Here is a 55720-nt window from a genome sequence, read left to right as displayed (position 1 = left end):
ACATTTCGAAAGAGTTCCGTAAGCGTCAGGGGTTCAGCACGGGTTTCGTCATCTTCGCCAAACACCAGCTCCTTGCGATAGGCTGCTTCTACGCGCTGATTTCTAAACTCCAGTCCAGGGAGTTTTATTCCGACAACGGCAAGAAGGAGAGTGCCCAGAAGTGACCAAACAATCGACAGGACGACCAACGAATAAGGGATCTGTCCGATAATAGGCACTTCTGTGATGTGGCCTGAGAGCTGGGCCAGTAATGGCATAAATGCAATCAAATTCATCACAGCCTGAATGAGACTGACACCGAGTGTTTCGACCGTCGTTGAAAAGCGCATCGTGTCTTCCTGAACACGCTGCGATGCACCCTCGATATGCCTTAGCTGACTCCAGTGGGCGACATAAAACTCGTTCATCGCCGTGCGCCAGCGGAAGATATAGTGACTGGTGAAATAGGTGAAAATCACACTCAATCCTATGTACAGGAATGCTATTCCGGCAAACAGCACGTTTTGCCAATAGAACTCCGCCGCTGAAACAGAACCCGGTGTCGTAAGAGCTTGTTGAAAGAGATTGAAATAGGGCCCACGCCATTCGTTGATGGCAAGACTTATCTGAACGGTAAAGTAGGTATTGAAGATAATCAGGGCCGATCCGAGAATGGACCACCTTTGCCACCTATGCGGCGCATACCACATCCAAAATGATGCAAATACAGCAACGAAAGCTGCGAAATAGATATACAGCCATATATACGCCTTGGTTACAAAGACCCCCACGCCGATAACCGGCGGCACATTGGGATCAGCCGGTGGCAGGCCGAAATAAGCGCCCAGCCGTTCGCCGGCAAAAATCCAGAACAGAACAGCAAAGAGCGCCCAGAGCGCCGCCGAAGTGAAGAAGAGCTTTGGCCTGGGGAAAAATGAGACAAACACGGTGAGTTCCTCGAGTGAAAAGTCTTGCAGTGTGGTTGTTACGAGTTGCATGACTTTAACAGCACGAATAGGGCAAAGAAGGAACCGTTGTAATTAAATTGCTGTAATGATTTGGAGATGTTGGCGCCGGACACTGCTGCGCAACAGCTGTGCGTGGTTCGTTGTTCGACAAGCTCACAATGAAGAAGCTCACCATGAGGGACGTTGGTTGGTCGCAGGGATAACCGGCATGGACCCGATAATTGCAACCTGTAACCTCTTGGCTCCCTGCAATCAAACCACCACCCTCATGGTGAGCTTGTCGAACCACGCATATTAGTAATGCAACCCGGAAGATCAGGCACTCAAGGCTTTCTACGCCCAGCGGAAAATGCAAAGAGCGCCGCCACAACGAGACCCGCTGCCGCAGCAAGCGTGGCAATGATGAAGTCGCCGGTGATGTTGGCGACATATCCGCCGATCAGCGGTCCGATGATCTGGCCGATACCGAATGCGGCGGTCATCACCGCCATGACGCGGCGCTGTGAATGCGGCAGAAGCACCCGCCCCGCCTGAAAGCCGAAGGCGGTGATGACGATGAAGGTCAGCCCCAGCAGGAGACCGCCCAGCAAGGGCCCGGCCGGCGATGGCAGGACGACACTTGCTGCGACGCCGACAGCCTGAACAGCACACCCCAGGGCGAGCGCGACAAACGGACCGGCACGCCTCAAGAGCGGTGTCCAGAGCCAGACGGATATGGCGCCCGCAGTGCCTGTCACGAACCAGACCAGCGCTTCCATCCACGGGCTGCCATGGCTTGAGCGAACGATGGCGATGATGAACGTTGCGGTAATAATGTAGCCGAAGCCGAACAGGCCATAGGCAATGTTGATCTTGATGAATTCCGGCGTCCAGACGATGGGCGGCTCCGCTGCAGCCGAACCACTGCGCACCGGGCCTTGTCGTATCAGCGCGACGACGGCGATGAGGCCGAGAGCGGAAAGTACAGCCGCGCCGATCCAGTCTTCCCGCCAGCCATGACCGCTGGCGGAACTTGCGGCAACGAGCAGAGAGGAAATCGCTATACCGGTGCCAACGCCGCCGAAATGCATCGCCTGCAAATCCTGCCGGTTGGCAGCGGCGAGATGACTGAAGACAATCGTTGCGGTGAATACCAGCATGAAGGCGCTGGCAACGCCTGCAAAGAAACGGATGATGGAGAAGAGCATCACTCCGTCGCTGACGCTCATGGCGAAACAAAGCGCGGCGCTCGCGGCGAGCGACACATAGACCAAAGGTCGCTCGATGCCCGACGCCCAGCCGAAACCGGCAATGATGGCGCCGAGCAGATAACCGAAATAATTGGCCGAGGCGATAAGGCCCGCGTCGCCCGGTGTCAGGCCAAGATCGCTCATCATGCCGGGGAGGATCGGCGTGAAGATGAACCGGCCGATACCCATGCCGACCGCCATGGCCACCAGACCGCCGAGAGCGAAACGAACGGGAGATGCAGGCTGGATCATGCGCGGGACATTATCGCCGCGTCATCCGGTGACAAGCCAATAAATTTGATCGTTACGTGATTTTGGGTGATCGGTTGGGGAGCAGATTGTTGTGCGTGGTTCGACAAGCTCACCATGAGGGAAGTGAGTGGGCTGCAACGCTAATCTCCAACGTCGCAGTCGGTGACTCTATCCAACCAAACCACGTCCCTCATGGTGAGCTTGTCGAACCACGCACCATCCTAAGATCATCATCCAATCGTCTGCTTGATCTCCACACCACGGCGCGTGATGCGATACACAGCCGCCGGGGGCAGATTGCAGAAGGCGCGGCCTATGCACACGGCCTCGAGGTCAAGTTCGTTCAAAACAGCTGCCGGCACAGGGCAGCGGAAGCCATAGGTGAATTGGTAGAACGCACCATCGTTGCGCAGATTGCTGAAGGCCCCGTTGAGAATAGCTGCGACCTTGTCAGGCATGCTCAGGAACGGCAGCCCGCTGACGACGGCACCCGCTGGTTCAGCCTTGAACAAATCTTGTCCGCCGAGCTGTGAGGCATCCATCTGCAGGATTCGCATACCCGGGAACCTCGTCTGCAACAATCTTGCAAATTCCGCGCCATATTCGATCAACGTCAGGTTACCCGGGCTCACACCGCGGGCCAGCAAGGCATCCGTAAAAACGCCGGTGCCCGGGCCAAGTTCGAGGACGGGACCGGATGCAGCACCGATTTCGCTGGTGATGAGCCTTGCCAAAGCCGCACTGGAGGGAGCGATCGCGCTGACTCTCGATGGATTGGTGATCAGGGCGCGAATAAAAGTCCATACATCGCTTGTCGTCATGAAACTGTTCCACCGTGTTCACTGCCTGATTCGGCCAGCGGTGCGGCATCAGCGACCCCAATTGCGCAAATATTACGGCTTTTTGCAACTGCGCTTAAATTAGTTTGCAGGTGCGGGCATTACGCCCCGCAAGTCGACCCCATTCATGAAGTTTCTTTGAGACGCTTCTTGCCAAAATTAATTAATTAGGTAAGTTACCTAATAATAAGAATTTGGTGAAGGCGCATCCATGCTCGTGGGAATCGATATCGGCGGAACGAAGACGCAAATGAAGGCGGCCAATGGCCTGGCGGTCTCCGATATATCGATGCCGACTTCTGAGTGGCGAGCGCGGCAGAACGCCGAAGTCGACGCTGCCGCGCTCATTGCAGCCTTGACGAAAATGACCGGGGGCAAACTGCCCGAAGTTCTGGTTGCAGGTTCGCATGGCTGCGATACCGACGAGGAATGCGGGGCTTTTCAACAGCGGCTCGCACAGCTGCTGCCGGCAACGGCGGTATTGGTCCTCAACGATTCAGAGCTGCTTCTTCCAGCGGCAGGCAAGGATGTCGGCATCTCTGTCATCTGTGGCACGGGCTCGATCGCCGTTGCCCGAAGCGATGACAGGCGGATGATCGCCGCCGGGGGCTGGGGATGGTATCTCGGCGACGAAGGCAGCGCTGCCGGCCTGGTACGGGAGGCGGCACGCGCAGTGCGCAGGTCGCTCGATTCGGGCGAACCTCTGGAGCAGCTGGGCCGCAGCCTGCTTCAGGCACTTGGCATCGACAATCCCGTTGAACTCGGACGCGCGCTGGGCGATCAGGGAAGCGCCGCCAGGATTGGCAGTTTCGTACCGCTGGTCTTTGCGGCAGCCGATGCCGGATCGGCGCTCACGCTTGATGTCATAGCGCAGGGCGGCAAGGCGCTCGCGGCACTGGTCTCGCGCCTGATCGATCGCGGCGCACCGGGGAACGATATCGTTACGGGCGGCGGCGTCATCACGCGCCAACCCCGTCTTTTCGAAGCGTTTCACTCGGCACTCGCGACCGTCGCGCCAGACTGGAAATTGACGCTTCTGCGCGAACCGCCAGTGATCGGCGCCATGGCGCTCGCGCGGCAATTGCAGGCGGGAGAGCGCCCGGCCTATCTGCCGCTCCCCCATGTAGCCGGCACTATCTCGAACGAAGGCGACTGGAGGGCGGCATGAGCGAACAAAGGATCATTCCTGCGCGCAACTGGGGCCAATGGGTGATCGCCATCCTCCTCATCGCGATCGTTGGTTTTCTGCTGGCCATGGTCATCATGAGCCGCCACATCACATGGTCGGCGATCCCGCAATACCTCTTCGACGAAACGATTCTCGAAGGCATCAAGCTTACCATCCTTTTCACGGTGCTTTCGATGCTGATCAGTATCGTTGCCGGCGGTGTGCTGGCGATGATGCGCCTCTCGCCGAACGCGATCGTCAGCGGCTTCGCCAGCCTCTACATCTGGTTCTTCCGCGGCACGCCGCTGCTCGTCCAGATCATCTTCTGGTTCAATATCCAGCTCTTCATCCCGAGCATCGATATCGGCTCGATCCATTTCGATACGAACTCGATCATCACCGCCTTTGTCGCCGCCTTGCTGGCCCTCAGCCTCAACGAGGCGGCCTACATGGCGGAAATCATGCGTGGCGGCTTGATGGCGGTCGACAGCGGGCAGCAGGAGGCGGCCAAAGCGCTGGGCTATGCGCCGACCCAAGCGATGCTGCGTATCATCTTTCCGCAGGCGCTGCGGGTTATCATCCCGCCGATCGGCAACCAGACGATTTCGATGTTGAAGACGACCTCACTCGTTTCGGTGGTTGCGGCGCAGGATCTCCTGACCCGCGCCCAGAACATCTACGCCAAGAACTTCCTCATCATCGAGCTGCTGATCGTCGCCAGCATCTGGTACCTCGTGATGACGACGGTCGCTTCGAGCTTGCAATACGTGATCGAACGCCGGCTTGGCCGGTCTACCAGCGACGCACCCATGGCCTGGCGTGCTGCCCTGCGCCTGCTTCGTGCCGAAGGGAGCAACGGATGACCCAGCAACCAGCATTCACCGACGGCAGCGGCGTCATGGTCGAAGCTCTCGATGTTCGCAAGTCATTCGGCGCACACGAGGTTCTCAAAGGGATCAACCTGACGATCCGCAAGGGCGAAGTCGTCTGCCTGCTCGGCCCGTCGGGGAGCGGCAAATCGACGTTCCTGCGCTGCATCAACCATCTTGAACGCATGAGCGGCGGGCGCATCCTCGTTGACGGCCATTTGATTGGCTACAACGAGCGGCATGGCCTGCTCTACGAGATGAGCGGCAAGGAGCTCGCCCGGCAGCGCCAGGACATCGGCATGGTGTTCCAGCGGTTCAATCTCTTCGCGCATCACGACGTGCTCACCAACATCTCGCAGGCACCGATGCTGATCCGCGGCCAATCGCGCGAACAGGCCTTCGCCCGCGCCAGGGAGTTGTTGAAGCTCGTCGATCTCGAGGGGCGGGAGGACGCCTATCCTTATCAGCTTTCCGGCGGTCAGCAGCAGCGGGTCGCCATTGCCCGCGCACTTGCCATGAACCCGAAACTGATGCTGTTCGACGAGCCCACCTCGGCGCTCGATCCGGAACTCGTCGGTGAAGTGCTGGCGGTCATGCGCAAGCTTGCGGCCGATGGCATGACGATGCTCGTCGTCACGCATGAACTTGCCTTCGCACGGGAGGTCGCCGACCGCGTGATCTTCATGGATCAGGGCGTCGTCGTCGAGGAGGGCCCGGCGCAGCAGGTCATCGACTCGCCGCAGCATGAGCGAACCAAAACATTTCTCAGACGAATGCACTGACCGGACCGGCAACCATTTGTCTGAAGGCCGCACGTCTTTCACGTGCATCAAGAAAAGGGGAATGCCATGAATACCAGATTGTTGAAACTGTCTCTTGCCACCCTCGCCGTCCTGATGGCGGGCACGGCTGGCTTCGCCGCCGGCACCGACCAGAAGCTGCACGACATGCTTCCGGAGAAAATCAAGACCGCAGGCGAGATCAAGGTCGGAACCGAACCACAGACGCCGCCCTATGACTTTTATGGCGAGGACAACAAGACCATCATCGGACTGGAGCGCGAGCTGCGCGACGAGATGGGCACGCGCCTTGGCGTCAAGTTCACGGACATGCCGGCGCAGTTCGCCAGCATCATTCCGGGCATACAGGCCGGCCGCTTCGACATCGGCATGTCCGCCTTCGGCGACTTCGCCGAGCGCGAAAAGATCGTCGACATCGTCAACTACATGCTTGAAGGTACCAGCATCATCGTGCTCGAGGGCAACCCGAAGAACATCCACAAGTTGAAGGACGCCTGCGGTCTGAATGCCGGCGCGGTCCAGGGTTCGATTCCGCTCGAACTTCTCGACAAGCAAAAAGGCCTCTGCCCGGCGGACAAGCCGCTCAACGTCATGCAGTTCCCCTCCAACGATCAGATCAAGATCGCGCTGCAGAGCGGGCGCGTCGATCTTTCCATGGATACGACCGGCGTTGCCGCCTACAGCCTGCAGCATCAGCCGGAAGGCAACAAGAAGATCGAACTCGTTCCCGGTGCGCAATATGCCGTCGGGTATCAGGCCGTGCTCGTCGGCAAGGAAAGCAACCAGCTGCGCGACGCCCTCGCCGCCACGCTTCAATCGATGATCGATGACGGCTCCTATGCCAAAATCTTCGACAAATGGGGCCTTGGCGAAAACAAGCTCGACAAGATCACCATCAACGACGCCGCCCGCTTCGCCGACTATCTGAAGCTGGACTAACGCACCCTTCTCTCAAGGCCGGAGGGCATCGCGTCTTCCGGCCCATAAATCTCATCAGCATACGGAATGGAAAATGACCGACAGAGTCCCCTACCGCGAGGCGATCGCCCTGCAGCCCGCCGCTCTCGAAGCCTGCCTGAAGAGCGTTTCCAGAACGCTGGATACGATCGATCTTGTGCCGCTGAAATCGGGAACGACCGTACTCGCAGGCATTGGTGCCAGTCTCTACGCAGCGGTCGTTGCGGCGGCGCAGATGCGCAATCAAGGGATGCGTGCCTTTGCGCTTGCGGCGACGGACCTCTATGACCCATCCATCGATGCGGGCGATGCCTATATCGCATTTTCCGCTTCCGGCCGCAGTATCGAGCCGGCGAAGGCGATGGAACTGCGCCCGGACAAGCCGACCTACGGTATCGCAACGGCAAGCGGAACGCCGCTCTCCAAGGTCGTTCGTCACATGATCCCGACGAATAGCGGCATCGACAGCGGTCCGAACACCACCAGTTATCTTGGCTCGCTGCTGACGGCGGCATTGCTTGCAGACAAGGCGGGGCGCCCTTCCGGTACCGATTGGACAGCGCTGCACTCGGCCGCAAAATCGGTTCTCGAAACGGTCAGACCGCAGGTCGAAAAGGCCGCGAAGATGCTTGGCAACCGCAAGGCCATCGACTGCGTTGGCGCAGGCTGCGCCTATGGTACGGCGGGATATATATCGCTGCTGATCCGCGAGGCGGCCCGTATTTCGGCCCAGGATTGGGACATGCTGAACTTCCTGCATGGCCCGATGGAACCGAACGACAAGGATAGCGGCGTCATCCTTTTTGGCGATGGCCGCGAAGTCCAGCTCGCCAGAGATCTTGCCGGCTTCGCCATTCCGTCGGTGCTGATCACAAGTCGCAGTGACGTGACCGATGCCGACAATCTCGTCGTCATCAACGTGCCCGCGTTCAGCCCCGGTATTGGCGATGCCATCCTGCAGGCCATTCCCGCGCAGCTGATTATCGCCACGCTCTCCGAGGATGCGGGGCTCCCCGTCTGCAACTTCCGTTACCGGCAGACGGATACCAAGCTCGCTGTTTCGTGAAGGAAACTATTGGCGGACAGGTTCCGCCAAAGTCCCCGGAAAAAGGAAGCCAGCGCTGCTGTCTTCCCCGAGCAAACCGGCCATGGCGAAATCAACGCCCAGACGCACCGCGCCAAGCGCCGTCGCCTGGTTTGAAAGTTCGCTGACCCTGATCTCCACCGGCCAGCAAAGCTCCCTCACGACCTTGTCGACACCTTCGAGCAGGATCGCATTCTGTCCGACGCCGCCCCCGAGTACGACGAGCTCGGGATCGAGTATACTGACGCAGGATGCAACCAGATTGCCGATATCGTTGGCGTGGCGTTGGATGCAGGACCGGGCATGACCGGAGGTCTGCGCGCGTGAAAAGAGCTCTGCCGTCGAGAGCGGAGGCTCCCCCTCCGATGCAGGCCAATTCTCCTTGCAACGCTGCAGGAGCTGCACCGAACCCAAGTAGGTTTCAACGTGCTGGAAGCGGGGTTTCTCCGTTTCGGACCAGGGGAAAGGCAAATGCCCGACCTCGCCCGCACCGCCGCGAAACCCGCGAAACAGCTTGCCATCCAGGACAATCCCCACACCGACCTTGACGCCGATCTGCAGATAGATGGCAAAGGAATGGTGTTTGGCCGCGCCCTCGTGATATTCGGCCAGCGCTGCGCAATTAACATTGTTCTCGACCACAATCGGCACGTTGTAAGCGTCCTGCAGCCTCTGCAGCGTCTGCGCAAAATCATCGCGGGCTGGAAGCCGCTCGAGTGTCTGCGAGATTATATTGGGCAAAGCAATTGCGATTACCCGTAGCGGCCCGTGGCTTTTCCCGCATTGCGACAAGAGAGATTCGATCGCGGTTTCGATTGCCTGGAACCGCTGCACGGCATTTTCGCCATCAACGCCAACCGGCTGCTGCAACTCGACAAAATTCTGACCATCAAGCTTCGACGCCATCGCATGGATCTGTGTGGTGCCGCAATCGACGCCAATCGCAAAACCAGCCTCCGCGCCTAACCCGTACGTCACCGCGGTGCGGCCGACGGCGCCCCTTGCGACACCATTCGAAGCCACAAGTCCGTGGGCTTCGAGTTCGCCGACGGCGGCGGACATGGTTGGCTTGGAAAAAGCCAGCGCGGCGCTCAGTTGCGGCCTCGTGACCGGTCCGGAACGCGAGATCATTTTCAGGACTGATCGTGCGCTTTCTGTAAGTGGCTGATGGACGATCGGGGCAGCAATGGTTTTCAAGGGATATCGTTTCAAAAATCTGTCCGGAAATGACTTCGCATGAACTGCCACGCGACATGGATGTTCGGTAAGGCAGTTTACAATATATGTCTTCGATACAGAAGTCCCGCCCGTCGACCAGCGTCGCTTTCGCACGTCACCCTGCTGCTGCGGGTTTCCGCCCATCGGCAATGACACATGCTTCAGGCAGCTTTTCGCCATCGAAGACTGAAATGACGGTTTTTGCCGCAATCATGTTGGTTCGGGCGAGAGCCTCCACCGACGAGCCCGCGGAATGCGGCGTGGCGATCACATTGGGCAGTGCAACAAGTTCGTCCGAAACCGGCTTGAAGGCGAGATCGCCTTCGCTGACATAGACATCCAGCCCTGCCCCGGCGATCCGGCCAGTCTTCAACGCAGCCAGAAGGTCCCGGTCATCGACAAGCCCGCCACGCGCGGTATTCACCAGAATGGCGGTAGGCTTCATGAGCGCAAGCGCGGCACTATCGATGAGGAACCGCGTTTCCGGGGACAAGGGAGCGTGCACACTGACGACATCGCTCTGCCGGAGCAGCGTCTGCATATCGACATACGTGATGCCGTTGGCCTCGCCATATTCCCGGTCAGGACGCGGATGGCAGACAAGAATGCGCGCTTCAAAACCCTTCAGGCGTTGCACCAGGCTCTTGCCTATACGGCCAAGGCCGATGATGCCGACGATTTTCCCAGAAAGGTCGGAACTTGTCAGAATGGACCAGTTGCCCGCCAGCATGCGGTTTTGCGATTCGCGCAGGCGCCGGGCGACGGCAAGCATCAAGCCGATGGTGTGGTCGGCGACCGAAGCGTCGTTTCCGCCCGCGCCGATGGTGAGGACACGGCCTAGATCCCTGACGGCATTGACATCGACCCGGTCATAACCGACTCCGCGCCGTGCCAAAACCTGCAGATCCGGCAGAGCAGTCAGCAGTTCACGTGTGACATAGGCCTGACCGACGATCCAGCCGGATGCGCCTTGAAGCAGGCTGGCCAATTGCGGCGTTGCCAAGCTGCCATCGCCCTCACCCTTTTGCCATTGGACGATATCAACCTCGCACCCATGCTGTTTAAGGTAGGCGTGCGCCTCTTCATCGAAGAAAGGCGAGGTAACAACAACGCGTCTATGCGAACTCTTCATGATCTCATATCGATTGACGGGATTGGATCCCTGCTGGTCAGCAGAGCTTCGACATTATCGCCACTCCCGTTGTTTTCAAAGCAAAAATCGGCACGAAAAAAGATTTCGTGTTTCCGCCATCTCTTGCCGTCGATCGGCCGATTCTGGTCCCGATTGACTGTCCGCTGGAAACAGGCAGTTGACGCGAGCCCGAAATGAGTTTTTTAATGGCCGTGTCGCTGGATTAATCAACGGCATACCGGCGATTGAGAGCCCATGTGCTCCAGCCAGTTGGGAGCACAGACATGCCCCAGAGACCCAATTTCAAGCTTTCATGCCCTGATTGCGGAGAAATCTACCTCCACATACCCCATGGTATAACGAACTCGACGGTCATCCACTGCAGCATGTGCGGCAGCACCCTTGGAACCTGGCTGCAGACAGCAGCGTCTTTTATCGCCGATGGCGGCCAAAATGACGGGTTCGGAATGCGTGACACACCAATCATGGGGGAAGCGGCAAGAGATGCGCCACAATGACTGGTCATATCATGTCTATGGCCCCGTGTTCCTTATCGGCGTTGCTCTTGCGGTAGGTTTCGGCTGGTTGTTCCATTGACAGGAGCTCACGCCTGCGTGCTGTCAATGAATCCACCGGGCCTTGCGTCATGCGGAATTGACCAGCCGAAATAGACTTCCGCATCGGTGATTTGGCCATCGCGCACCACCAGGATCTCCGTGTTGCGAAACCGATGGCCATCGGTGTTGCGTCCTTCATAAGTAACAAAGACCTTGTCGGCGTAGGGCAAGAGATGAATGAACTCGAAACTCTCCACCGTCTCGCTATTCGGCCAGCAACGCGCGAAATAGGTGGCGCGGTCGATCCGATTATCGAGTGGGCTGGTGAAGCGAAAGTCCTCGGCAATCAGCGCCTCTATCGCCGCGCGATCCTTTGCGACATAGGCCTCATAGCTGGCGCGGGCAATCTCGGTTATATCCTTCGTCATCGATCATTCCCTCATAAGCGAAGCGATCGTTTCGTCTCGCCGACAGTCGGTCAACAATCGTACCTGGACTAATTCGCCGGGGCCGGGTTTTTCGTTTGAGTATCTCCCCCCGAGCCCGTTTGAGGCGTGGGGTTGGGGTCGGCCGGAGTGTTCGTGACAGGCTGGTCTGTCGACGGTGCTGGCGGGGGTGCGCTCTGCACTGCGCTGCCGCTATCTCCAACTCCTGCCGCGTTGTCGACGCGCTCGCCATAGAGCTCGGCCGCGCCCCATGCGACAAGCGCGAGGAGTAATGCTACGATCAGCACGTTTAGTACTGGTCGTCCGAGTGGCCCCTGGCGCGCTTCGTTCGTTGTTTCACGGACCGGAGATTTTGAAGGTTTGTTGTCCATTACGCCATCCTTTCACTACAAAAGATGAACCGATCAACAACAATATGGTTCCCCGAAATTCTGCGAACGCCGGCGCCCTTCATCAGAACGCTGGCTGCAGATGTGTTGTTAGTTGGGTACGCAGAATCCGCGTGGCGTTAAGTGAAATCCGCGTGGACATGCCCGGTATACCGGACGATTGCGAACACAATTTCCGTAGCGGTTGACATGCCAACCGGGGCCGCACCGCGCAACTCTTCGGTTGGGAACACAGCGTCCCCACCGGTTCACGTGCCATCCGCGACCACAACGCCAACCCACCTGCTCGACCGGAGTTGATACTTCCGGTGACCCGCTCGCAACCGTGATCGGAGACGCCATGGCTGGCGTACCGAACGAGAACAATCCACCGATAAGAACGAGCGCAGAAAGTCCTGATTTAAGTGACATGCGGGATACCTCCTTTTCAACATGCCCCGTACCTTGAAAAATAAGTCGCCAACATGAATGGGAAATGAACAGAAGCCTGGGATCGCGCTTTGTTGAAGCCATGAACCCGACGGACAGCCCCGAGGGCCGCTTCAATGATAAGCCAGAGTATTAAGATGCGCTGGAACACGAGAAGGTAGACTATACGGTTTTCAGCAATGGGCCGTGCAGTGAAAGTGCCACTCGAGAAATGATAATGAACAACAACAGATCCTGGCTGCTTGAAATCATTGCGTTTGCAATCATCCTTATTGTGCTTCTCTCGGCGAGTTTTTTCTTTCTACCCTCGTAGTGCGGTTGCGGCACGTCAAACCGGCGATCAACCGCACGGGACGCACACTTCTCCCATCCGATGTGGAACGAAAATCACTGAACATTGTTTTTGCAGATATCGGCCAATGGAGGTGCACTCAAATGGCAGACGACAAATCAAAACAGGATAATCGGGATCGCTCGAAAGTCTCGTCCAGTGAAGAATATGAGGTCCAGTACCTTATGACGAAATATGATCTGAGCAGAAACCGGGCCCTCGAACTGATCATCAAACACAATCGCAGCCGTAAGGAAATCGAGAGAGAGTTGGAGGCCGTGGACATCTAGGGCAGGAACCTGAGGCAGAGGTGGAGCGTTTTGCGGTGATACAACATCGTAGGAGGACGTGATGAACGCTCATGCCATGCCAACAAAGGACGAAATCGTGGCCCTCGAGAAATCCTATTGGGACGCGATCAAGGCGAAAGACGGCCGCCGCACATCAGAACTCTCGGGAAAGACTGCTCTCGTCACCGGCACGCAAGGCGTTATGCGTATCGAGAAAGAGAAAATGGGAAAGATGACCGAGGAAGGAAAATGGATCCTCGAATCCTATGTCCTCGAAGACGTCGAAGTATCCACGCCTTCCCCCGACATTGCGCTCATTGCATACACGGTTAGGCAAAGTGTTACGATGGACGGCAAGTCGCAAGATATGAGAGCAGCCGATAGTTCTGTCTGGATACGCGGGTCAAATGGATGGGAGTGTCACGCCCATAGCGAGACACTTTTAAATTGATGCGGCGCCAGTCGAGCCTCGTGCGATAATATTGACGCACGAGGCTCGACTGGCCGCGCTTCGAACACCATATTGAACGGCGTTTCCGTCGCGCGACGAAACAGGGAGAATCCGGCATCCAGGGCGACTTTGCGCAGCCGCCGCACCGTCCGGGATCGATCTGATGCCAGGCGCTACAGCCAGCGCCGCACACGCGCGCGGTAGTGACGATAACCGTCGCCGAACTTGCGCTCGAGATAGGCTTCTTCTCGAGCCACCACGCCGTAGCGAATTACGAGAGCGAAGAGCACGAGTGCCCCGAGCAGCCAAAGGCTGTCAAAGGCAATGGCGAGACCGGCGAGCCCAAGAAACATGCCGAGATAGATGGGATTGCGCGTGAAGGCGTAGGGTCCGGTCTGGACGATCGTTGTGGTCGGCATGTTGGTGGGCACGTTCGAGCCGGCCCTGGTGATCGTATCGAGCGCCCAGACGACCAGCGCCAGCGCGAGAACGAACACCATACTGCCGACCCAACTCGCGGGCACCGAGGCTGGTATGAACGGCAGAGACACGGCCCATTGCAGGACGAGCCCAGCGAGCACTGCGAGCGCCCAGGCGATCGGCGGCCGAATGATGACATTGGCGGTGTCTGTCGGGTCACTCATTGCGGGACTCCTTTTCGCTGGAGCCGAGTTGAAAACTGCTTGCTGGCATCCTCGAACACGTGGGGGATCGATGCTGCACACGGCCTTTTCAGCAAGCTCCAGATTGCGCTCCGCGCCCGTTATGTCAAGCAGGCGGTGACTTCACATCAGGCTCATCGTGCCGCGTTCGATCAACAAACATCGGACAGGAAAGGCGACATTCGGGGCGACCCCGGTCGTCAGATGAAAAGGGTTGCGCTGCCCCAGACGATCAGGGCGATGCCGGCCGCGCGACCAACCCACTGGCCGGCAGGAAACACCTTTTCAACCAGCACCAGAATGGCGAGCGCGGCAATCCACACCAAATTCATCACACCACCCACGAACAACAACGCCATCAGCATCCAGCAACATCCGACACAAAAGGCCCCGTGCAGTGCGCCCAAACGCAGCGCGCCAAGGGTGTGGGGACGCCAGTGGCTGGAAAGGAATGCCGTCGGCGCCCGGCAATGCGACAGGCAGGCGTTCTTGAGCGGCGAGAACTGATACAGGCCCGCGGCGATAAGGACGATGCCCGAAAGCCAGCGGCTCTGCGAACTCATCGTCGTTGAGACGAATGCCTCGCGTTCGAGCAGCCAATGCAGGCCAGCTGCCACAACGGAGAATCCCAGCCAGACCAGGAGGTAGCCCGCCACAAATACGCCGGTGGGCGCCAGCTTGTCCTGGATCTGACCCTGTGTGAGCGCATGGCGGTGCACGCGCGCATAGAGCAGGACAGTCGGCGCGGCGCTCGGCGACATCATGGCGACCATCATGATCCACCACATGGCGATCATCAGCGTCCAGATTGGCAGCCCCCAGATCCGAGGTTCCGCCTCCATGGCCATCCCGCTCATATCCATGCCGGGCATATCAGAGGTCATGTCGCCAGTTTGCAGGTGTGGGAATAGCGCGAGCCTCGACATCTCCCACGCATTCATGTCGAGCCCTGCACCCGCGACTATATAAAGCCAGGCCAGCAGGCACAGCACCACCAGACCGGCGATCGTGATGAGCCGGTCGCGTCTGAGCAGGCGTTCGAGTGGCGACGCGCTGTCCATGCGGCGCGTCAGGCTCGCACGACCCCGTGATTGTTGAGATGCAGCCGCGCGAACTGGCCGTAGCTGTCCTTCATGGTCACCTGTACCGGCCCGGTGGTGCTGCTCGAAGCACTGCCGATCTCGGCGACCGCATATTCGAAACCGTTCGGCAACACGATCTGAGCACGCGAGTCCGCACCGGTCACCTTGTTGCGGATCGGTTCGCCTGCCGTTTCGATATAATCCTTGACGAAGATGCGGCCCCTGCGGCCGTCGATATCGAGTTCGAGGTCGATCTTCGTGAAAACCGGGTCATTCATTTTTGTCACGGTTGAGGCGTAGACGGCGAACATCGTCGCGAACGGGTCGGTGTCCTGGCCGGTCATGATGCGGAGCAGCGCTTCCCGCTGCCGGTCAGTTGCGTTCTCGTCGACGAAAGCGATGGCTTCGCCGTTGCCCTGATGGATTGCGCCTGGCCATTTGAAGATTGCAGCAAGCCGGAGGCCGTCGAGAACGGTCTCGCCGTGATGACCCTCATCGATCTGGATACCCGCAACGGCATGGCAATGGCCCTTGTCGGGCAGCGCATTGAATTGACAATTACAGCCATACTCGCAGGTGCAATTAACGAGTTCGCGTCCCTTGATCTCCCAAGAAGTCATGCTGTCCTCCCTGATCTCGAAGTATTAAACCGCCATCATACACCTGTGCCAGCAGCGCCGCCATCCCGCCGCGCCATGGAGGACGGCAGCCCAACACGCTTTCTCGCCGATCCAGGCGCCGCCTGCCGCCCAACGCGCATTTGGAGAGAAACAGGAGCTTGACCACCACCCCAGACCGGAACATACATAAAGGCGGGTCAATTCTCGGCGGAAATGCCGGGGCAGTTCTCGGTGGAAATCAACAGACATGGTATCCGAAGCGAGCGCGACTCGCCGCCCAAACACCACTGGTCTGCGCCGATTCCTGGATCTCCAGCAGCAGCGCGATTGGATGCACGGCAAGACGATCCTGCGCGACGCCGACGAGCGCTCGGAGTCCCTGGAACTGCGTCTCAGATACGTTGCGCGGTTTGAGAAACTGCTAAACCGGCCGCAGGCGCAAGAGGTCCTGGAGATTCTCCGGCGCTACAGCCGCGACTGCATCCCGATCCCGCGCCAGACCGAGCGGTATTACTGGTCGGTTTCCTGTCTGCCGTCGACTCCGGGCAAGGCGCTCGTTCGCGTCAATGCGAGCTGGATGGAGCTCTTCTCGCTCTATGCCCACGACGGGGACATCCGCGCGCTATTCCTGGTGCACCTTTCCGATTTCACCACCGACCATTCACTCGATCAGGGCCGGGTGGACGAAGCGTTTCTTGAGCGCTGCGTCATGACGCCGGAAGACGTCGGCTATTTCTTCCCCCGCGGCGAGGATATTTTCGGCATCAAGGTCCGCGGCTGCTCCTCGATCGGCAAATTCCTCGCGGCGCCCCGTGCTTTGCGGGCCATCCGGGCGTTCAACCTGACGCACATGAACCGGGGCCGGAACGCCTATCAGGCGAGCCACTGCTACAGCCTGGCGGATCACATGCTGAGTGGTCCTATGCGCTGAACGGCGTCAGTCGCGCGATATGGACAGCCCCGCGAGAAGCGGAGCGTACGCGGCGAGCCTGCGGGATACGAACTCCGTGAAGAGCCGCACGCGCTTCGTCTTGCGCGTCTCCCCCTGCGTGAGAAGCCAGAGCGTTCCGTACATGTGCAGGTCGGTGCCCGGCACCCTCACCAGCAGGGGGTCGGCATCTCCGACGAAGCACGGCAGTGTCGTAATCCCCAGCCCTTGCCGTACAGCAACGATCTGCGCCGCGGCCTCCGTGGTCCTGAATGGAACCCCCGTGGTGCGAACCTCACCCTCACTGGCCCAATCCGGAATTCCATGAATGCTTATGACGATCCACCGGATGGGATCAGGCGCGCCCGCACGCCATGCGGCTAGTCGATCGCAGGACATGTAGACGCCGCCGAACAGCTCCGGTCCCTTCAGGCCGTGAAGATTGAGCGGCAGGGTTTTGCGGTCGTAGACGACGCGGATCGCCACGTCGGCCTCTCGGTTGGTCAGATTTGCCAGATCGCCGGACGACAAGATTTCCATCTCGATGTCCGGATGCAGACGCGCGAAATCGGCGAAGTCCGGCATGAGCAGGTGTGTCGCGAGGGGCGGAGCCAACGTCACCCGCAGAAGCCCGCGTACGCTCTGGTCGCGCCCGAAGACGCGCGTCTCCAGCTGGTGCGACGACGCTTCCATCTGGTTCGCGAGCTCGAGGACCTCCTCGCCCGCAGCCGTCAGGCGGTAGCCCGAAGGCAGCTTTTCGAACATCTGCGCCCCGAGGTGTTCCTCGAGCTGTGCGATGCGTCGCAGCACGGTCGAGTGATACACCCCGAGGCCCTCGCCGGCAGCCCGCACTGAGCCTCCGCGCGCCACGGCAAGAAAGTAGCGAATGTCGTCCCAGTCGATCATGGTGCAATCCCGCACCGCGCGGTGCGCCTTTCAAAGCCCGTAGCTAACGAATGGTACAGCAGTAGGGGCCGCCATCATAGCTTATGTCGACGAGCGCGGCCCAATTTCCGAACGGCGGACGCCGATCGTCGCGGCTGGTGTCAATCGTCCAGCCGGATCGATTTTGCACCACCGATGTGCGCGTTTCCGCACTCAACAACTGACGCCGGCGGACCCATTTCGAGGTTCTCGGAGGCAGACGCTGTCCGATACGACGAAAGGAAAAGTCATGGGAAAGCTAGAAGGTAAGGTTGCAGTCATCACGGGCGGATCGAGCGGCATGGCGCTGGCGAGCGCCAAGCGGTTCGTTGAAGAAGGCGCCTATGTTTTCATCACGGGCCGTCGGCAGGAAGCGCTCGATGAGGCCGTCAAGCTGATCGGCCGGAACGTGACCGGCGTGCGCGGCGACGCGGCCAATCTCGACGACCTCGACCGCCTGTTCGATACAGTCAAGCGGGAAAAGGGCAAGATCGACGTCCTGTACGCGAGCGCCGGCATGGGCGAAGCCCTCCCACTGGGCGAGATTACCGAGCAGCACTTCGATGCGGCCTTCAACCTGAATGCGCGCGGCACGCTGTTTACGGTTCAGAAGGCGTTGCCGCTGTTCAACGATGGCGGATCGATCTTCATGACCGGGTCAGTTGCTTCGATCAAAGGTTTTCCTGGTTACAGTGTTTATGCGGCGAGCAAGGCGACGTTGCACGCATTCGCACGCGGTTGGCTCAATGAGCTGAAGGGCAGGAATATCCGGGTGAACGTGCTGCACCCGGGGCCGATCGCCACACCGATGCAGGACCAAGTCCTCACCGAGGAGGCGAAGCAGATGTTCGAATCCCTGATCCCGCGGGGAAAAATGGGTCGTCCTGAGGAAATTGCAGCGGCCGCGCTGTTTCTTGCTTCAGACGATTCGAGCTTCGTGAATGGGGTGGAATTGTCTGTCGACGGCGGCTTCTCGGCCATCTGAAATCGTGCCGGATCGCCGGAAGTAGCTGACCGTCCGGCCGCGCGGAAGTCGTTCACGGCAGGACGTCTACCCAAAGGTTGCCACACGGATAACCCAGCGCCGTTGAGGGCCGGGGAATCAATATCAACACGTATCGGAGAAGTATTATGAGCTATGCGATTGTAGGATTCGGTAAGATTGGCCAGGCCCTCGCCCACGCCTTCGCCCGTAGAAACATCGACGTGACCGTCGCGAGCCGCCGGCCGCCCGAGGCGTTGGCGCCGCAGGCCCGAGCCATTGGACCCACGGTCGTCGCCAAGTCGCTGCGGGATGCACTCGAGGCCGACACAATCATCTTGGCGGTCCCGTTCGGGGAGCATCGCGAGGTTGCGAAGGCCCTGCCGAGCTGGGAAGGCAAGACAATCATCGACGCGACGAACGCATTTCCAGTCCCTGAAGAGCTGGATGGCCTCCCGGCCTCCGCCTTCGTGGCGAAGGCATTCACCGGCGCCAAGCTCGTGAAAGGTTTCAATCACCTGGTTGCGGCCACCCTGGCTGCCGATCCGATCGTCGAGGGCGGGCACCGGGTCGTCTTTCTGTCGAGCGACGACGAGGACGCGATCGCTCCCGTGGCGGCCTTGGCCAAACAACTCGGGTTCGCACCCGTCAAGCTGGGAAAGCTCAACGAGGGTGGCGCGCTGGTGCACGCACGCGGCCGCACCTGGGGCCAGCTCATCTTCCAGGATTTGTTCAAGAAGGAGCAGTAGTCGATCTACGACGTGTGATCGACGCCGAGAACTGGTCGCGCGCGCTAACTTCTCGAGCAGCGCGAGACCGAATATTTGAAGGCCACAAAGTCGCGAAGGTTGGGGTGGGCCTGACGGCGTATGGATGGCTTAGGATTCGCTCGAGTGTCCTCTGCTATCCGATACTACTCCACGGTACTCCGCTTCACTCCCACTCGATCGTACCGGGTGGCTTGGACGTGACGTCGTAGACAACGCGGTTAATGCCCTTGACTTCATTGATGATACGCGTTGCCGCCTGACCAAGGAAACTCATGTCATAGTGGTAGAAATCCGCCGTCATGCCATCGACCGAGGTCACTGCACGCAGGGCGCAGACGAACTCATAGGTGCGGCCGTCGCCCATGACGCCTACGGTCTGCACCGGGAGGAGCACGGCGAAAGCCTGCCAGATGACATCGTACAGACCGGCCTTGCGGATCTCGTCGAGATAAACCGCGTCGGCCTCGCGCAGGATTTCCAGCTTCTCACGCGTGATGCCGCCCGGGCAGCGTATCGCGAGACCCGGTCCCGGGAAGGGATGACGGCCGATGAAATGGTCCGGCAAGCCAAGCTCCTTGCCGAGCACTCGCACTTCATCCTTGAACAGTTCGCGTAAGGGCTCGACCAGCTTCATGTTCATGCGTTCGGGAAGACCGCCGACATTGTGGTGCGACTTGATGGTCACCGAAGGACCGCCGGTGAAGGAGACACTTTCGATGACGTCGGGGTAGAGCGTGCCCTGTGCGAGGAAATCAGCACCGCCAAGCTTTTTGGCTTCTTCTTCAAAGACTTCGATGAAAAGCCTGCCAATGGTCTTGCGCTTCTTCTCGGGATCGGATTCGCCTTCGAGCGCATCGATGAAGCGATCCTGCGCGTTCACGAGGATCAATGGCAGATTGTAGTGCTCGCGGAACATCTGGACGACGTCCGCGGCTTCGTTCTTACGCATCAAGCCGTGATCGACGAGGATGCAGGTCAGCTGGTCGCCAACTGCTTCATGAATCAGCAAGGCCGCAACAGAAGAGTCGACACCGCCAGACAAAGCACAGATAACCTTCTTGTCGCCGACCTGCTTGCGGATGAGATCGACCGCCTTTTCACGGTAGGCCGACATCGACCAGTCGCCTTTGATTCCGGCGATGCGATGGACGAAGTTTTCAAGAAGCTTCGCCCCATCCGGCGTGTGCACCACTTCCGGGTGGAACTGTACGGCGTAGTATTTTTTGGCCTCGTTGGCGATCGCCGCAAAGGGCGCGCCCGTGGAAGTGCCGACGACCTTGAAGCCATCGGGTATCTCCATAACCTTGTCGCCATGGCTCATCCACACCTGATGGCGTGTGCCCTTGGCCCAGACGCCATCGAACAGCGCGCATTCTTCCTGGATGTCGAGAAAGGCGCGGCCGAATTCGCGGTGATGCCCGGCTTCTACCTTACCGCCGAGTTGGGCGCACATGGTCTGTTCGCCGTAGCATATACCAAGAACCGGGATATTGGCGTCGAAGACTTTCTGCGGCGCGCGCGGACTGCCGATATCGACAGTGGAGTGCGGACTGCCCGAAAGGATGACTGCTTTCGGATTGATGCGATGGAAGGCTTCGCCTGCAGACTGGAAGGGAACGATCTCGGAATAGACGCCGGCTTCACGCACGCGCCGTGCAATCAGCTGTGTCACCTGACTGCCGAAATCGACGATGAGGACTGTATCTGGATGAGTGGGTGTGTTCATGGCGGGCCTTTAAAGCAAATGTCGAGTCGGTGCAATGGGTTACTGGCACCTACGACAAAAGTGATTCCGATCGTTCACAGGATGGGTGAAGCGGTTGCAATTCTGATTCAAGAAATGGTGGCGGAGATGGCTAACGGATCGAACGTTCGAGCGTTGTGACCACCCATTTGTTTAAACTGACACCGGCTCGCCGCGCGGCGCTGGAGATCGCCTTGTGGAGGATCGGTTCGGCTCGCACGACGAATTGACCGGAAAATGGCTTATCCGGCTCTTCGCCGCGTTCGGCACAAAATGCCAGATAGTCTTCAATCGAATCGGCAAAAGCTTGCTTGAGCTCCATGGCCGATGAGCCCTGAAAGGTGATCACATCCCGCAGATTGATCACTTCGCCATGGAAAATATCGGCTTCTTCATCAAACTCTATGACGGCTTCATAACCCTTGTAATGCATCATCGTCATGGTCGTATCTTCCATTCAAGCTGACTCGCACTCGTGATCCTGCCCTTCACTTACATCTGCCCGACACGCGACCAAGAGTGATTCAATGTCGCGCCACGCAATGCTAGATCGAACAGGCTTGGCAAAAATAGCCACAAGTGTAGCCCGATGGTTCTTGTTCAAATTCATATAGTAGTATCACTTTTCAGTATCAACAAAAATATAGAAAAAATCTTAGATAATAATCGTTCCAGCCTCAATCGCCCCTGCCATCGCTTCGACCGCAACCGCCAGCTTTTCGTCGATGACGTGCAGATATTCCTTCCAGTCATCCACATGACGAAGGTCCGCCGAGCCGTCGGAAATGCCGCGCAAGCCGATGAGCGGCAGCTCAAAGCGCTGGCATGCGCGCAGCACAGCGAAGGTTTCCATCTCCACCATATCCGCATCGATCTGATCATAGGCGCTGCCGGAGACGATGTTGGCGCCTGTCGATAGCGAAGCCTCTTTCACGCCGGGTATGCGATAGCCAAGCGGGACCACAATCGGCAAATTCAAAAAGGGCGTTGCGCCCTTTTTGAACCCAAGCGCGGAAGCATCCATGTCGCGGTACGAAACGCTGGTGACCTGGTACACTTTCGTCTGCTCGAGTGTGCGCGAACCAGCAGAACCTAGCGACACGACGAGGTCCGGCAGCGCACCATTTGACGCAAGGCTGGCCAGCGTTGCCGACACGCTTACCGCTGCCTCCACCGGACCCACGCCGGTGATCAGTGGTGTGAATAGCCGCTGCAGATGCGGCCCGTATTCCGCATCGACGGCCATGACAAAGAGGACACGTTTACCGCCGATCATTGTTACATCCTCGAACACATCAGCCTGCATTGAGCCTCCAAAGCGACCCGTTGAGAAGCGCCGCGAAGGCCACCCACAACATGTAAGGCACGAACAGAAGCGCCGATACCGGCTCAGAACTCCACGTCACCTTTATGAAGCCGATGATGGTTATGAGTAGAAGGACGATGACGATGAGCGCAAGACCCATCTGCTGGAAGCCGAAAAATGCCGGCGACCAGAGAAAATTCAGCGCCAGTTGCGCCCACCAGAACTCCTGGGGCACGCTCAATCCACGATCCCACACCCGCCATCCCGCGATGGCTATGAGGATGTAGAGGATTGTCCATACCGGAGCAAAAATCCAGTTCGGCGGATTGAAGGAGGGTTTGACGAGACCGGCGTACCATTCGCCGGGAAGAGTGATGTAGCCAATGGCGAGACCGCCGCCGATAACCAATACGAGAAACAACAGAAGCGCTTGGGAACGGGACATGCATTTCCTCTCTTCAACGAAGGTCGCAGCCCGTTTGTAGCTTTATTTTTCCCGCCTGAGAACTGAAATGAAAAATCCATCAGTCGACGTGGACAAAGGGGAAAGGATGGTTGTCCCGTCTTTAAACAGCGGCTTCAATCCCGACTCTTTGGAGACCGCCTCCTGCCATAAAGGCTGCGTATCGACGGCACTGTATTCGCTGTTGGCATCAAGAAACGCTGCGACCTGGTCGCCGTTTTCTGGCGCGAACAGCGAACAGGTTATGTAGACGAGCCGGCCGCCCGGTTTCACGTAAGCCTTCGCCGCGTCCAAAACCTCGCGTTGCTCCACCTCGCGGCGTTCGAGTTGCTGGTCGCTGAGGCGCCACTTGGCGTCTGGCCTGCGCCGCCATGTGCCTGAACCCGTGCAAGGTGCATCGACCAGAACCATGTCCATCTGGCCTTCGAGCGGGGCAAGATCGCCGATATTGGCATGAGCCTGCGCATTGCGCACCCCTGCCCGCTTCAACCGGTCGAAAATGGGTGCAAGGCGAGCGCGCTCGGCATCATAGGCATGGATCTGACCCTTGTTGCCCATCTCTGCCGCAAGCGCCAAGGTCTTGCCCCCCGCCCCGGCGCAGTAATCAAGCACCTGTTCGCCAGCTTTGGCGCTCGAGAGTTTCGCCGCGAGCTGCGAGCCCAGATCCTGCACTTCGAACAGGCCGCGCTGGAAGGCGGGTTCGGCCTGCACGTTCGGGTGGCGGCCCATGGCGCGCAAGGGCGGGACGCGCACGGCAGTTTCCAGCAATGGTGCAGGATTGGCACCGGCTCGCGCGAGTTCCTTCAAAACCTTGTCGCGATCGGCTTTGAGCGTATTGACCCGCAGGTCGACCGGCGGGCGGTCGCTGAGGGCTGCCGCTTCCTCGACCCATTTGTCGCCAAAGATTGCCTGGAAATGCGGAATGCACCATTCCGGAACGTCGGCGCGAATATGATCCGGCGCGGAATTGAGATCGCGGTCTGCCCAGACCGCCAGGCGTTCCGCTTCCAGCGGTTCTGGCGCGAATTTATCGCCTTCGAGAGCGACATTGATATCCTCAATGTCGAGTTCCGCATCGGAAAGCAGAACACCAAAGGCTATATGACGCGCCGCATCGCTATCCATGCGCCAGGCAAGCGACAGTTTCCGCCTGAGGGCATCATAGACGATATTGCCGATGACCGCGCGATCGCCCGCACCGGCAAAGCGATGCGATAATCCCCAATCCTTCAAAGCGTCGGAAGCCGGCCGCTTGCGATTTTCAATATCGTCCAGAACTTCGATTGCCGCCTGCAGGCGTCCACCAAGTCGCATATGCATTCCTTTTTCTTATCAAGAGTGTCGCATACATGGACCCGGCAAGAAAAGAAAGCCGGAGCATGGAGCCCCGGCTTTCTGATCGTTGGGAATAGCGCTAACGGTGCCGCTTCTTACCCTCCCCCTTATGGGGAGGGAGGCTGCGTTAGCAGCAGGGAGGGGATTGGTCGGAAAAAGAAAGACCCCTCCCCGTCGCTTTGCTCCGTCCCTCCCCACAAGGGGGAGGGTAAGGAACGTTGAGTATTCACTCGGCAGCGACGCCTTTTTCTTCCTGCGAAATGGTGCTGGCCTCATAGCCGTGCGCTTCCTTCAAGGCAGCGCGAACACCGGCCTCGTATTCAGGATGGACACGCTGGAAATGCACCAGCTGGCGCTCGATGATTGCCCCCGGCACGCCATCCATCGCCGCAGCGATGTTGGAGAACAGGCGCGAGCGCTGACCGGCATCGAACAGGTTGAACAAGGCCGTCACCTGGCCGTAGTCGTCATTGCCGATACGGTGATTGTAGCGGTCCGCATCACCCGAAAGCTTCAGCGGCGGCTCTTTTGCCGAAGGCTGTTCGACAGCGCCGGAGAAGCTGTTCGGCTCGTAATAGGCGTCGACATTGCCGGACTTCTGGCCGAAGAAATTCATCTGGCCATCCTTGTGGTAGTTGTGGACCGGGCATTTCGGCTGGTTGACAGGGAGTGCTTCATAGTGCGTGCCGAGGCGATAGCGATGAGCGTCCGCATAGGAGAAGACGCGGGCCTGCAACATCTTGTCCGGCGAATGACCGATGCCGGGCACGACATTGGAGGGCGAGAACGCGGCCTGCTCGATCTCGGCGAAGTAGTTGTCGGCATTGCGGTTGAGTTCCATGACACCGATTTCGAGCGGCGGGAATTCACCGTGCGGCCAGACCTTGGTCAGGTCGAACGGATTGTATGAGGTTTGTTCCGCTTGCGTCTCGGTCATGATCTGGACCTGGACAGTCCATTTCGGGAACTCGCCGCGCTCGATGCCGCCAAACAGCTCTTCCTGATAGGTTTCGCGCGACTTACCGATGAGCGTCTCAGCCTCGGCATTGGTGTAAAACTTGTGACCCTGCTGCGTCTTGAAGTGGAACTTCACCCAAAAGCGCTCGCCGGCATCGTTCCAGAACGAATAGGTATGTGAGCCGTAGCCGTTCATGTACATCGGCGCGACGGGCAGGCCGCGGTCCGACATGAGGATCGTCACCTGATGCAGGCTTTCTGGCGACAGCGACCAGAAATCCCACATGGCTGTGGTGGACCGCATGTTGGTGCGCGGATGACGCTTCTGCGTGTGGATGAAATCAGGGAACTTCAGCGGATCGCGGACGAAGAAGACCGGCGTGTTGTTGCCGACCAGATCCCAGTTGCCTTCGCTGGTATAGAACTTGAGAGCGAAACCGCGCACGTCACGCTCGGCATCGGCTGCGCCAAGTTCACCGGCAACCGTGGAAAAACGCAGAAGCAGCGGCGTCTCGGTACCGGGCTGCAACGCCATCGCCTTGGTGTACTTCGAAATGTCGCCGGTGATTTTCAGTGTGCCGAATGCACCCCAGCCCTTGGCGTGAACAACACGCTCGGGGATACGCTCGCGATTCTGATGCGCGAGCTTTTCCAGGAGCTGATAATCGTCCAGCAGAACAGGACCGCGCTCGCCGGCGGTTCTGGAATTCTGGTTGTCGGATACCGGTGCACCGGCGGTTGTCGTCAATGTTGGACGGTCAGCCATTGGCTTCTCCTCGAATCTCGCGTTTTGACAAAAGGAACCGCAGGCGCGCTAGCGCAGCCGCGTTCTCAACCACACCATAGAACCTTTCTAATCATAGTTTCCAATTGATTTTAGAATGATTATTGATAGGATTTACTTATCATGTTTTCAGTTCGCCAAATGCGCTATTTCGACATTCTCGCCAACACGCTGCATTTCCGCAAAGCGGCGGAGATGGCACGCATATCCCAGCCTGCCCTCTCGGCGCAGATCGCGGAAATGGAGCTGCTCCTCGGAGCCACGCTGTTCGAGCGGACGCGGCGGACGGTCGTGCTTACGGAGATGGGCAGGCGTCTGCTGCCGCGCATACGCGGCATTCTCGATGAAATTCGCTCGCTTGAGGAACTTGCGGGACAGAGGCGTGGCACCTTGAGGGGGCGGCTGCGACTTGGCATTATTCCGACGATTGCGCCTTATCTGCTGCCGCTGCTGATCCCGGATCTCCGCGAGGCCTATCCTGAACTTGCGATCGAGCTGCGAGAAGCCGTTACCTCGAAGCTGGTCGAGGATTTGCGCCTTGGCGATCTGGACGCCATCATCGCGGCCCTACCGATCGAAGGCGAAGGGACGGTCGCCAAACCGCTGTTTCGCGACCGCTTCCTGATCGCAACATCGAACAATGATATCGACGTTCTCACCTCGCCCATGACGCAGGAGGATGTGGCGCTTGAGCGGCTGCTTCTGCTTGAGGAGGGTCATTGCCTGCGCGATCAGGCGCTTGCAGTGTGCAGCAATGTGAAGCAACGCCAATTGGTCAATTATGGCGCGACCAGCATGGCGACGCTGCTGCAGATGGTCAGCCACGGCATGGGACTGACGCTGATCCCCGAGATTGCCGTGCGCACCGAAGCCGGCCGCAATAACGTACGCATCGTGGCTTTTGCCGATCCGGAACCATCACGTGAAATCGGCTTGATCTGGCGCAAGCAGAGCGAGCGGCGCGAGGACTTCGAAGCGCTGGCGATTACAATCGTCGATTGCAGTCGCCGGTTGATGATTTCGGCGGATGAACTGGACGATCTTGCGGCTTAGATAACGGGTGGAACGGCGAGGTGTAATGCCAGCATGACCCACAAGGCTCCATTGAGAATCAAGCCGAGGACGAAGATTGGTTGGCGCAGGCGCAGGCGATTGGATGTTATGTGCACACAGGTGTGGGCCACACGCATTGCCACAAAACACCAGGCTATGATTACGGCAAGCAACGTGGCGCCGTTGACGGCATAGAGCGCCAGGCAGACGACATAAAACAGCATCGGCAATTCATAGAGATTGATCAAATTGCGAACCGTCGCAACGCTGGCCTCTGGCTCTTTGAGTGGGACCTTGAAATCCCTTGCGCTGGCCTGGCCGCTGAGAACGGCTTGCCGACGGCGCAGCATAAGGACGGCATAGACACAATAGATAAGGAAAGTCAGCGCGATCATCGGCCAGAAAATTGCGGTTTGTGACATGGTCCCTCCTGTTATTCGTTTATACGTTCTTTTCAGGCATACGATTTAAGCGCAAGCCCGGTACTGCCTGCAGACTGCTTGCCAGATGATCAATGAAGGCGCGCACCTTGCGCGGCAGGAAGCGAGCAGTCGCATAGACCACGTGCACATCCATCGGCGCATAGGCATAATCGCGAAGAATCCGAACGAGCTTGCCCGAATCAAGCAGTGGCTGGATCAGCGGGACTTGGGCGCCCCCGATGCCGAGACCAGCGCACAGTGCTTCATTCAGGACAAAGGCGTTGTTGGCGAGGAACGTAGAGCGGATTGGCGCTACGAGAGCGCCATGAGGGCCGATCAGGGGAATCGATTCGCCCTGTGGTGACCATGAGAACCGGATGTAGCGATGCTGGATAAGGTCGTCCGGTGTCCGGGGCTTGCCGTGGGCAGCGATATAGTCCGGAGAAGCCACGAGTATGCGTTCGAATGTGGCAAGTTTTCTTGCGACCAGATCGGAGGATTTCATCTCGCCGAAGCGGATCGCCGCGTCGACGCCCTCCGCAATCAGATCGGCAAAGCGATCATCGAGGACAAGTTCAATCGTGAGGTCTGGATGCAGGCGCTGAAACTCGATGATTATGGGCGAAAGATGCATCTGGCCAAACCCGACAGGACCATGAACGCGAAGGTTTCCGCGCAGCGTCGTGGATAATTCACCAGCGCTTTCTTCCGCCTCGTCCACCGCCTGCAGGATTTGCCGTGCATGCTGGTAGTAGGTTTCGCCACCTCCGGTAAGCGCGAGCTGGCGCGTAGACCGGTGAAACAGACGCACGTCCAGATGCCGCTCCAAAGCAGCCATCTGCTGACTGACGGCTGGCTGGGTCAGGCCAAGTTCGCGCGCCGCTGCGGATAAAGTGCCAAGCTCCGCAACGCGCACAAACGTCTTCATCGCTGCGAATCTATCCATTGTCTCCTCAAAGAATTTCTTATGAATGTTATCATTTTTTGGCCACTACGCAAAGCTATATGAATGGATCATATCTGTTTCAGAATCTGAAACGGAGATTTTGAAATGACTAAAAAAGCAGTTGTTGTCGGCGCCAATGGCATCATCGGTGGCAATCTGATTTCGCACCTTGTCGAATTGGGCGAATGGGAAATTATTGGCCTGTCGCGCCGTGGCGGTGCCCCAAGCGAGAAGGTCAGCCACATTGCGGTCGACTTGCTCGACACCGCGGCGGCCAAAGCGAAACTCGCACACCTCACCGACGTGACCCATATCTTTTACGCGGCCTATCAAGACCGGCCGAGTTGGGCCGAGCTTGTGCCGCCAAACCTCGCCATGCTGATGAATACAGTCAACGCAATCGAACCGATCGCACCCGATCTCGAACACATCAGCCTGATGCAGGGTTACAAGGTCTATGGCGCACATCTTGGCCCGTTCAAGACGCCGGCGCGCGAGACCGATGCCAATCACATGCCGCCGGAATTCAACATCGATCAGCAGGATTTTTTGGAAGCATTGCTGAAGGGCAAGAGCTGGACCTGGTCGGCATTACGGCCGTCCGTCGTCGTAGGCTTTGCGCTCGGCAATCCTATGAACCTTGCTTCGGTGATCGCCGTCTATGCCTCGATGTCGAAAGAACTCGGCCTTCCACTGCGCTTTCCCGGCAAACCCGGCGCCTATGACAGTCTGCTGGAAATGACGGATGCCGGGCTTTTGGCGCGGGCCACTGTTTTCATCGCAACGAACCGGCATTGTGGCAATCAGGCGTTCAACATCAACAATGGCGATCTTTTCCGCTGGAGCGAGATGTGGCCGAAGATCGCGCGGTTTTTCGAGTTGGAGGTCGCGCCGCCACTTCCGATGTCATTAAACGTCGTCATGACGGACAAGGAAGACTTGTGGAACCGCATGATCGAGAAGCACGGTCTTGCAAAGACACCCTACAAAGATGTGTCGTCCTGGGGCTTCGGCGATGCGGTCTTCGGCTGGGATTATGATTTCTTTGCCGACGGCTCCCGACTACGGCGGGCCGGGTTCCATGAATATGTCGATACGGAGGAGATGTTCATGCGCGTGTTCCGCGACCTTCGGGAACGCAGAATAATTCCTTGATTTGGGTGCCCTACTCCGTAAAGGGCTCCCCCTGCCGTCGCGGTCTGTCGTAGTTCAGAAAGAATTCGTCGAGTTGCGGCGGCGGAACATTGGTGCCTGCCAGCATGGCATGTGCCTGCCCGCGGTGATGGATCTGGTGCACAAAAAGGTGCGATAGCAAGAGGTAGATCGGCTCCTGCGAGGTGTCGCCAGTCCCCCATGTGATCGATACGATCTTGTCTAGGTCTTCGGGCTCGATATCGTCACAGAAGCCGATGAGGCTGCTATCGAACTCTGTCTGCGCCTGCTTCAGGTCTGAAGCTTTGGAATAGGGTATATCGCCGACGAGGTCGATATTCCTCCGGCCTTTGCCGATCATGTCGGCCATGTAAATGTGATCGACGATGAGATTGTGGTTCAGCGTCAACTGGATGGATGGGAAGAAGCTGGTGCGCTCTTGGGCAAACTCGGCTTCGGTGAGCTGCTCACACGCGCTGAGCAGCCGGAAGTTCGACCAGGCGCTGTTGCGCGCCATGGCCGAGAAGTGATTGCGAAGGGCGATATCAGACATTGCCCTTCACTTTTGGGTCAGAGCATTTAACGCAATTCCGGACGGAAAACCGGTTCCCACTTTTCCTGGAATTGCTTTAGTTGCCGCCCGGATAGTTCGGGCTTTCGCGGGTGATGGTGACATCATGGGTATGGCTTTCGCGCAGACCTGCATTGGTGATGCGAACGAATGTAGCCTTTTCGCGGAATTCTTCCAAATTTTTTGCACCGACATAGCCCATGGATGCTCTGAGACCGCCAGCGAGCTGATGCAATACGCCGGAAACCGGACCCTTGTAGGCGACCTGGCCTTCGATGCCTTCCGGCACGAGCTTCAGTTCGTCGCGTACTTCGGCCTGAAAATAGCGATCAGCCGATCCTCGCGCCATGGCGCCGACAGAGCCCATGCCGCGATAGGCCTTGAACGAGCGGCCCTGATAAAGATAGACCTCACCCGGGCTTTCTTCTGTGCCGGCAAGTGCTGATCCTGCCATGGCAGCGGACGCACCCGCGGCCAGTGCCTTGGCGAAATCACCGGAATATTTGATGCCGCCGTCGGCGATGACCGGCACATTCGATTTATGTGCTGCTTCGACCGCAGACATGATTGCGGAAAGCTGCGGCACGCCGACACCCGCGACGATCCGCGTGGTGCAGATCGAACCCGGTCCAATACCGACTTTGACCGCATCGGCGCCCGCATCGATCAGCGCCTGTGTTCCCGCGGCAGTGGCGACATTTCCGGCAATGATACGTACGGCATTCGACATCTTCTTGGCGCGAGTAACAGCATCGAGAACACGCTGCGAATGGCCATGGGCGGTATCGATGACAAGGACATCGACGCCGGCGGCGATAAGCCGTTCGGCCCGCTCAAAACCATCTTCACCGACGCTGGATGCGGCGGCGACGCGAAGCCGGCCTTGCGCATCCTTGGCTGCATTCGGGTTAAGCCGCGACTTTTCCATGTCCTTGACCGTGATCAGGCCAACGCAATAACCCTTTTCGTCGACGACCAGCAGTTTTTCGATGCGATGCTGATGTAAGAGGCGCTTGGCTTCTTCGTGCTGGACGTTATTCTCACGCACGGTGATCAGGTTTTCGCGCGTCATCAACTCGTAGATTTTTTGGGCAGGATCTGAGGCAAAGCGCACGTCGCGGTTGGTGAGGATGCCGACAAGGCGGCCCGGCTTGCGGCTGCCCTCGCCGGAGTTCTCGACCACAGGAATGCCGGAGATGCCATGGGCGCGCATCAGCGCCTGCGCATCGGCAAGTGTCGCGTCGGGGCCAATGGTGACCGGATTGACGACCATGCCGGATTCGAACTTCTTGACCTGCCGGACTTCCTCGGCCTGCAGTTCCGGCGTGAGATTGCGGTGAATGACGCCCATGCCGCCCGCCTGCGCCATGGCGATGGCGAGACGCGATTCGGTAACTGTATCCATCGCCGCTGATAGCAACGGCAGGTTGAGTTCGATATCGGGAGCGATGCGGGTGCGAATATCGGTCTGGCCGGGCATAACCTCGGAATGACCTGGCTGGAGCAGAACATCATCAAATGTCAGTGCCAGCGCGCCTGTCGCGGATTCAACGATTTTTGCCATGACCAATTTCCTTGCAATACGGGTAATACGACTAAAGGGCGCACCACGGTGGTGGGGCGCCGATCAAGTTCTGTTCAAGTGAATTGGCACGGGCTGGTAACACGGATATGTCGGTTTGAAAAGATCAAAACGCAATTACTGGCATTCCAACCGTCAACAGCCCCACAATATTGTAGCAATATCCCGGCGCAAAAGCGCCGGAACTGCATTTTACAGGTCAGTTCGTTCAGACGTCGAACTGATAGGTTGCCGGCACGAATCGATAGCCCGTTTCCTGCTTTTCAACAAAACCCACGCCAGGGAAAGGCATGTGGTAGCCAATGAACGGTACCTTGTCGGCCGCTATCATGTCGAACACCTTCTTGCGCGTTGCCGCGCCCATGGCCTTGTCGGTATCGAAGGCAACTTCCCAATCGGGGCGCTGCAATGAGGCGACGTAGTGATTGGCTGTATCAGCAGTCAGGACAAGATGCTTGCCGGCCGATTCGACGTGAAAAATCATGTGGCCAGGCGTATGGCCATAGGCCGCTTCGCTGGTGATGCCGGGGATCACCGCATCGCCCGCCTTGATGAAGGTGAACTTTTCGGCAAGCGGCTTGACCTTGGCATTGACACCTTTGGCATTGGTTTCGGCCGGAGTACCCGCACGCGCAGCGTCGGTCCAGAAGTCATATTCGATCTGCCCGCCGACATAGCGCGCATTGGCAAAGCCGGGTGTTTCGCCATTCATCAGGCCACCGATGTGGTCGCCGTGCATATGGGTGATAACAACAAGCGTCACCTGATCAGGCGTATAACCTGCATCTTTCATATTCGCCTCAAGCTGACCAAGACCATTCTCGCGGCCACCTGCACCAAAGCCTGTGTCGACGAGCACCAGCTCAGATCCGGTATTGATCAGAACCGGCGTGAAGCCGTTGACGAATTTCGTTTCCGGCAGGAAATTGGCGCGCATGAGTTCGGCGACTGCCTCCTGGCTCTGATTGGCGCCGAAGGTTGGAAATGGACCATCGCCGGGGCGTAGCCCGTCAAGCAAGGTAGTAATCTCGAAATCGCCCAGCTTGAAACGTTTGAAGCCAGGCGACTTGATCTCCGATTGTGGAACAGCCGCCTCCGCAATGTCAAAAATCATCTGTGACATTGCCAATCCGCCGGCCATGGCACTTGACGTGAGAAAAAGGTTGCGGCGGGAAATCTCGAATGCAGACATAGGATTATCTCCTTCAGGCAACAATATGCAACGCGGCAACGTCAGCGCTGCCGCTCCGTTCCTGCTGAATAGACCAAAAATCGCGGCGTCTGGATCACTTCTGATTGATCGCCGCTTGAGCCCCGGCATCGCGAGTGCTATCGGAACTCGCAAGGCCACCTGAGTCTCATAAAACGAGATTCACCGCCTGTTTTCTCACCTCCTGAGAACTGGAATTCAACTTGAACCGTATCGTTCCGCTCGTCCTGGCCGTCGCCCTTTTCATGGAGAACATGGACTCCACCGTCATCGCGACGTCGCTGCCAGCGATCGCTGCTGATATCGGCACCAGTCCGATCGCTTTAAAACTGGCACTCACCGCATACCTCGTCTCTCTCGCGGTTTTCATTCCAGTCAGTGGCTGGATGGCCGACAGGTTCGGTGCAAAGAATGTCTTTCGCGCTGCTATTGTTGTTTTCGTTCTCGGATCCATCGCCTGCGCCGCCTCGGGCTCGCTCCTCGAATTCGTTCTATCGCGCTTTCTGCAAGGCGTAGGCGGGGCAATGATGACGCCTGTTGGCCGTCTCGTGCTGGTGCGTTCGACGCCGCGCAATGAACTTGTCAGCGCCATGGCATGGCTGACAATGCCGGCGCTCATCGGCCCGCTTATAGGGCCACCGGTCGGCGGTTTCCTGACGACCTATTTCAGCTGGCACTGGATTTTCCTGATCAATGTTCCGATCGGCGTCCTCGGAATCATCATCGCCACCCGCTATCTGCCCTCCATCGAAACCCTGGTGCAACGGCCGCTGGACGTTCCCGGTTTCTTTTTAAGCGGCATCGCCGCCTCGGGCATCGTTTTCGGCCTGTCGGTGGTCAGTCTTCCAGCGCTTCCGACATGGGTGGGTATGGCGACGCTTCTGACCGGCATCATTTCCGCCGTTCTTTATCTTGTCCATGCGCGCCGAACTGCGGAGCCGTTGCTTTCTCTCAATCTTCTGGACAATCAGATATTCAGAGCGGCAATCGTCGGCGGCAGTCTGTTCCGCATCGGCGTCGGGGCAATCCCGTTCCTGCTGCCGTTGATGCTTCAGATTGGCTTCGGCCTGACGCCATTTCAATCCGGAATGATCACTTTCGTATCGGCACTCGGCGCCATGAGCATGAAGCTCGTTACAAAATGGTTCTACCGGAAAACCGGCTTCCGCAATTCGCTGATGTATGGCTCCTTCGTCGCCGCGATATTCGTCGCGGTCAACGGGTTCTTTACGCCGGAAACGCCCTATTGGCTGATGATCCTGCTGCTTCTCGTGGGTGGATTTTTCCGTTCCCTGTTCTTTACGGGGACGAACGCTCTCGCCTATGCGGATATCCCCAACGAGCAGACGAGCCAGGCGACACCGATCAGTTCCGTTGCCCAGCAGATTTCGATCGCGCTTGGCGTGGCGGTTGCCGGCGGCATTCTCGAGATTACGACCAAGATACACGGCGGCCCGCTGCAGCTCTCCGATTTCCACATCGCCTTCTTTGTCGTGGCGGCAATTTCGGGTTTGGCATGCCTGTCGTTCAGGGGTCTGCAGCCAGACGCGGGTTCAGAGGTTTCTGGTCACCGGCCGCTGATCAAGGCAGCAGCACCGGCGGAATAGCGGGCAGTCGCAATCAGAGAGAGTTATTCAATCGAATCCCGGTCATCAGGCAGTCCCTTGAAGTCCCTCGCCAGCAAATAAAGCTCGACGGATTCCGCACGTGATGCGGGGGGCTTTACGTGATGGACGGACTTGAAATGCTTCTTCAACAGTGTGAGCACTTCATTTTCAGTCCCGCCCTGAAATGTCTTGGTGAGAAAATGTCCTCCCGGACGCAGAACGGAGACGGCAAAGTCGGCGGCGACTTCGCAAAGGTGGGTCGTGCGTATGTGGTCGGTACGGCGGTGGCCGGTCGTCGGCGCAGCCATGTCCGACAGGACGATATCCGGTTGGCCGCCGAGTGATTCCATGAGCCTGTCCGGCGCTGCGTCATCGAGAAAATCCATCTCAAGCAAGGTGACGCCCGGCAATGGGTCGATGTGTAGATAGTCGATGCCAACGACCGTTGGAACGTCTTCCGGCGAGCCTACGATCGACGCCGCAATCTGGCTCCAGCCACCGGGAGCGGCGCCCAGATCGATAATGCGCTGACCTTTTTTCAGGATCTTGTAGCGGTCATTGATCTCGATCAGTTTATAGGCGGCGCGCGAACGATAGCCGTCTGCCTTGGAGCGCTGCACATACGGATCGTTGATGTGACGCTCGAGCCAACGACGCGACGATTCCTTGATCGTGCCCGCCTTCTTCTTGATTTTGGTATGCAGACCGCGCGTGCCTGTGCCGCCGCGTCCCCCTGTCGTCGTCTTAGCCATAAGGGCCCCTATTCCTGGATCATGCGGTTGCACGCAACCAGCGATTGCGCCACGCGCCATCACGCGACATGAGTTCAGTCAAAATACCTTCGCGCAGCCCGCGATCGGCCACGCGCAATTTCTGGCTGGGCCAGACGTTGCGGATAGCATCAAGGATGGCACAACCGGCAAGAACGAGATCGGCGCGATCAGCACCAATGCACGGATTGGCAACCCGTTCATCGAAGCTCCACGACAGGAGCTTGCTGGTCATTTCCGTGACGTCATCGTTCTGCATCCAGATACCATCGATACGGCGGCGATCATAGCGCTCGAGACCGAGATGAATACCGGCGAGCGTCGTGACCGTGCCGGACGTGCCGAGCAGATGAAAGTTCTGGCTCTTGACGAGATCGCCGAGCTTGTGACGCTCGGAGAAATCATTGATCAATTCGGCAACATGATCGACCATGACTGCGAAGTTATCGGTGGTCACATCACGCCCGCCAAAGCGCTCGGCCAAAGTGACCACGCCGACGGGAAGCGACGTCCAGGCAATGATATGTTCTGCAAGCCGCGGCGAGCGGCGCTCGGAAACGTCGATCAGCGCGATCTCCGAGGAACCGCCGCCGATGTCGAACAGCACGACTGCGTCGGTCTCGCGCTCGACCAGCGTGCCACAGCCGGATACGGCAAGACGCGCTTCGGTCTGGCGATTGATGATCTCGAGATCGAGGCCGGTTTCGCGTTTGACCCGGGCCAAGAACTCCTCGCCGTTCGACGCCTGACGGCAGGCTTCGGTGGCGATAAGCCGGGCGCGGCGCACATCGTGGCTCTCAAGTTTGTCGCGACAGATCTTCAGCGCCTCTATAGCGCGATCCATAGCGTTGTCGTTCAGGCGCCCCGTCGCGCCGAGGCCTTCACCGAGGCGGACGATACGGGAGAAGGCATCGACGACGCGAAACTGGCCGGGGCGGGTGGGCGACGCCACTAGAAGCCGGCAATTGTTGGTGCCAAGATCGAGTGCGGCATAGAGCGGTCCTCCGAAATGCCTGGATTCGCGCCGCTGCGTGGCTTGAACCGGGGCTGCCGGAGACGGCTTTACTGTCACTACTGGCGGTATCGTATCGACAGGTTTGATCCCGGCGCGGCCCCGACGACGAAAGCGATTGGGCCGCCGCTTCTTGGCGGCTTTGGCCGGTGTATTGGCAGGGGGGGGCGAAACGCTCGAGACAACGACTGGCTCGGTCGAAGCAGGCGCCTGTTTCGACTTGCCGCGCTTTCTGCGGCGCGCACGTTTCTTATGGTTCTTGTCGAAGCGTCCTTCCAGGGAATCGGATTGGCTTTCCTGCCTGTGATGTGCAGGATCCCCATGCGGTCCGGGCCCATTCTTGGTGAGACCTTTAGTGCCGTTCAGCACCATGTCACCACCAGACGCCCCTCCATTCGGCGCGATTGGCGCGCCTCTCTCGGGGTCTTTCAAAGTCTTATCCTTCGAGCGCCGCGCGAACCCATAAGGACGCAAGCAGGACGCTTTTCAATTAACGTTGGATACAATGTAACATCATTTGCCGAATATCCAAGAGACCATTTGATGTCCCTGTCGCGACGGGCTTGGCGCGCTCATGGGCTGCTGGAGCCTTGTGCACGAGGCTCCAGGGTCAGGATAGTTCCGCAATGTACCCCGCAGGATTGTCGACAGCCTTCCAGCCAGTCGATTGGAGCTTGGCCGAACTTGCAATCAAGTCACCGTTCAGCGTTTTCCAGCGATCTCCCTGGCCTGTTATTTGTGCGGCAATGTTTAATATCCACAACGGGCATGAGAACAACCCAGGATTGCGGCCGCGCCGGCGTCGTATGGCGGCCAGTATCTGCGGTACCGTTACTGGATTTCTGTCCGATACAATGAATGTGCCACGATCGGTTTTCGCTTCGTTCAAACTATGGATGATGGCGCGGCAGAGGGCAGCGCGATCGAGCAAGGATCGTTGACCGGCCAAGGACTTTAGCGGTAACGGGACAGGCAATGCCGCGAGTTTCTCGAGCATCGCCATGTTACCCTTCACACCCGCGCCATAAACGAGCACGGGACGCAGGATCGTATAATTTCCGCGCTCCATCGCTAAGGCGATTTCGTTCTCGGCTGCAAGCTTGGCCCGACCGTAATCATCAGTTGGTTGTGGGAGATCGCTTTCCAACGCGACGCCTTCATGAACGCTCCCACATTGCGCACGTATCGACGACAGGAAAACAAACCTGCCCGAAATGGTTTTATGCGCAGCCTGAGCAAGCTTTGCCGCCAGCACGCAGTTGACTGCATGATAGGTATGGGTGGCGTCGACTAGTTGCGTGTGAGCGATAGCGGCAAGATGCACGACATGATCGACATTCTCGAGGATGCGCTCGAATGCTTCGACAGGCTCGTCGGGTGCAGGCAGCCGCACAATTTCCGTGTTGGAGCCGCCGGCGTTGCGCGTGGCACTGATCACCCGGTAGCCGGAGGCTTCAAGTTGCTTGACCAGTTCCACACCGATGAAACCCGAGGCTCCCGTCACGAGAACAACGCCCGTTACCATATGATTGAATCCTTCCAACACCTGTCACTCATATCAACAGAGACGTTTCCACATCAATGCGGCGTCAGGGACTAAATCGAAAGGACTAATCGGGAGCAATAGGGCTCGTAGCATACCTATGATAAGCGATGGGTCAGGGACCGCGATCACTATCGTTATGGAGTAACGCCTATGCGTCAGCCCGATTTTCAGCCGCTCGAGACAAAAGACTTCCTGATCCTGGCCGCGATCATGGTGGCTATTCTTTGGGGATGTTGGGAAGCTGGAACGATGCTTGCCAAATCAAGCAATCCAAGTGGCCATCAGACCAGCATCATCCCGGATCACCTGACCGCCTGATCGGGGGCCTTGCCGCGCCCGGATCGTTGGACGCAGACCAAGTCTGACACGTACGTTTCCGATCTTTTGATCTCTCACATTCACACATGTTCCCGTTGAAAATTCTCGCATAAGTTGTATTAATGCACGAGCACAATTTTGAGATGTCCCCTTCATGTCTGAGAACGATCATCAACCGGTGAAGTTAACCGGCGTCTTGCTACTCGCTGCTGTTGCACTGGTATTTCTCGCTGTCATCTGGCTGATAGGAACCGCATTCGCGCGGACAACAATTGTCTACGATGGGAGCACAGCAACGGAACGAATGACCTATGTCAGCGTTGTATTACGCTGACCCTATTTCCGTCAGCGGAGGCTTGGCGCCGACTTAGCCTATTATGCCCTCCCCGGGGCGGTGCCAAGCCTCACCTGCCCCGCTAAGCGTTTGCCAATCAATCGAACTTGACGAGATTATGGACCGGCAAAGGACCGCCGGGAAACTGGACAAGCCGTGACCCAACGGCGGCCAGCCGCCTTTACAGGCTCACGCTGTCAAGCGTGATCGGTTGCCGGAGCGTTTTGCAGGAAGTCTTGGATAGGCGACATGAAAAAGCCGATGCAGTTCTCTCAACACCGGCTTAGTGGACGCAATCAGATCAGCCGATTGTGCTCGACGAGCTGCCGCAGGCGGCGCAGCTTTCCATCGCTGTCGGGGTTTACACGACGGGGCTTCTTAGCGGCCGGTTTTGCGTTATGCACGACGGTGTCAGGCGATGCGGTAATAGGGGTTTTCAGCCTTTTCAGAAAGGTAATCGTGCGATTCAACATGGTGAGTATCCTCCAAACGCCCATAAAGCCGCAGTGGACCAGGAATCCAGCGGAAAAACTTCGACTTTTGAGGCAACTGAACGAATTTTAGCACCATTCAAACGGGCGCGCCAGAACTATCAGGAGCCGCAATTAAGCCGCAAATGACGACCTACAATCGCGAATCGTCTTTTGGCCAAAGCTTGGCTCTTCGCGGCGTCAGAGGTTCTCGACCCGCCAATCTCATTCCAAATGACCGATTCTGTACGCACTCGATTTTGGTTCTTGTTATGCAAGCGGCCCGCAATCGAAAAAGCCTCGTCCAGCAGTCTAGTTTGTAACTTTGTAGGAGAGCCGCCATGGCCAAAGGACAACAGAAAAGCAATCGCGAAGTGCGAAAACCCAAGAAAGAGAAGGTTGCGCCGAAGGCCGACGTTCCTTTCAGCTCCATGATTAAAAAGGCGGAAGCGCCGAAGGCCAAGTCAAAGGGTTGATCTAGCCAAGAAAGCCCCGGCGATAATCTGGGCTTCATCTTAGAGCACGTCTTGAAAATCTACTGCGGCGGCCATCTGGCGCGATTTTCTGTGCTCCGGTGCTCACGTACTTAAGTACGCTCCGCTCCGGTTCTGGAAAAATCACGCCATACGTCTCGCCGCAGCGACTTTCCAAACGGACTCTTACAGGATCTGATAGCGCAAGTGGGTGACCAGCGGCGACTGGATAGTTCTTGTGTTTTTCAGCTCGATCGTTTCATCACCTATCCCGTCGAACAGGCGTGTCCCCTGCCCGAGCAAAACCGGCGCGAGTTGGAGAACGATTTCATCCGCCAGCTTCGCTCGCAACAGTTGCTGGGCGACATTTGCACCCATAACAATGATATCCTTTTCACTTGCAGCCGCTTTCGCCTGCTGCACAGCGCTTTCGACACCGCCGTTGATGAAAGTGAATGCCGAGCTTTTCATCTTCAGCGGCTCACGTTTTTCATGGGTGAGCACGAAGCTCGGGGCGGGAAATGGCGTGTCTTCCCAATGCGGCAGCCCCAGATCGAAGGTTCGCTTCCCGAGGATCACCGCACCGACGTTGGCAGGCATCTCCCGTGCCATGTCGCGGTCGATTTCAGAGCTTCCGTCAAACAACCAATCATGCAACTGTTCGCCGCCCTCGCCCATGGCATCTTCGGGGCTGATATTCGGCCCGGCGATGAAGCCATCGAGTGACATCGTAAACGAGACAATTACTTTTCCCATGCCGCTTATCCCTCTCTGATGGTCCGAATTCTAATTTCGCGAGATGTCTTTCACAACCGTTTTCGGATTGACTGTGCACCGTCCAAATGTGAACAAAACAGGAACAAATTCCTTTTCATATATGCAAGGTTGTGGCAATCTTCCTGGAAAAGGAGATTCTGATGAACGCTATATCCCAACAACCGGAAGACGAAATAGATGAAGCGCTGGCCTATCATCAGGGTGATGTGAGGGCCACAATCGCTGCCCTTCTGGCGGAGCGGGAATTCCTTTTGCGGGAAATCGAGTATGCCTCTCTCGCCATGTCCTATGGTTTTGCCCGGGGCTGGAAACCCGGAACAGGTTCGACGCGTCAGACGACAGCACGATAGACTTGGAAGGTTTCGCGTGCGATGGTTGTATATCCAATAATGCGAGATGCAATGAAACATAGTCCAAAACAGATGCCTGAAGTTGGCGTCCACCCGAAACGGGTCTTGAGCCCTTCGGAACAGAAGAGTCTGGCAACCACCGCTGCGGCTTCTGCAATCATCAATGATGAAACACATAAGTGGGAAAGCAAGACGGCACGTCTCAAGGCTTTACGGCTTGCCAAAGAAGCTGAAGAGCAGGCAGAAATCGCTGCCCGACCGCCGGCTACTCCAAAAGGAAAGAAGACTACGCGGACAGCTGCCAAAGCCAAGTAGTCGTTACTGCAGGGAACTCGAGGTGTCGCTCGCTTACGCGCGCAATGAGGAATCGATTGCCGTCTTATACTCGGATGCCAATGCCAGACGGCGAAAATATTTCGAAATAGAAAAACCCCGAAAAGACTGGGGAATAGACTTTAGTTCAGTCTTTGAAATTATTTCTCAGGCATTGGCATTGACGAAACAAGCGCTTAGCCCTATGTATGGCCTATCGGTATTTGGTAGTTTGTAATTAGTTTTATTGCGCCACAGGCGCTCTGAAAGATCCTTCTTCAAAAATCGAGCTAAAAACTGCATGGCGCGTCGTGCCCTGTATTAAAATATTTCCATTGAAAGGGTTCATCATGAGCACTGGAACAGTAAAGTGGTTCAATTCCACAAAAGGCTTCGGCTTCATTCAACCAGATGATGGTTCAGCAGATGTATTCGTACACATCTCTGCCGTTGAGCGCGCTGGTATGCGCAGCCTCAATGACGGTCAGAAGATCAGTTTCGAATTGGTCCGTGACAACAAGTCCGGCAAGATGACTGCTGATCAGCTTCAGGCTGGCTGATAAATAATTCGTCTTCGCGGTCTTTGACCACGGATGTACTGGCACTGATAGCAGAGACGAATTTGAGAAGGTCGGGTTTTCCCGGCCTTTTATTTTGTCCAGATTCTGCTGCCGGCGCGAGAAACCAAGACATTTCCGCGCGTGACGAAAGAAATGTCTGGAAAGAAACAATTCGCCAACCCACAGTGCGACTCGTCTTCAGGTTTGAATCTTTTGAAGGAGTCTCCCGGTTATGAAAGTACTCGTCCTTGGCAGTGGCGTCGTCGGCGTCACATCGGCCTGGTATCTGGCGCAAGCGGGCCATGAGGTCACTGTCATCGACCGCCAGCCCGGCCCGGCGCGTGAGACGAGCTTTGCCAATGCCGGAGAAATATCGCCGGGATATTCCTCGCCATGGGCCGGGCCTGGCGTACCGGTCAAGGCAGTCAAATGGATGCTGATGCATTTCGGCCCACTTGTCGTTAGACCAAAATTTGATCCCTATATGGCGCTTTGGCTGGTCAAGATGCTGCGCAACTGCACGTCTGCGCGTTATGCCCGCAACAAGTCACGCATGGTTCCCATCGCTGAATACAGCCGCGATTGCCTTAAAGCGCTGCGTTCGGAAGTCTCCATCCCCTATGATGAACGCGCGCAGGGAACTTTGCAGCTCTTCCGCACACAGAAGCAATATGACGGAAGTGCCAGCGACGTCGAAGTGCTGAAAGGATTTGGCGTACCTTACGAGCTTCTGGATCCTGCAGGATGTGTTGCGGCCGAACCGGCACTGGCCCATGTCAAAGGCAAATTTGTCGGAGGCTTGCGCCTGCCTGGCGATGAAACCGGCGACTGCCAGATGTTTACCGAGAAGCTCGCGGCTCTCTGTGCCGACGCCGGAGTGAAATTCCGGTTCAACACCACGATCACCTCAATCAACACCAGCACGAACCGTATCGCCAGCGTATCGACCGAGACGGAGGAGCTGGCGGCAGACGCCTATGTCGTTGCGTTCGGCAGCTACTCGCCATTCCTGTTGCGGCGCATCGGTGTGCATATTCCGGTCTATCCGGTAAAGGGATATTCCATCACAGTTCCGATCACCGACGCTGACGCGGCTCCCGTTTCAACCATCATGGATGAAACTTACAAGGTTGCCATCACGCGGCTCGGCGACCGGATTCGCGCCGGTGGTACGGCCGAGATTTCGGGCTACGATCTCGCTTTGCGCGATGCACGGCAGGCGACGCTGAAACATTCCGTCGGCGATTTGTTTCCCAAAGGTGGCGATTTGAGCAAGGCAAGCTTTTGGGCGGGCTTGCGACCGATGACGCCGGATGGTCCGCCCATAATCGGTGGTGGTACGAGATACTCGAATCTCTATCTCAACACCGGTCACGGCACGCTTGGCTGGACAATGTCGTGCGGCTCTGGCCGTGTGCTCGCCGATATAATTTCCGGAAAATCGCCGGATGTGGACCCGCTGCCCCTGAATATCAGCCGTTACGGCTGATATTCATTTGCCGGCTTCAAAAATCGCCTATAAACCATTTAAAACATTACAAATTGTTTAGATTGATATTCAGTTTTCGTTCATCTCGTCAGGCATAAAACCGGAGTGTCCCAAGACAACCCGTGGTTTAAATCAAGCCGCGCTACTGACGAGGAAACGAAATGAAAAAGATCGCTCTGGCAGCACTTGCCATCTCCCTGATCGCGACGCCTGCCGCGTTCGCCCAACAGCAGAATTACAAGGGTGGCCATTACGGTCATCAGCAGGACCGCGTGGTAAAGAAGCGGGTTGTTACGAAAACCGTGGTGGTGAAGAAGACCCGCTGGTCGCGTGGCCACGCACTCCCCTCGAACTACCGCCGCAATGTCGTGCGCGATTATCACCGCTATCATTTGAAGACGCCACCGCGCGGTTACCAGTGGGTCAAGGCCGACAATGATTATGCCTTGATCAGCATCACTTCGGGTATAATTTCGGCACTCGTACAGGCACGTTGATCGGACCTACATTGAAGGCGGCGCCATGGCGCCGCCTTTTCATATTCAATCGACAAACACCCGAACACTCGCCGCTCGGCCGACGGAATCGATAACTGTAAGCGTCGAATATCCACCGCCGTCAGGAACCCATTGGTTGACGCGACGGCGCGATGTTTCCGGCAAGGGCTTGCCATTGGCGAGCCAGCGAAATGGCGCGCGGCCGCCCTGCAGTTTCAGCGCCAATGGCATGATTTCGCCGCCTGTTGTTGCTCCCAGTTCTATGCGCGCGCCTTCAGGCGGATAGACGATCTGCGGTGCTGGTTCGCGTGTCGAAGAAGCAAGCAAGCCGCTCGAATTTATCGAAAAGCGCCGCTGGCTGATCGGCAACTGGGCCTGCGCTATGCGGGTAGCGCCAGTTGGAGCGGGCTGCAGAGGCGTGATGGCGACGCCGGATTTTGCGAAACCTTCGAACAGGATCGGCGCGGCCGAGCCAAAGCCCGTCAAACCCGGCACTGCGCCATTGTCTGGCCGGCCAACCCAAACGCCAAGAACATAATTGCCATCGAAACCGACCGACCATGCATCGCGATACCCATAACTTGTGCCAGTCTTGTAGGCAATGCCGCGTTGCCCTGATCCGAGGGGCGGCATGACACCGGAGAGAATATCCCCAACGTTCCACGCCGCCACCGGTTCAAGCAGCGGCTCGCCCTCGATCGAGCCGGGTTTGTCTTGAATTCCATCGCCGAGTTGCATTGGCCGGCCGCGATTGGCAAGGCCGGCATAGAGCTGCACGAGGTCCTTGAGCGTAATGCCAACACCGCCGAGACCAATAGCGAGACCCGGTGTTTCATTCGGCGGTAACACCGGCCGGACTTCCGAGCGGCGGAACCGCATCATCAGCCGTGCCGGACCGACTGCATCGAGCAAACGGACAGCCGGTACGTTCAGCGACAGCTGCAGCGCCTGCCGGATGCTGACATCACCCTGATAGCTCATATCGAAATTGCGCGGCCGGTAGCCGAAGAAGTCGGCGGGCCGATCCTCGATGATGGTTTCCTGGCTGACCAGGCCATCCTCGAAGGCCAAGCCATAGATAAAGGGCTTGAGCGTTGAGCCTGGTGAGCGATTGATCCGGGTCATGTCAATCCAGCCCGAGCGGCTTGCATCGAAATAATCCGCCGATCCGACCTCGCCGACGATCTCCCCGGTGCGCACGTCCGCCATCACCATGGCGACCGACACCTTGGGACCAAGTTTACCCGCTGCGTCTCTCGCGACTGCTTCCAACCCCTGCTGGATTGGCCGGTGCAGTGTTGTCAGATGCCGTCTGACCGACGGCTCCTTGCGCTGGGCGGCCTCCGCCAGATGTGCTGCATAGGCTGGCAACTGCAGGCGACGTGATGGAATTGGTGCAAGACCGGCCCGCTCGGCTTCGCCCTCACCCACAACTTTCTCGACTGCCATTCGGTGTAGAACGCGGCCACGCGCCGCTTCGGCCAATGCGAGGTTGCGGTCGGGCCTGCGTCTTTCCGGCAATTGCGGCAAAGCGACGAGCAACGCTGACTGCGCGACAGTCAAGCGACGCGGCTCCTTACCGAAATAGGCAAGACTTGCAGCGCGCACCCCTTCGAGATTGCCGCCATAGGGCGCGAGTGCCAGATAGAGGTCGAGGATTTCGGCCTTGCTCAAACGTCGCTCGATTTGCAGTGCGCGGGCCAGCTGCTGAAGCTTCGCCGTGAGTGATCTGCCCTCGCGCGGCTCGATCAGCCGGGCAACCTGCATGGACAGCGTCGAGGCGCCGGAAACGATACGGCCATTGCTGACAAGCTGCACCGCTGCGCGTGCAAGCGCGATCGGGTCCACCCCCCGGTGCTGCCAGAAGCGCTGATCTTCATAGGCGATGAGCATGCGAACGAATTGCGGATCGACATCCTTCGCTGTCGTGCCGAGCCGCCAGCGGCCTTCGGAGGTCGCGAAGGCGCGCAGCAGCTGTCCATCCGCATCCAGTACCTCGGTTGAGACTTCCCGCGCCTTTTCCAGAGGCGGTGGAAAGGTGCGGTCGGCCAGGTCGAGGCCAAACGCAAGCACCGTGGCCAGCACCAGATTGGCCGAAATGCCGATGCAGAGTTTGCGCGTGGACCACATTATTGTGCTGCGACGACCTCCATGCGACCGGTTGCCGTGCGCGCGGAAAACTGCGGACGATACATGTCCTCGACGCTGGCCGCCGGATGGTCATAGGTGCCGGGTGTTACCGCGCGGACTACATAGGCCAGCGTGATTTCGCCATTGTCCCCCGTCGCCCGGTCAAAGGCGGCAACAAAGCGATCGCTGCGGAACTCCGTGTGCGCTGCCTCCACTTCGCCGATCCAGTCGAAATTCGACAGGCTGGCGCTGTTAACGAGACCGGGATTATCGATTTCGAACCCGGCAGGCAAAAGATCGGTGATCAGCACACGCGACGGCCAGTTGTTGTTCTCGGTCACTTTCAGAACAACCACATAGCGCTCGTTCTGCTTGGCCTGGCTGACATTGGCCTCCTTGCCATCGAGCGTGTAGTAGGTACGCTGGATGTTGAAGCCATCGCCGCCGGCGGGCAGCGGCTGCGACGGGGATGCCACCGTCGTCACCACTGCCGACACAGGTTCGGCGGTCGCATTGGTGATGGTCACCGGTTGGGCAAGCAGTTCGTCGCCGGTCAATCGCGCCGCATAGCCTCCGCTATGGGCGGCGCCATTGATGTCGAGCTGCAGATCCCTGTCGCCATCCTGAACAGCACGCGCCGCAAGCAGCATCCATGTTTGCTCCTGCGTGCTCGTATAGGTCTTGTGTTCCCATTCGTTGGCAACGATCTTCGACAGCTGCGGAATGATGGGCGGGACCGGCCGGCTCTCGGCAGCAAGCGCCAGAACAGCGGCGTCATCACGAAGCGACGAGCCGTAGTCCGAACGGATCAGGCTAACATTTGTGACGGTGGTCGCCTGTTGCAGGGCATTGGTGAAGATGCTTTGCGAACGCTGGGCATCGCCATAAAGCGACAAGGCGGCGGCAAGATGCGCGCGTGACAGCGGCGTCGGGAACTCGCCGAGTTTCGTGTCAGCGTAGTAACGCAGATCGCTGATGGCCGCCTTGCGATTGCGCGCCAGAACATAGAGAGCATAGGCAATTTCATTGCCCTGATCCTTGACGTTCACATCATAGCTCAGCGAGTTTTGCAGGTTTTCAAGCGCCTGTACGAGAGCCTGTTCCGGGACGTTGTATTTCTGTTCGCGAGCACGAGTGAGGAAATCCGTGACATAGGCATCGAGCCAGAGGTCGCCGGAGCCAGGAGCCCACAGACCGAAGCTACCTGCGGAGGATTGATACGACAGGACACGGTAGATCGCTTCCTGCACGCGTTTCTGCACTTCGCCGTCGTCGGCAATTCCAGACTGCCTGGCGAGATCGCTCATATAGAGCAGTGGCAGGGCGCGGCTGGTCGTCTGTTCGGCGCAACCATAGGGGTAGCGATCGAGCGTCATCAGCAAGGCCGGAATATCGAAGGCGGCAGAGCGGGTGACATTGAGGCTAACCGAGGCCCCCTGCAAGACGCTGCCAGCCAGCAATTCGCTGTCAACCTTGAGGCTGCTATTGGGTCCAAGCTTGATCGGCCTGCGCACGGTCATCGGCAGGGTCGCCGGCCGGACGGGGACATTCAAGGTCTGCTCGAGCGAGAGACCAGCTGCATTCGATAACTTGACCGACACGACCCCGTCGCCGGGCTGATTGCCCGTCAGTGGCAAGGTAAGGTTTGCCTTACCACCGGCAGCCAGATTGACCGTTTGTGACGCGGCCGGTTGATCGACCTTCACCGCAGGATTGCTGGTGACCTGCACCTGGTAGTCGCCTGCCGGCCCGTCGGTATTGGCGATATCGAGCCGCAATGCCGCTTTGTCGCCGGGAGCAAGGAATTTCGGCAAGCTCGCGGTGACGACCACGGGATCACGAATGACCACGTCGGAGGTGGCATGGCCGACACCTGATTTCGACCACGCGACAGCCATGACACGCGCCGTGCCGTTGAATTGCGGAATATCGAAGCTGACATTGGCCTTACCCTGCGCGTCAAGCTTGACCGGCCCGGAGAAGAAGGCGATCAGCTTTTCAGTGGGTGGGCTGCCTTGCATCGGCATCTGCGCACCGTCACCGCCAGTGCGCAGCTTGCCGGTTGCGCCCTGTGAACCATCGATCAGGCGGCCGTAAAGGTCACGAATCTCGAGACCGAGCTGGCGCTGACCGAAATACCAGCCATCCGGATTCGGCGCTTCATAACGGGTAAGATTAAGAATACCGACGTCCACCGCTGCCACGGTTACGAAAGCGCCGTCGTTCGCACCGGCGCCCGTGACCTCAAGGGCGATGTTCAGCGGCTTGCGCGGTTCGGTCTTCGGCGGCGTATCCAACTTTACGGCGAGCTTGCGATCGCCCGGATTGACGTTGAGCCATTTGACGCCGATGGCACGCATCGGCATATGGGTTTCCTGCGCGTCACCCGGACGGAACAACGTGGCCGTGACGTAGGCCCCCGCACCCCAGTCAGCGGTGACAGGAATATCGACTTCGCCACCCTCGGCCGGAACGCTGGCGCGCTTCGTCACCAGCAAATTCTCGGCACCGACAGTCACCAGCAGTTCGCCGGCGAAGCGCGGCGAGACCTTCAATTTCGCGGTCTCGCCGGGAGCATAGTTTTCCTTGTCGAGAGCGATCTGAAGACCGTCAGGCGTTTCGGTAGAAGTAGTCGCCACATAGTAGCCGGCATCAAATTCAACGCTTGAGGCGGGGCCATCAGCGGCGGCGGTTTCCACCTCGAGACGGAACTGACCCCAGGTAACCGGGACAGAAATATCGGCGCCATCCGCCGTCGTATCGATCACCCCATTCGCAACTTGCTTGGTCGAAAGGATTGGCTCGTATTTCCATGAACTGCCGTCACGGTACCACTGATAGTTGCGCTCAACGTTGATGAGTTTCCACTGGAGCCCCTGCATGGCCTGCTTCTGGCCATTCTCATCGACAGCAATGACATGGAATTTACCAACGGAGTTTTCGGCGAGAGCACCTGAGAACTCCGGCTTGATGCCGATCATCGAGCCTTGCTGCTTGACCGGCAGCGTCAACGTACGCTCTACGGCGCGGCCGCCTGCTTCCTGCATGCGCACGACCACATTTGCATTGAGGAGCTGCGTGGTGGACGGAGCATCTGCCACCGATACATCGAATATCGCCTTGCCGTTCTCGTCCAGTGGCTGCAAATCCTCGAGCGGCACGCTGGTATTTTCACTCGCCTCTTCATCGGCGAGCCCAAAGAGATAGCCCTTGAAATCAGCGCTTTCATGTGTTGGCTTCAGCGCGACTTCGCCTTCAAGTTCCAGCCCTGCAGCGGGAGCGCCATAAAGAAAGCGGCCGTCCACCTTCACCGGCGTTGCCTTGCCGATCTCAATGAATTTGGCGTCACTGGTCAGATCGAACTCAACCCGGTCTGGCACGAAATCCTCAACCAGGAATTGCTTTTCCGCAATTGGCGAACCTTTCGGATCGGTAAATATCTGCATCGTCCAGGTGCCACGCATGGAGTTGGCTTGCAACTCCAGATCGAGCGTATGCCCGCCGAGATTTGCGCCGTCACTGACCATCCGGCGATCCTCCACGCCGTCCGGCCGCTTGAACACAAATGTCAGCGGCAGTTTTTCGACGGCATTGGCGGCGTTATCCCGGGCGAGTGCGGACGCATGCACCGTTTCGCCGGCGCGATAGATACCGCGTTCGGTCCAAGCCAGAATATCGATGGCACCCGGCGCGGGACGGCCGGTGACGCCACGATCCGAAAGATCAAAGCCCGCCCGGGTCATGTCGAGGAAAACATAGTCCGCATCGCCATTCTTGGCGGTGATGACTGCAGGAGCGGTGGCTGCAGTGCCACGCATCAGCCCGGCTGTAAATGTAGCGCGGCCTTCGGTATCGGTGACCGCAGTACCAAGTATCTCGTTGTTCTTGGCAAGAAGCTGAAGCTCGACACCGATGAGCGGCTGCGCCGAGGCAAGCGAGCGAGCAAAAACATTGAGCCCGTCATTGCCGGCATAGGTGGTGAGGCCGATATCGGAGACGACGAACCACTGGGTCGCGTGGGCATCCCATTCATTGCTCTTTGCATCAGGCGAGACGGCAGTCAGGACATAAACGCCCGGCTTGCGTTGCGGCAAGGCTTCATCGACTGGGAAACTGGTGACGACATCCTTGTTGAGTTCGGACTGAAGATCGATCGTGCCCTGCCAGACAAGCTCACCCGATTCGTCCTGCAGACGCTGGGCGCTGTAGCCATCCATCTGCGTCAGGAATTGCGAACTGGTCAGAAGCGGGGCAAGCCCTCGATCACCAATGCGATAGAGCTTGAGATTGGCGCTGGTCGTATTGACCGAAACGATTGGAATGCCGCGACGCGCGGTGCTCGGCAGCACGAAGCTATCGCCGGTAAAGCGCACCATGGCGGAGCGATCCTTGATGTAGATATCAAGATCGACGGGCGCTTCAAGGGATTCGCCCACCGCCGATGGCAGCCCGGGACGCAGGGCGAGCTTGTAGCGCTGGCCATGTTCAAGGCCCTCGACACAGATCTCGCTGCCTTTGGCCTCCAGCGCTTTCGGGGCAGTTCCGTTCAATGTCACGAACGGCGTATAGTCCGTGCCCATTTTCACCAGAGGATCAGAGAACTGAACACATGCGCGAGGGTTAACGCTATCCGCGTCGATCGTATGATTGGTGACGCGGAAGCCCTGCCGCGACCTAAGGTCGAGATAGGCGGCCTCCACCGGCTTGGCGTTGACGAGGGCGAGACTGGCTTTATACGCGTCAAGCGAGGCGCGATAGTTCTCGGAGTTTTGCAGCGCATCGCCGAGCACTGCCAGCGCATCTGCGCGGCTTTGCGTCGTTCGCGTCAACTGGTAGCCGTTGAGCGCGGCTAGCGCTGCCTGTCCTGCGATATAGGTATTTTTCTCGGCGCGATTGGCTGCACGTGCCGTCTCGATCCAGAGCGGGCCATTGTCGGGTGTAACCGCCAATGCGCCTCTGAATGCTTTGAGAGCGTTCTCGATATTACCCTTGGCAACCTCGGCGCGTCCGGCCGCGACGAGACCATCGGCACCTAACGCCTTCTGATCGTCGGTGAGGTTCAGGCTTGCCTTGACCTGCCGTGCATCCTGCGCGAGTTGATCGGACACGAATTGCAATTTTGGCGGCGCGCCGATATCGGGCTCATCGGCGGTCTCGACAACCTTGCCAGCAATAGAACCCGGCGCCGATTTCAGCTGATTGAAATCCGATTTGAGAAAACACCACTTCACCTTAGGGTTGTAGGTGAATGCCTTGCAGGACTGGTCGGCGAGACAGACCAGCTCGCACTGATCCTGGGTGACATCCTGTTCCGTACGCAGGTCAAAACCGAAATAATCGCCGTCCTTCGTCGTAACGACATCGCGATTCATTTCCGCCGCGCCAACCGGCGCGGAAAGAGTGAAAAGAGTGACAAGGAAGGCCGAAAAGCCGATGACCGAACGCAGAGACATAAAGTCCTCCCACTGCCACTATTTTGGTGTGGGGGCACTGTTCAAACTTCGGTATAACTTGTCAACAGATCATGCGATCCGGTTGCATTCTCTCGCTCGATTTCGCTACGAATCCAACGTTGGAAGTGCAGCGTCTGTTGGCTTGGTTTGCGGTTATTTGGTGTGATTAACCAATAACCCACGGAAGACGGCACGCGTGTGGGGAAAGGCGCAACCAGCCTGCCGTCCGCCAAGGCATCTTCAACAAACAGGTCCCAGGCGAGCATGATGCCCTGCCCGCTGATCGCGGCTTCAAGGCCAAGCCACGGATCGGAAAAAGTTGTCCCGTCGAAAGGTAGAGGGCCCTCAAGACCAGCCGCAGCCTGCCAATCATCCCAGCTGAACATCGGATTGTCGTAACAGATGATCGGCTGGTTGAAGATGTCGGCAGGTCCTTTCAACTTCAGAGCTACATTCCGCGTGCAAACCGGAAACATCCTTTGCGGCAGAAGCCGTTCCTGAGCGCCATCCCGCCAATCGCCCTTTCCAAGCCGGATGGCGAGATCGATGTCCGAACTTTTCAAATCGACGATGCCCGGTGAAGGATCGATACGGATTTTGAGATCCGGATGGGCGCTGCGCAAACGGCCAAGACGTGGAACGAGCCATTTCGAGGCGAACGTGGGAGCGACGGAAAGCATCAGAGTCTGATCGGTCCCATCAGCCATTGCGACGGCCTTTGACAGTGACTGAAAGCCTTCTTCCAGCCGGGCAAGAAAGCCTTTGCCGAATGGCGTCGCCACCAGCCCGCCGCGCGTTCGTTCAAAGACGGCATGTCCAATCTGGCCCTCGGTGCGGATCAATTGTTGGCTGACCGCGCTGACCGATACGCCGAGTTCCTCGGCAGCCCTTGGAAGCGGGCCCAAACGTCCGATCGCCTCTACTGCCTTCAAACCGTTGAGATGGACCTTGTTTAAATTCTTCATGAAGATTTTCTTTACAAAGGTTTCGCCAATCTGGATTGCGTGAATTGTATATCCTGAACAGAATAGCGCATATTTGAACACAAGGGAGTCAGACGATGAAGATTTTCTTTCTGCTCCGAGCCCTGATAGCACGGTTCTGCGGCCGGCAAATCGAGTCCGGAGATGATGCTGAGCCCAGCTGGCAAAGGGATCCACTTGCGCACCCGACATTACAGGCCATGGACCTCGATCAGCTGGCCGATCTGCCATTCGATCCGCGCGCGGTATGCAGGCAATAGCGCAGCTACACAGTCAAACGTCGTGCCGCCATTGCCATGCGCCGTTCCCACCAGACGAGGGAGAGGCTTGAGGCCACGATGAGGATTGCGCCAAGGAAGACGTTTATTTGCGGCACCTCATGCCAGATGAGATAACCGTAAAGAAACGCCCAGATGAGACCGCTATACTCGATGGGCGCAAGCGCCGACGCCGGGGCGTAGCGGAACCCTTCATAGAGGAAATATTGTCCGGCTGAGCCGACCAGGCCAAGGCTAATCATCAACATCCAGCCGTTGAAATTCGGTGTTTTCCATAACCATGGAAGCATCGCCCCACAGACAACGGCGAAAAGGAAACTCGTTGCCATCATCTGGTTGAAGGTGCTTTCGCTACGGCTGACAAGGCGCACAAGAATAACGCTCCACGCCCAGCAGAAACCGGCAAACAGTACCATTCCCGCTGGCACGAGATCGGGTGTTTCCGCCGGATTTGCTGCGAGGATCACCCCCACAAATCCCGCGATGGACGCGATCCAGCGAACCAGTCCCACCTTCTCCTTCAGGACAAAGATCGAGAGGATGACAACCATCACCGGCGCGGAGAAATACATGGTGGTGATTTCGGCAAGCCCAAGGTGGCGCGCCGCGGAATAATAGGAGAGCCATGCGCCGAGCATCAGTGCCGCGCGAATAGCGAGCGATCGCTTGTGCGGGCTCTTCAGGATCGACGGATGCCGCTCATGCCGCACCATGATTGCGGCAAAGATGACGATGATAACACTGCGCATGAACAATATCTGCGGCACCGAATAGTCTGCCACCAGCCACTTCACCAGCGCATCCTGAATAGCAAAGAGTGAATAACCGAGCGCCGCCAGGGCAATGCCGGTGAGCGGACTGGGTTCTTGCCCGATAAATCGACGAAGCATGGGGACCTTGCGGAGGGTAGGCGGTGCTGCTGTTTCGCCTATCAAGAAGACAAACTGATTACAACTGCATTCGGAAAACATTAACTTTATTGGTAAAACTCTAATGATTTTGAGCAGCGCGGCCCTAAAGCATATTGGACGTAACACCTTGCTTCATAATGAATTTTGACGACCACGGAGCTATTGTTGCCCAACACCGCTTGCTGCATAGTTGCTTGGCCGGATTAACATTTTGGCCTGAAGACACGAACGTTGCAGGGGGGAAAATGCTGAGGGACGACAAAAATACGAAGGCCGACTACGAGCCTTATATTACTCGCTCTGCACCCTATGTCGTATTCCTGCTTTTGTGGCTTCCGTTTGTTCTTGTCGTAGGCAGGCTATTCGGCAATCAATGATCAAGAATGAGAAGCCACTTAGGGGCACCGATTTCAGATATTGCGGCTATATGAATTAGACTATCGCCTGCTGCAACGTCATCCAGACACCGAAAGTGTCCGAATTCCCAAGACCGCCCAAGTATCAGGCAATTGGTGATCAGGCCGGAACCGGCCCAGGCTTGCGGATGTGTTTTGCAGCTTCTACCACCAGCGGATCAAAGCCGTTATCCTCTTGTTCAAGGATCGCGAAAAACTGCTCGCGCATGCGTGGCTCCCAGAAGTGGTTGATGTGGTCAGCAACACCTGCCACCGCCTCATCCTTCGGCTGTGTATGGAAGAACGCGGCTATCTGGTTGGCCATATAGACGAGCTTGGTCGCCGTCGATTTGTGGCTTTCACTATCCATATTGCACCAATCTTACAGTGGGACTTTGAACGAGAGTCGATGCGGCGGTGTCGGGATTCGGCTTGGGAAGCACATCCGCCGCTTTTGTATCCAGCTGGGCCAAAGCAGCCGGGACCCGCTCTGGGCGAGTAAATACATCGAATTCATCACCGCGCACAAGCGCAACAAGCGTCATGCCAGCGGCATGCGCTGTGCGGATCGCCAAGGCTGTCGGCGCCGATACGGCAATCAGGATCGGAGCGCCGATGATCGCCGCTTTTTGCACCATTTCAATAGATACGCGGCTCGTAACGACGACTGCGCCAGTCTTGCCCTTGACACCAGACCGGCAGAGAGCCCCGGCCAGCTTGTCCAGCGCATTGTGGCGGCCAACATCTTCGCGCGCCGCAACGACTCCCTTGCCCGGAACATAGAACCCCGCGGCGTGGACTGCGCCGGTTTCACTATGCAGCGGCTGAACCTGCGAGAGCAGCTTGACCGCGTCCGCGATTTCATCCGGCGTCAGCTTGAGTTTGGCTCTATCGACCGAAGCGACGGGTTTCAGAGCCTGCTCGATCGACTCGATGCCGCAGAGGCCGCAGCCGACAGGTCCAGCCATGCGGCGGCGGCGATCCGTGAGTTCCTGGCCCGCTTCACCTGCGAGCACGATCTGGACATCGACACCCTCGTCATGCTCCTCGACGGTAATTTCGCTGATTTCGTCGAGCTGCGAGATAATGCCCTCTGACAGGCTGAAGCCGACAGCGAAATCCTCCATGTCGGCTGGCGTCGCCATCATGACCGCATGGGTTGTGCCGCTGTAACTGAAGGCGACCGGAGTTTCTTCGGGCACCATCCTGCTGTCTGTCGCGTAAACCTCCCCCGCCCCTTTGCGGCGGCGGGTAATGCGCGGAACGACAAGCAGTGCGGGGCGCTTTTCGGGCATGGTTACTCCGCGGCATCCAGCACTGGAGCAATCCGCCTGCTCTGACGTGCCTGCTCGTCATATTCGATCTGCCAGTCGCTCGGACCGTTCGAAGCGCCGACCTGCACCGCCGTGACCTTGTATTCCGGACAATTGGTCGCCCAATCGGAGAAATCGGTGGTGATCACATTGGCCTGCGTCGTCGGATGGTGGAAGGTCGTATAGACAACACCCGGCGATACGCGATCGGTGATCAGCGCGCGCAGGGTGGTTTCGCCTGCGCGGCTGGTGATCTTCACCCAATCGCCATCGCGAATGCCGCGCTGCTCGGCGTCATGGGCGTGGATCTCGAGCCGGTCCTCTTCGTGCCAGACGACGTTATGCGTGCGGCGTGTCTGCGCCCCGACATTGTATTGCGAGAGGATGCGTCCCGTCGTGAGAAGCAGCGGGAAGCGTGGTCCGGTTCGCTCGTCCGTCGCGACATATTCGGTTCGGATAAACTTGCCCTTGCCACGCGCGAAGCTGTCGATATGCATGATCGGCGTGCCCAAGGGCGCCTTTTCGTTGCATGGCCATTGAACCGATCCTTCCTTGTCCAGAAGGTCGTAGGTAACGCCGGCGAAACTCGGAGTCGTCAGCGCCACTTCGTCCATGATCTCGGAAGGATGGCTGTAGCTCCAGCCAAGTCCCATGGCATTTGCGAGGTTCTGCGTAACTTCCCAATCGGCGTAGCCGTTGAGCGGGCTCATAACCTTGCGCACGCGATTGATCCGGCGCTCGGCATTGGTGAACGTGCCATCCTTTTCAAGGAAGGTAGAGCCGGGCAGGAAAACATGGGCGTAGTTGGCGGTCTCATTGAGGAAGAGGTCGTGCACCACAACGCATTCCATGGCAGCAAGA

57 protein-coding genes (2 of these 57 only partly in view) are annotated in these 55720 nt (G+C 57.9%); 22 read left to right on the top strand and 35 right to left on the bottom strand.

Annotated elements, in window-relative coordinates; genetic code table 11:
- From sbmA to FHS21_RS05525, 3 genes are all read right to left on the bottom strand, one after another.
- Positions 1–926, bottom strand: the 5' portion of a protein-coding gene (gene sbmA / locus FHS21_RS05535) for a peptide antibiotic transporter SbmA (RefSeq protein WP_112526323.1). It extends 328 nt beyond the left edge of the window; only the first 926 of its 1254 coding nucleotides appear in the window; its start codon is at positions 924–926; the stop codon falls past the left edge of the window.
- Positions 927–1270: 344 nt separating this feature from the next.
- Positions 1271–2428, bottom strand: coding sequence for a YbfB/YjiJ family MFS transporter (locus FHS21_RS05530; RefSeq protein ID WP_112525826.1), 1158 nt, complete (start codon positions 2426–2428; stop codon positions 1271–1273).
- A gap of 230 nt (positions 2429–2658) precedes the next feature.
- Positions 2659–3249, bottom strand: coding sequence for a class I SAM-dependent methyltransferase (locus tag FHS21_RS05525; protein WP_112525828.1), 591 nt, complete (start codon positions 3247–3249; stop codon positions 2659–2661).
- Positions 3250–3478: 229 nt separating this feature from the next.
- Between FHS21_RS05525 and FHS21_RS05520 the strand changes: the two genes are divergently transcribed.
- The 5 genes from FHS21_RS05520 (at position 3479) to FHS21_RS05500 (ending at position 8127) form a co-directional block, all read left to right on the top strand.
- Positions 3479–4435 (top strand): N-acetylglucosamine kinase, encoded by a 957-nt coding sequence (locus FHS21_RS05520; RefSeq protein WP_183661189.1) that lies wholly within the window; start codon positions 3479–3481, stop codon positions 4433–4435.
- Positions 4432–5298: an amino acid ABC transporter permease gene (locus FHS21_RS05515; RefSeq protein ID WP_112525832.1), complete on the top strand. Its 867-nt coding sequence runs from the start codon at positions 4432–4434 to the stop codon at positions 5296–5298. Before FHS21_RS05520 ends, FHS21_RS05515 begins: the two co-directional genes overlap by 4 nt.
- On the top strand, positions 5295–6086 hold the full coding sequence (locus tag FHS21_RS05510) for an amino acid ABC transporter ATP-binding protein (RefSeq protein ID WP_281385934.1): 792 nt from the start codon (positions 5295–5297) through the stop codon (positions 6084–6086). Before FHS21_RS05515 ends, FHS21_RS05510 begins: the two co-directional genes overlap by 4 nt.
- Positions 6087–6152: 66 nt before the next feature.
- On the top strand, positions 6153–7043 hold the full coding sequence (locus FHS21_RS05505; RefSeq protein ID WP_112551891.1) for an ABC transporter substrate-binding protein: 891 nt from the start codon (positions 6153–6155) through the stop codon (positions 7041–7043).
- Between the two features lie 73 nt (positions 7044–7116).
- Positions 7117–8127, top strand: coding sequence for an SIS domain-containing protein (locus tag FHS21_RS05500; RefSeq protein WP_183661186.1), 1011 nt, complete (start codon positions 7117–7119; stop codon positions 8125–8127).
- A 6-nt stretch (positions 8128–8133) separates the two neighbouring features.
- Here the strand turns inward: FHS21_RS05500 and FHS21_RS05495 are convergent, their stop codons facing one another.
- Both FHS21_RS05495 and FHS21_RS05490 read right to left on the bottom strand, forming a co-directional pair.
- Positions 8134–9357 carry an ROK family transcriptional regulator gene (locus tag FHS21_RS05495; protein WP_162701810.1) on the bottom strand — a complete coding sequence of 408 codons (1224 nt, stop codon included), beginning with the start codon at positions 9355–9357 and terminating at the stop codon, positions 8134–8136.
- 121 nt (positions 9358–9478) lie between these two features.
- Positions 9479–10495, bottom strand: coding sequence for a phosphoglycerate dehydrogenase (locus FHS21_RS05490; protein WP_112525840.1), 1017 nt, complete (start codon positions 10493–10495; stop codon positions 9479–9481).
- 284 nt (positions 10496–10779) lie between these two features.
- Here FHS21_RS05490 and FHS21_RS05485 point away from each other — a divergent pair, with 284 nt between their 5' ends.
- A complete protein-coding gene (locus tag FHS21_RS05485) occupies positions 10780–11013 on the top strand; it encodes a hypothetical protein (RefSeq protein ID WP_112551889.1) in 234 nt (77 codons plus the stop codon).
- Between the two features lie 86 nt (positions 11014–11099).
- On the opposite strand, the gene FHS21_RS05480 is transcribed toward FHS21_RS05485, so the two are convergent.
- The 3 genes from FHS21_RS05480 to FHS21_RS31455 all read right to left on the bottom strand — a co-directional run bounded on the left by FHS21_RS05480 (position 11100) and on the right by FHS21_RS31455 (position 12229).
- Positions 11100–11480 carry a nuclear transport factor 2 family protein gene (locus tag FHS21_RS05480; RefSeq protein WP_112551888.1) on the bottom strand — a complete coding sequence of 127 codons (381 nt, stop codon included), beginning with the start codon at positions 11478–11480 and terminating at the stop codon, positions 11100–11102.
- A gap of 68 nt (positions 11481–11548) precedes the next feature.
- Positions 11549–11869, bottom strand: a complete 321-nt coding sequence (locus FHS21_RS05475) for a hypothetical protein (RefSeq protein ID WP_112525844.1) — start codon at positions 11867–11869, stop codon at positions 11549–11551.
- A 108-nt stretch (positions 11870–11977) separates the two neighbouring features.
- Positions 11978–12229, bottom strand: coding sequence for a GCG_CRPN prefix-to-repeats domain-containing protein (locus FHS21_RS31455; protein ID WP_376772069.1), 252 nt, complete (start codon positions 12227–12229; stop codon positions 11978–11980).
- Between the two features lie 522 nt (positions 12230–12751).
- Here FHS21_RS31455 and FHS21_RS05470 point away from each other — a divergent pair.
- Positions 12752–12937 (top strand): DUF3606 domain-containing protein, encoded by a 186-nt coding sequence (locus tag FHS21_RS05470; protein WP_112525846.1) that lies wholly within the window; start codon positions 12752–12754, stop codon positions 12935–12937.
- 61 nt (positions 12938–12998) lie between these two features.
- A complete protein-coding gene (locus FHS21_RS05465) occupies positions 12999–13388 on the top strand; it encodes a nuclear transport factor 2 family protein (protein WP_112525848.1) in 390 nt (129 codons plus the stop codon).
- Positions 13389–13561: 173 nt separating this feature from the next.
- Here FHS21_RS05465 and FHS21_RS05460 read toward each other — a convergent pair whose 3' ends face one another.
- The 3 genes from FHS21_RS05460 to FHS21_RS05450 form a co-directional block, all read right to left on the bottom strand.
- Positions 13562–14032 (bottom strand): methyltransferase family protein, encoded by a 471-nt coding sequence (locus FHS21_RS05460; protein WP_112525850.1) that lies wholly within the window; start codon positions 14030–14032, stop codon positions 13562–13564.
- Positions 14033–14250: 218 nt separating this feature from the next.
- A complete protein-coding gene (locus FHS21_RS05455) occupies positions 14251–15111 on the bottom strand; it encodes a DUF2182 domain-containing protein (protein WP_112525852.1) in 861 nt (286 codons plus the stop codon).
- A gap of 8 nt (positions 15112–15119) precedes the next feature.
- Positions 15120–15752 carry a DUF1326 domain-containing protein gene (locus FHS21_RS05450; RefSeq protein ID WP_112525854.1) on the bottom strand — a complete coding sequence of 211 codons (633 nt, stop codon included), beginning with the start codon at positions 15750–15752 and terminating at the stop codon, positions 15120–15122.
- A gap of 247 nt (positions 15753–15999) precedes the next feature.
- On the opposite strand from FHS21_RS05450, the gene FHS21_RS05445 reads away from it, so the two are divergent.
- Complete coding sequence (locus FHS21_RS05445) at positions 16000–16683, top strand: hypothetical protein (protein WP_112525856.1); 684 nt, start codon at positions 16000–16002, stop codon at positions 16681–16683.
- Positions 16684–16689: 6 nt separating this feature from the next.
- Here the strand turns inward: FHS21_RS05445 and FHS21_RS05440 are convergent, their stop codons facing one another.
- Positions 16690–17586, bottom strand: a complete 897-nt coding sequence (locus tag FHS21_RS05440; protein WP_112525858.1) for a LysR family transcriptional regulator — start codon at positions 17584–17586, stop codon at positions 16690–16692.
- 268 nt (positions 17587–17854) lie between these two features.
- Here FHS21_RS05440 and FHS21_RS05435 point away from each other — a divergent pair, with 268 nt between their 5' ends.
- A complete protein-coding gene (locus FHS21_RS05435) occupies positions 17855–18589 on the top strand; it encodes an SDR family NAD(P)-dependent oxidoreductase (RefSeq protein ID WP_112525860.1) in 735 nt (244 codons plus the stop codon).
- Between the two features lie 146 nt (positions 18590–18735).
- Positions 18736–19335 (top strand): NADPH-dependent F420 reductase, encoded by a 600-nt coding sequence (locus FHS21_RS05430; protein ID WP_112525862.1) that lies wholly within the window; start codon positions 18736–18738, stop codon positions 19333–19335.
- Between the two features lie 184 nt (positions 19336–19519).
- Here the strand turns inward: FHS21_RS05430 and guaA are convergent, their stop codons facing one another.
- The 6 genes from guaA to katA all read right to left on the bottom strand — a co-directional run bounded on the left by guaA (position 19520) and on the right by katA (position 25927).
- Positions 19520–21082, bottom strand: a complete 1563-nt coding sequence (gene guaA, locus FHS21_RS05425; RefSeq protein ID WP_112525864.1) for a glutamine-hydrolyzing GMP synthase — start codon at positions 21080–21082, stop codon at positions 19520–19522.
- Positions 21083–21212: 130 nt separating this feature from the next.
- The gene (locus tag FHS21_RS05420; protein WP_246410844.1) at positions 21213–21557 is read right to left on the bottom strand and encodes a type II toxin-antitoxin system HicB family antitoxin; all 345 of its coding nucleotides are present in this window, start codon (positions 21555–21557) and stop codon (positions 21213–21215) included.
- Between the two features lie 198 nt (positions 21558–21755).
- Positions 21756–22406, bottom strand: a complete 651-nt coding sequence (locus FHS21_RS05415) for a 5'-methylthioadenosine/S-adenosylhomocysteine nucleosidase (protein ID WP_210283353.1) — start codon at positions 22404–22406, stop codon at positions 21756–21758.
- Positions 22396–22851 (bottom strand): TspO/MBR family protein, encoded by a 456-nt coding sequence (locus FHS21_RS05410; RefSeq protein ID WP_112551885.1) that lies wholly within the window; start codon positions 22849–22851, stop codon positions 22396–22398. Before FHS21_RS05410 ends, FHS21_RS05415 begins: the two co-directional genes overlap by 11 nt.
- 42 nt (positions 22852–22893) lie before the next feature.
- Positions 22894–24183 carry an RsmB/NOP family class I SAM-dependent RNA methyltransferase gene (locus FHS21_RS05405; RefSeq protein ID WP_112525868.1) on the bottom strand — a complete coding sequence of 430 codons (1290 nt, stop codon included), beginning with the start codon at positions 24181–24183 and terminating at the stop codon, positions 22894–22896.
- 247 nt (positions 24184–24430) lie between these two features.
- On the bottom strand, positions 24431–25927 hold the full coding sequence (katA, locus tag FHS21_RS05400; protein ID WP_112525870.1) for a catalase KatA: 1497 nt from the start codon (positions 25925–25927) through the stop codon (positions 24431–24433).
- Between the two features lie 141 nt (positions 25928–26068).
- Here katA and FHS21_RS05395 point away from each other — a divergent pair, with 141 nt between their 5' ends.
- A complete protein-coding gene (locus FHS21_RS05395) occupies positions 26069–26998 on the top strand; it encodes a hydrogen peroxide-inducible genes activator (protein ID WP_112525872.1) in 930 nt (309 codons plus the stop codon).
- Here the strand turns inward: FHS21_RS05395 and FHS21_RS05390 are convergent.
- Together FHS21_RS05390 and FHS21_RS05385 are read right to left on the bottom strand one after the other, a co-directional pair.
- The gene (locus FHS21_RS05390; RefSeq protein ID WP_112525874.1) at positions 26995–27420 is read right to left on the bottom strand and encodes an MAPEG family protein; all 426 of its coding nucleotides are present in this window, start codon (positions 27418–27420) and stop codon (positions 26995–26997) included. The two genes, FHS21_RS05395 and FHS21_RS05390, sit on opposite strands and share 4 nt — an antisense overlap.
- Before the next feature lie 19 nt (positions 27421–27439).
- A complete protein-coding gene (locus FHS21_RS05385; RefSeq protein ID WP_112525876.1) occupies positions 27440–28366 on the bottom strand; it encodes a LysR family transcriptional regulator in 927 nt (308 codons plus the stop codon).
- 105 nt (positions 28367–28471) lie between these two features.
- On the opposite strand from FHS21_RS05385, the gene FHS21_RS05380 reads away from it, so the two are divergent.
- Positions 28472–29521, top strand: coding sequence for an SDR family oxidoreductase (locus FHS21_RS05380; protein WP_112525878.1), 1050 nt, complete (start codon positions 28472–28474; stop codon positions 29519–29521).
- A gap of 10 nt (positions 29522–29531) precedes the next feature.
- Here the strand turns inward: FHS21_RS05380 and FHS21_RS05375 are convergent, their stop codons facing one another.
- The 3 genes from FHS21_RS05375 to FHS21_RS05365 all read right to left on the bottom strand — a co-directional run bounded on the left by FHS21_RS05375 (position 29532) and on the right by FHS21_RS05365 (position 32863).
- Positions 29532–30071 (bottom strand): DinB family protein, encoded by a 540-nt coding sequence (locus FHS21_RS05375; RefSeq protein WP_112525880.1) that lies wholly within the window; start codon positions 30069–30071, stop codon positions 29532–29534.
- A gap of 76 nt (positions 30072–30147) precedes the next feature.
- Entirely contained in the window at positions 30148–31653 is a 1506-nt protein-coding gene (gene guaB / locus FHS21_RS05370) for an IMP dehydrogenase (protein ID WP_112525882.1), read from the bottom strand.
- 226 nt (positions 31654–31879) lie between these two features.
- On the bottom strand, positions 31880–32863 hold the full coding sequence (locus FHS21_RS05365) for an MBL fold metallo-hydrolase (protein ID WP_112525883.1): 984 nt from the start codon (positions 32861–32863) through the stop codon (positions 31880–31882).
- Between the two features lie 221 nt (positions 32864–33084).
- Here FHS21_RS05365 and FHS21_RS05360 point away from each other — a divergent pair, with 221 nt between their 5' ends.
- A complete protein-coding gene (locus FHS21_RS05360; protein ID WP_112525885.1) occupies positions 33085–34488 on the top strand; it encodes an MFS transporter in 1404 nt (467 codons plus the stop codon).
- A 23-nt stretch (positions 34489–34511) separates the two neighbouring features.
- Here the strand turns inward: FHS21_RS05360 and FHS21_RS05355 are convergent, their stop codons facing one another.
- The 3 genes from FHS21_RS05355 to FHS21_RS05345 form a co-directional block, all read right to left on the bottom strand.
- Entirely contained in the window at positions 34512–35240 is a 729-nt protein-coding gene (locus tag FHS21_RS05355; RefSeq protein ID WP_112525887.1) for an RlmE family RNA methyltransferase, read from the bottom strand.
- A gap of 19 nt (positions 35241–35259) precedes the next feature.
- Positions 35260–36642, bottom strand: coding sequence for a Ppx/GppA phosphatase family protein (locus FHS21_RS05350; protein ID WP_112525889.1), 1383 nt, complete (start codon positions 36640–36642; stop codon positions 35260–35262).
- Between the two features lie 238 nt (positions 36643–36880).
- The gene (locus FHS21_RS05345; protein WP_112525891.1) at positions 36881–37795 is read right to left on the bottom strand and encodes an NAD-dependent epimerase/dehydratase family protein; all 915 of its coding nucleotides are present in this window, start codon (positions 37793–37795) and stop codon (positions 36881–36883) included.
- 171 nt (positions 37796–37966) lie between these two features.
- Here FHS21_RS05345 and FHS21_RS05340 point away from each other — a divergent pair, with 171 nt between their 5' ends.
- Positions 37967–38134: a hypothetical protein gene (locus FHS21_RS05340; protein ID WP_162701811.1), complete on the top strand. Its 168-nt coding sequence runs from the start codon at positions 37967–37969 to the stop codon at positions 38132–38134.
- Between the two features lie 154 nt (positions 38135–38288).
- On the top strand, positions 38289–38468 hold the full coding sequence (locus FHS21_RS05335; protein ID WP_112525893.1) for a hypothetical protein: 180 nt from the start codon (positions 38289–38291) through the stop codon (positions 38466–38468).
- A 296-nt stretch (positions 38469–38764) separates the two neighbouring features.
- Here the strand turns inward: FHS21_RS05335 and FHS21_RS05330 are convergent, their stop codons facing one another.
- Entirely contained in the window at positions 38765–38941 is a 177-nt protein-coding gene (locus FHS21_RS05330) for a hypothetical protein (protein ID WP_162701812.1), read from the bottom strand.
- Positions 38942–39279: 338 nt separating this feature from the next.
- On the opposite strand from FHS21_RS05330, the gene FHS21_RS31140 reads away from it, so the two are divergent.
- A complete protein-coding gene (locus FHS21_RS31140; RefSeq protein ID WP_281385925.1) occupies positions 39280–39414 on the top strand; it encodes a hypothetical protein in 135 nt (44 codons plus the stop codon).
- Between the two features lie 183 nt (positions 39415–39597).
- Here the strand turns inward: FHS21_RS31140 and FHS21_RS05325 are convergent, their stop codons facing one another.
- Complete coding sequence (locus tag FHS21_RS05325) at positions 39598–40167, bottom strand: dihydrofolate reductase family protein (protein WP_112525895.1); 570 nt, start codon at positions 40165–40167, stop codon at positions 39598–39600.
- 161 nt (positions 40168–40328) lie between these two features.
- Here FHS21_RS05325 and FHS21_RS05320 point away from each other — a divergent pair, with 161 nt between their 5' ends.
- From FHS21_RS05320 to FHS21_RS05300, 5 genes are all read left to right on the top strand, one after another.
- The gene (locus tag FHS21_RS05320) at positions 40329–40538 is read left to right on the top strand and encodes a hypothetical protein (protein ID WP_112526331.1); all 210 of its coding nucleotides are present in this window, start codon (positions 40329–40331) and stop codon (positions 40536–40538) included.
- 51 nt (positions 40539–40589) lie between these two features.
- Positions 40590–40853: a hypothetical protein gene (locus FHS21_RS05315; RefSeq protein WP_246410840.1), complete on the top strand. Its 264-nt coding sequence runs from the start codon at positions 40590–40592 to the stop codon at positions 40851–40853.
- Between the two features lie 347 nt (positions 40854–41200).
- Positions 41201–41410, top strand: a complete 210-nt coding sequence (locus tag FHS21_RS05310; protein ID WP_091881096.1) for a cold-shock protein — start codon at positions 41201–41203, stop codon at positions 41408–41410.
- 232 nt (positions 41411–41642) lie between these two features.
- Positions 41643–42899: a D-amino acid dehydrogenase gene (locus tag FHS21_RS05305; protein WP_112525899.1), complete on the top strand. Its 1257-nt coding sequence runs from the start codon at positions 41643–41645 to the stop codon at positions 42897–42899.
- A gap of 161 nt (positions 42900–43060) precedes the next feature.
- Positions 43061–43396: an RcnB family protein gene (locus FHS21_RS05300; protein WP_112525901.1), complete on the top strand. Its 336-nt coding sequence runs from the start codon at positions 43061–43063 to the stop codon at positions 43394–43396.
- Positions 43397–43441: 45 nt separating this feature from the next.
- Here FHS21_RS05300 and pbpC read toward each other — a convergent pair whose 3' ends face one another.
- The 7 genes from pbpC to fdhF form a co-directional block, all read right to left on the bottom strand.
- Positions 43442–45526, bottom strand: coding sequence for a penicillin-binding protein 1C (pbpC, locus tag FHS21_RS05295; protein ID WP_112525911.1), 2085 nt, complete (start codon positions 45524–45526; stop codon positions 43442–43444).
- Positions 45526–50979, bottom strand: a complete 5454-nt coding sequence (locus tag FHS21_RS05290; RefSeq protein WP_376772065.1) for an alpha-2-macroglobulin family protein — start codon at positions 50977–50979, stop codon at positions 45526–45528. The genes pbpC and FHS21_RS05290 overlap by 1 nt, the downstream gene beginning before the upstream one ends.
- Before the next feature lie 41 nt (positions 50980–51020).
- Entirely contained in the window at positions 51021–51944 is a 924-nt protein-coding gene (locus FHS21_RS05285) for a LysR substrate-binding domain-containing protein (RefSeq protein ID WP_183661183.1), read from the bottom strand.
- Positions 51945–52227: 283 nt separating this feature from the next.
- Positions 52228–53130, bottom strand: a complete 903-nt coding sequence (locus FHS21_RS05280; protein ID WP_112525915.1) for a DMT family transporter — start codon at positions 53128–53130, stop codon at positions 52228–52230.
- A 537-nt stretch (positions 53131–53667) separates the two neighbouring features.
- Positions 53668–53916, bottom strand: a complete 249-nt coding sequence (locus FHS21_RS05275) for a formate dehydrogenase subunit delta (RefSeq protein WP_112525917.1) — start codon at positions 53914–53916, stop codon at positions 53668–53670.
- A complete protein-coding gene (fdhD, locus tag FHS21_RS05270; RefSeq protein WP_112525919.1) occupies positions 53909–54841 on the bottom strand; it encodes a formate dehydrogenase accessory sulfurtransferase FdhD in 933 nt (310 codons plus the stop codon). The genes FHS21_RS05275 and fdhD overlap by 8 nt, the downstream gene beginning before the upstream one ends.
- 2 nt (positions 54842–54843) lie before the next feature.
- Positions 54844–55720, bottom strand: partial view of a formate dehydrogenase subunit alpha gene (gene fdhF, locus FHS21_RS05265; protein WP_112525921.1) — the 3' portion only. Its footprint extends 2003 nt past the window's final position; 877 of the gene's 2880 nt are visible here — the last part of the coding sequence; its start codon lies off the right edge, out of view — the gene reads right to left on this strand; its stop codon occupies positions 54844–54846.

The sequence above is a fragment of the Phyllobacterium trifolii genome (genome assembly GCF_014192095.1).
Classification (GTDB): Bacteria; Pseudomonadota; Alphaproteobacteria; order Rhizobiales; family Rhizobiaceae; genus Phyllobacterium; species Phyllobacterium trifolii.
The sequence above is the reverse complement of the archived record's forward strand: the minus strand, read 5'-3'. Positions and strand labels throughout refer to the sequence as shown.

What these genes read in the sequence shown, in the direction of transcription:
- FHS21_RS05445 (WP_112525856.1), top strand. Translation starts at nt 16,000, where the DNA reads ATGGTATCCGAAGCGAGCGCGACTCGCCGCCCAAACACCACTGGTCTG.
- FHS21_RS05385 (WP_112525876.1), bottom strand. Translation starts at nt 28,366, where the DNA reads ATGGATAGATTCGCAGCGATGAAGACGTTTGTGCGCGTTGCGGAGCTT.
- FHS21_RS05430 (WP_112525862.1), top strand. Translation starts at nt 18,736, where the DNA reads ATGAGCTATGCGATTGTAGGATTCGGTAAGATTGGCCAGGCCCTCGCC.
- FHS21_RS05410 (WP_112551885.1), bottom strand. Translation starts at nt 22,851, where the DNA reads ATGTCCCGTTCCCAAGCGCTTCTGTTGTTTCTCGTATTGGTTATCGGC.
- pbpC (WP_112525911.1), bottom strand. Translation starts at nt 45,526, where the DNA reads ATGTGGTCCACGCGCAAACTCTGCATCGGCATTTCGGCCAATCTGGTG.
- FHS21_RS05470 (WP_112525846.1), top strand. Translation starts at nt 12,752, where the DNA reads ATGGCAGACGACAAATCAAAACAGGATAATCGGGATCGCTCGAAAGTC.
- FHS21_RS31140 (WP_281385925.1), top strand. Translation starts at nt 39,280, where the DNA reads ATGGCCAAAGGACAACAGAAAAGCAATCGCGAAGTGCGAAAACCCAAG.
- FHS21_RS05345 (WP_112525891.1), bottom strand. Translation starts at nt 37,795, where the DNA reads ATGGTAACGGGCGTTGTTCTCGTGACGGGAGCCTCGGGTTTCATCGGT.
- FHS21_RS05505 (WP_112551891.1), top strand. Translation starts at nt 6,153, where the DNA reads ATGAATACCAGATTGTTGAAACTGTCTCTTGCCACCCTCGCCGTCCTG.
- FHS21_RS05355 (WP_112525887.1), bottom strand. Translation starts at nt 35,240, where the DNA reads ATGGCTAAGACGACGACAGGGGGACGCGGCGGCACAGGCACGCGCGGT.
- FHS21_RS05515 (WP_112525832.1), top strand. Translation starts at nt 4,432, where the DNA reads ATGAGCGAACAAAGGATCATTCCTGCGCGCAACTGGGGCCAATGGGTG.
- FHS21_RS05480 (WP_112551888.1), bottom strand. Translation starts at nt 11,480, where the DNA reads ATGACGAAGGATATAACCGAGATTGCCCGCGCCAGCTATGAGGCCTAT.
- FHS21_RS05460 (WP_112525850.1), bottom strand. Translation starts at nt 14,032, where the DNA reads ATGAGTGACCCGACAGACACCGCCAATGTCATCATTCGGCCGCCGATC.
- FHS21_RS05455 (WP_112525852.1), bottom strand. Translation starts at nt 15,111, where the DNA reads ATGGACAGCGCGTCGCCACTCGAACGCCTGCTCAGACGCGACCGGCTC.
- FHS21_RS05510 (WP_281385934.1), top strand. Translation starts at nt 5,295, where the DNA reads ATGACCCAGCAACCAGCATTCACCGACGGCAGCGGCGTCATGGTCGAA.
- FHS21_RS05440 (WP_112525858.1), bottom strand. Translation starts at nt 17,586, where the DNA reads ATGATCGACTGGGACGACATTCGCTACTTTCTTGCCGTGGCGCGCGGA.
- FHS21_RS05465 (WP_112525848.1), top strand. Translation starts at nt 12,999, where the DNA reads ATGAACGCTCATGCCATGCCAACAAAGGACGAAATCGTGGCCCTCGAG.
- guaB (WP_112525882.1), bottom strand. Translation starts at nt 31,653, where the DNA reads ATGGCAAAAATCGTTGAATCCGCGACAGGCGCGCTGGCACTGACATTT.
- FHS21_RS05380 (WP_112525878.1), top strand. Translation starts at nt 28,472, where the DNA reads ATGACTAAAAAAGCAGTTGTTGTCGGCGCCAATGGCATCATCGGTGGC.
- FHS21_RS05350 (WP_112525889.1), bottom strand. Translation starts at nt 36,642, where the DNA reads ATGGTGCTGAACGGCACTAAAGGTCTCACCAAGAATGGGCCCGGACCG.
- FHS21_RS05305 (WP_112525899.1), top strand. Translation starts at nt 41,643, where the DNA reads ATGAAAGTACTCGTCCTTGGCAGTGGCGTCGTCGGCGTCACATCGGCC.
- FHS21_RS05415 (WP_210283353.1), bottom strand. Translation starts at nt 22,406, where the DNA reads ATGCAGGCTGATGTGTTCGAGGATGTAACAATGATCGGCGGTAAACGT.
- FHS21_RS05340 (WP_162701811.1), top strand. Translation starts at nt 37,967, where the DNA reads ATGCGTCAGCCCGATTTTCAGCCGCTCGAGACAAAAGACTTCCTGATC.
- FHS21_RS05290 (WP_376772065.1), bottom strand. Translation starts at nt 50,979, where the DNA reads ATGTCTCTGCGTTCGGTCATCGGCTTTTCGGCCTTCCTTGTCACTCTT.
- FHS21_RS31455 (WP_376772069.1), bottom strand. Translation starts at nt 12,229, where the DNA reads ATGGCGTCTCCGATCACGGTTGCGAGCGGGTCACCGGAAGTATCAACT.
- FHS21_RS05530 (WP_112525826.1), bottom strand. Translation starts at nt 2,428, where the DNA reads ATGATCCAGCCTGCATCTCCCGTTCGTTTCGCTCTCGGCGGTCTGGTG.
- FHS21_RS05435 (WP_112525860.1), top strand. Translation starts at nt 17,855, where the DNA reads ATGGGAAAGCTAGAAGGTAAGGTTGCAGTCATCACGGGCGGATCGAGC.
- fdhD (WP_112525919.1), bottom strand. Translation starts at nt 54,841, where the DNA reads ATGCCCGAAAAGCGCCCCGCACTGCTTGTCGTTCCGCGCATTACCCGC.
- FHS21_RS05330 (WP_162701812.1), bottom strand. Translation starts at nt 38,941, where the DNA reads ATGTTGAATCGCACGATTACCTTTCTGAAAAGGCTGAAAACCCCTATT.
- FHS21_RS05365 (WP_112525883.1), bottom strand. Translation starts at nt 32,863, where the DNA reads ATGTCTGCATTCGAGATTTCCCGCCGCAACCTTTTTCTCACGTCAAGT.
- FHS21_RS05280 (WP_112525915.1), bottom strand. Translation starts at nt 53,130, where the DNA reads ATGCTTCGTCGATTTATCGGGCAAGAACCCAGTCCGCTCACCGGCATT.
- FHS21_RS05500 (WP_183661186.1), top strand. Translation starts at nt 7,117, where the DNA reads ATGACCGACAGAGTCCCCTACCGCGAGGCGATCGCCCTGCAGCCCGCC.
- FHS21_RS05315 (WP_246410840.1), top strand. Translation starts at nt 40,590, where the DNA reads ATGAAACATAGTCCAAAACAGATGCCTGAAGTTGGCGTCCACCCGAAA.
- FHS21_RS05405 (WP_112525868.1), bottom strand. Translation starts at nt 24,183, where the DNA reads ATGCGACTTGGTGGACGCCTGCAGGCGGCAATCGAAGTTCTGGACGAT.
- FHS21_RS05450 (WP_112525854.1), bottom strand. Translation starts at nt 15,752, where the DNA reads ATGACTTCTTGGGAGATCAAGGGACGCGAACTCGTTAATTGCACCTGC.
- FHS21_RS05310 (WP_091881096.1), top strand. Translation starts at nt 41,201, where the DNA reads ATGAGCACTGGAACAGTAAAGTGGTTCAATTCCACAAAAGGCTTCGGC.
- FHS21_RS05520 (WP_183661189.1), top strand. Translation starts at nt 3,479, where the DNA reads ATGCTCGTGGGAATCGATATCGGCGGAACGAAGACGCAAATGAAGGCG.
- guaA (WP_112525864.1), bottom strand. Translation starts at nt 21,082, where the DNA reads ATGAACACACCCACTCATCCAGATACAGTCCTCATCGTCGATTTCGGC.
- FHS21_RS05375 (WP_112525880.1), bottom strand. Translation starts at nt 30,071, where the DNA reads ATGTCTGATATCGCCCTTCGCAATCACTTCTCGGCCATGGCGCGCAAC.
- FHS21_RS05275 (WP_112525917.1), bottom strand. Translation starts at nt 53,916, where the DNA reads ATGGATAGTGAAAGCCACAAATCGACGGCGACCAAGCTCGTCTATATG.
- FHS21_RS05525 (WP_112525828.1), bottom strand. Translation starts at nt 3,249, where the DNA reads ATGACGACAAGCGATGTATGGACTTTTATTCGCGCCCTGATCACCAAT.
- FHS21_RS05420 (WP_246410844.1), bottom strand. Translation starts at nt 21,557, where the DNA reads ATGGAAGATACGACCATGACGATGATGCATTACAAGGGTTATGAAGCC.
- FHS21_RS05300 (WP_112525901.1), top strand. Translation starts at nt 43,061, where the DNA reads ATGAAAAAGATCGCTCTGGCAGCACTTGCCATCTCCCTGATCGCGACG.
- FHS21_RS05320 (WP_112526331.1), top strand. Translation starts at nt 40,329, where the DNA reads ATGAACGCTATATCCCAACAACCGGAAGACGAAATAGATGAAGCGCTG.
- FHS21_RS05390 (WP_112525874.1), bottom strand. Translation starts at nt 27,420, where the DNA reads ATGTCACAAACCGCAATTTTCTGGCCGATGATCGCGCTGACTTTCCTT.
- FHS21_RS05475 (WP_112525844.1), bottom strand. Translation starts at nt 11,869, where the DNA reads ATGGACAACAAACCTTCAAAATCTCCGGTCCGTGAAACAACGAACGAA.
- FHS21_RS05485 (WP_112551889.1), top strand. Translation starts at nt 10,780, where the DNA reads ATGCCCCAGAGACCCAATTTCAAGCTTTCATGCCCTGATTGCGGAGAA.
- katA (WP_112525870.1), bottom strand. Translation starts at nt 25,927, where the DNA reads ATGGCTGACCGTCCAACATTGACGACAACCGCCGGTGCACCGGTATCC.
- FHS21_RS05285 (WP_183661183.1), bottom strand. Translation starts at nt 51,944, where the DNA reads ATGAAGAATTTAAACAAGGTCCATCTCAACGGTTTGAAGGCAGTAGAG.
- FHS21_RS05335 (WP_112525893.1), top strand. Translation starts at nt 38,289, where the DNA reads ATGTCTGAGAACGATCATCAACCGGTGAAGTTAACCGGCGTCTTGCTA.
- FHS21_RS05325 (WP_112525895.1), bottom strand. Translation starts at nt 40,167, where the DNA reads ATGGGAAAAGTAATTGTCTCGTTTACGATGTCACTCGATGGCTTCATC.
- FHS21_RS05395 (WP_112525872.1), top strand. Translation starts at nt 26,069, where the DNA reads ATGTTTTCAGTTCGCCAAATGCGCTATTTCGACATTCTCGCCAACACG.
- FHS21_RS05490 (WP_112525840.1), bottom strand. Translation starts at nt 10,495, where the DNA reads ATGAAGAGTTCGCATAGACGCGTTGTTGTTACCTCGCCTTTCTTCGAT.